Annotated in this window: 38 protein-coding genes, 1 tRNA gene and 1 pseudogene (1 of these 40 running past the window's edge); 24 read left to right on the top strand and 16 right to left on the bottom strand. The window is 46.1% G+C overall.

Annotated features, from left to right (window positions below):
• The 3 genes from AB4185_RS07130 to hflX form a co-directional block, all read left to right on the top strand.
• A protein-coding gene (locus tag AB4185_RS07130) for a carbohydrate ABC transporter permease (protein ID WP_009848502.1) crosses the window boundary here: on the top strand, positions 1-503 show its 3' portion. The gene continues 355 nt to the left of window position 1, outside the view; the window shows 503 of its 858 coding nt (coding positions 356-858); the start codon falls outside the window, past its left edge; it ends in the stop codon at positions 501-503.
• A 6-nt stretch (positions 504-509) separates the two neighbouring features.
• On the top strand, positions 510-1,622 hold the full coding sequence (locus AB4185_RS07125) for an ABC transporter ATP-binding protein (protein WP_372135227.1): 1,113 nt from the start codon (positions 510-512) through the stop codon (positions 1,620-1,622).
• A 270-nt stretch (positions 1,623-1,892) separates the two neighbouring features.
• The gene (gene hflX, locus AB4185_RS07120) at positions 1,893-3,260 is read left to right on the top strand and encodes a GTPase HflX (RefSeq protein ID WP_136974229.1); all 1,368 of its coding nucleotides are present in this window, start codon (positions 1,893-1,895) and stop codon (positions 3,258-3,260) included.
• Positions 3,261-3,373: 113 nt separating this feature from the next.
• Here hflX and pfaD read toward each other — a convergent pair whose 3' ends face one another.
• Genes pfaD through AB4185_RS07100 form a run of 4 tightly spaced genes read right to left on the bottom strand, consistent with a single transcriptional unit; the run spans position 3,374 to position 20,903 of the window.
• Complete coding sequence (gene pfaD / locus AB4185_RS07115) at positions 3,374-5,011, bottom strand: eicosapentaenoate synthase subunit PfaD (protein WP_372135225.1); 1,638 nt, start codon at positions 5,009-5,011, stop codon at positions 3,374-3,376.
• A 30-nt stretch (positions 5,012-5,041) separates the two neighbouring features.
• The gene (locus AB4185_RS07110) at positions 5,042-11,002 is read right to left on the bottom strand and encodes a beta-ketoacyl synthase N-terminal-like domain-containing protein (RefSeq protein ID WP_372135223.1); all 5,961 of its coding nucleotides are present in this window, start codon (positions 11,000-11,002) and stop codon (positions 5,042-5,044) included.
• A complete protein-coding gene (locus tag AB4185_RS07105; RefSeq protein ID WP_372135221.1) occupies positions 10,999-13,047 on the bottom strand; it encodes a PfaB family protein in 2,049 nt (682 codons plus the stop codon). The genes AB4185_RS07110 and AB4185_RS07105 overlap by 4 nt, the downstream gene beginning before the upstream one ends.
• On the bottom strand, positions 13,047-20,903 hold the full coding sequence (locus AB4185_RS07100; protein WP_372135219.1) for a phosphopantetheine-binding protein: 7,857 nt from the start codon (positions 20,901-20,903) through the stop codon (positions 13,047-13,049). The genes AB4185_RS07105 and AB4185_RS07100 overlap by 1 nt, the downstream gene beginning before the upstream one ends.
• A gap of 709 nt (positions 20,904-21,612) precedes the next feature.
• Between AB4185_RS07100 and AB4185_RS07095 the strand changes: the two genes are divergently transcribed.
• Entirely contained in the window at positions 21,613-22,440 is an 828-nt protein-coding gene (locus AB4185_RS07095; RefSeq protein ID WP_108180581.1) for a 4'-phosphopantetheinyl transferase superfamily protein, read from the top strand.
• Positions 22,441-22,460: 20 nt separating this feature from the next.
• Here the strand turns inward: AB4185_RS07095 and AB4185_RS07090 are convergent, their stop codons facing one another.
• Positions 22,461-22,868: a thioesterase family protein gene (locus tag AB4185_RS07090; protein ID WP_004736070.1), complete on the bottom strand. Its 408-nt coding sequence runs from the start codon at positions 22,866-22,868 to the stop codon at positions 22,461-22,463.
• Positions 22,869-23,214: 346 nt separating this feature from the next.
• On the opposite strand from AB4185_RS07090, the gene AB4185_RS07085 reads away from it, so the two are divergent.
• The 3 genes from AB4185_RS07085 (at position 23,215) to AB4185_RS07075 (ending at position 26,394) form a co-directional block, all read left to right on the top strand.
• Positions 23,215-24,210 carry a TRAP transporter substrate-binding protein gene (locus AB4185_RS07085; protein ID WP_016788636.1) on the top strand — a complete coding sequence of 332 codons (996 nt, stop codon included), beginning with the start codon at positions 23,215-23,217 and terminating at the stop codon, positions 24,208-24,210.
• A gap of 64 nt (positions 24,211-24,274) precedes the next feature.
• Positions 24,275-25,030, top strand: coding sequence for a TRAP transporter small permease (locus tag AB4185_RS07080; protein ID WP_029235189.1), 756 nt, complete (start codon positions 24,275-24,277; stop codon positions 25,028-25,030).
• 2 nt (positions 25,031-25,032) lie between these two features.
• Positions 25,033-26,394, top strand: a complete 1,362-nt coding sequence (locus AB4185_RS07075) for a TRAP transporter large permease (protein ID WP_017060625.1) — start codon at positions 25,033-25,035, stop codon at positions 26,392-26,394.
• 54 nt (positions 26,395-26,448) lie between these two features.
• On the opposite strand, the gene AB4185_RS07070 is transcribed toward AB4185_RS07075, so the two are convergent.
• From AB4185_RS07070 to AB4185_RS07060, 3 genes are all read right to left on the bottom strand, one after another.
• Entirely contained in the window at positions 26,449-26,622 is a 174-nt protein-coding gene (locus AB4185_RS07070) for a hypothetical protein (protein WP_017060624.1), read from the bottom strand.
• 78 nt (positions 26,623-26,700) lie between these two features.
• A complete protein-coding gene (locus AB4185_RS07065; RefSeq protein ID WP_102429104.1) occupies positions 26,701-28,050 on the bottom strand; it encodes a sigma-54 dependent transcriptional regulator in 1,350 nt (449 codons plus the stop codon).
• A 29-nt stretch (positions 28,051-28,079) separates the two neighbouring features.
• On the bottom strand, positions 28,080-29,900 hold the full coding sequence (locus AB4185_RS07060) for an ATP-binding protein (RefSeq protein WP_102429105.1): 1,821 nt from the start codon (positions 29,898-29,900) through the stop codon (positions 28,080-28,082).
• Between the two features lie 163 nt (positions 29,901-30,063).
• Between AB4185_RS07060 and AB4185_RS07055 the strand changes: the two are divergent.
• The 8 genes and pseudogenes from AB4185_RS07055 to AB4185_RS07020 all read left to right on the top strand — a co-directional run.
• Positions 30,064-30,246 (top strand): annotated as a pseudogene (locus tag AB4185_RS07055) (hypothetical protein); the annotation flags it as partial.
• A gap of 294 nt (positions 30,247-30,540) precedes the next feature.
• Complete coding sequence (tig, locus tag AB4185_RS07050; protein ID WP_017065881.1) at positions 30,541-31,839, top strand: trigger factor; 1,299 nt, start codon at positions 30,541-30,543, stop codon at positions 31,837-31,839.
• 105 nt (positions 31,840-31,944) lie between these two features.
• Positions 31,945-32,571 carry an ATP-dependent Clp endopeptidase proteolytic subunit ClpP gene (gene clpP, locus AB4185_RS07045; protein ID WP_004736080.1) on the top strand — a complete coding sequence of 209 codons (627 nt, stop codon included), beginning with the start codon at positions 31,945-31,947 and terminating at the stop codon, positions 32,569-32,571.
• 81 nt (positions 32,572-32,652) lie between these two features.
• The gene (clpX, locus tag AB4185_RS07040; protein ID WP_009847283.1) at positions 32,653-33,933 is read left to right on the top strand and encodes an ATP-dependent protease ATP-binding subunit ClpX; all 1,281 of its coding nucleotides are present in this window, start codon (positions 32,653-32,655) and stop codon (positions 33,931-33,933) included.
• A 132-nt stretch (positions 33,934-34,065) separates the two neighbouring features.
• Positions 34,066-36,417, top strand: coding sequence for an endopeptidase La (gene lon / locus AB4185_RS07035; RefSeq protein WP_017060619.1), 2,352 nt, complete (start codon positions 34,066-34,068; stop codon positions 36,415-36,417).
• A 168-nt stretch (positions 36,418-36,585) separates the two neighbouring features.
• A complete protein-coding gene (locus AB4185_RS07030; RefSeq protein WP_012604504.1) occupies positions 36,586-36,879 on the top strand; it encodes an HU family DNA-binding protein in 294 nt (97 codons plus the stop codon).
• Positions 36,880-37,097: 218 nt separating this feature from the next.
• Positions 37,098-38,963: a peptidylprolyl isomerase gene (gene ppiD / locus AB4185_RS07025; protein WP_017060618.1), complete on the top strand. Its 1,866-nt coding sequence runs from the start codon at positions 37,098-37,100 to the stop codon at positions 38,961-38,963.
• Between the two features lie 224 nt (positions 38,964-39,187).
• Complete coding sequence (locus AB4185_RS07020) at positions 39,188-39,487, top strand: helix-hairpin-helix domain-containing protein (protein ID WP_017060617.1); 300 nt, start codon at positions 39,188-39,190, stop codon at positions 39,485-39,487.
• Here AB4185_RS07020 and rrtA read toward each other — a convergent pair.
• Entirely contained in the window at positions 39,478-40,026 is a 549-nt protein-coding gene (gene rrtA, locus AB4185_RS07015) for a rhombosortase (RefSeq protein WP_017060616.1), read from the bottom strand. The two genes, AB4185_RS07020 and rrtA, sit on opposite strands and share 10 nt — an antisense overlap.
• Positions 40,027-40,035: 9 nt before the next feature.
• Between rrtA and AB4185_RS07010 the strand changes: the two genes are divergently transcribed.
• Positions 40,036-40,635 carry a tRNA-uridine aminocarboxypropyltransferase gene (locus AB4185_RS07010; RefSeq protein WP_017060615.1) on the top strand — a complete coding sequence of 200 codons (600 nt, stop codon included), beginning with the start codon at positions 40,036-40,038 and terminating at the stop codon, positions 40,633-40,635.
• Positions 40,636-40,661: 26 nt separating this feature from the next.
• Here the strand turns inward: AB4185_RS07010 and AB4185_RS07005 are convergent, their stop codons facing one another.
• From AB4185_RS07005 to AB4185_RS06995, 3 genes are all read right to left on the bottom strand, one after another.
• A complete protein-coding gene (locus AB4185_RS07005; RefSeq protein ID WP_017060614.1) occupies positions 40,662-42,005 on the bottom strand; it encodes an anti-phage deoxyguanosine triphosphatase in 1,344 nt (447 codons plus the stop codon).
• A 55-nt stretch (positions 42,006-42,060) separates the two neighbouring features.
• Entirely contained in the window at positions 42,061-42,645 is a 585-nt protein-coding gene (gene yfbR / locus AB4185_RS07000; protein ID WP_017060613.1) for a 5'-deoxynucleotidase, read from the bottom strand.
• Between the two features lie 344 nt (positions 42,646-42,989).
• Positions 42,990-44,222 carry a pyridoxal phosphate-dependent aminotransferase gene (locus AB4185_RS06995; RefSeq protein WP_017060166.1) on the bottom strand — a complete coding sequence of 411 codons (1,233 nt, stop codon included), beginning with the start codon at positions 44,220-44,222 and terminating at the stop codon, positions 42,990-42,992.
• Positions 44,223-44,518: 296 nt separating this feature from the next.
• Here AB4185_RS06995 and AB4185_RS06990 point away from each other — a divergent pair, with 296 nt between their 5' ends.
• The 7 genes from AB4185_RS06990 to AB4185_RS06960 all read left to right on the top strand — a co-directional run bounded on the left by AB4185_RS06990 (position 44,519) and on the right by AB4185_RS06960 (position 52,221).
• Positions 44,519-45,826 (top strand): isochorismate synthase MenF, encoded by a 1,308-nt coding sequence (locus tag AB4185_RS06990; RefSeq protein WP_372106558.1) that lies wholly within the window; start codon positions 44,519-44,521, stop codon positions 45,824-45,826.
• The gene (gene menD, locus AB4185_RS06985; protein WP_372106560.1) at positions 45,823-47,547 is read left to right on the top strand and encodes a 2-succinyl-5-enolpyruvyl-6-hydroxy-3-cyclohexene-1-carboxylic-acid synthase; all 1,725 of its coding nucleotides are present in this window, start codon (positions 45,823-45,825) and stop codon (positions 47,545-47,547) included. The genes AB4185_RS06990 and menD overlap by 4 nt, the downstream gene beginning before the upstream one ends.
• 9 nt (positions 47,548-47,556) lie before the next feature.
• Positions 47,557-48,354 (top strand): 2-succinyl-6-hydroxy-2,4-cyclohexadiene-1-carboxylate synthase, encoded by a 798-nt coding sequence (menH, locus tag AB4185_RS06980; RefSeq protein WP_102393523.1) that lies wholly within the window; start codon positions 47,557-47,559, stop codon positions 48,352-48,354.
• Between the two features lie 105 nt (positions 48,355-48,459).
• A complete protein-coding gene (gene menB, locus AB4185_RS06975; RefSeq protein WP_017064079.1) occupies positions 48,460-49,326 on the top strand; it encodes a 1,4-dihydroxy-2-naphthoyl-CoA synthase in 867 nt (288 codons plus the stop codon).
• A gap of 75 nt (positions 49,327-49,401) precedes the next feature.
• The gene (menC, locus tag AB4185_RS06970; protein ID WP_017060171.1) at positions 49,402-50,409 is read left to right on the top strand and encodes an o-succinylbenzoate synthase; all 1,008 of its coding nucleotides are present in this window, start codon (positions 49,402-49,404) and stop codon (positions 50,407-50,409) included.
• 64 nt (positions 50,410-50,473) lie between these two features.
• The gene (gene menE / locus AB4185_RS06965) at positions 50,474-51,913 is read left to right on the top strand and encodes an o-succinylbenzoate--CoA ligase (RefSeq protein WP_372135217.1); all 1,440 of its coding nucleotides are present in this window, start codon (positions 50,474-50,476) and stop codon (positions 51,911-51,913) included.
• A 140-nt stretch (positions 51,914-52,053) separates the two neighbouring features.
• The gene (locus tag AB4185_RS06960) at positions 52,054-52,221 is read left to right on the top strand and encodes a hypothetical protein (protein WP_017060175.1); all 168 of its coding nucleotides are present in this window, start codon (positions 52,054-52,056) and stop codon (positions 52,219-52,221) included.
• A gap of 133 nt (positions 52,222-52,354) precedes the next feature.
• Here AB4185_RS06960 and AB4185_RS06955 read toward each other — a convergent pair whose 3' ends face one another.
• The 3 genes from AB4185_RS06955 to AB4185_RS06945 form a co-directional block, all read right to left on the bottom strand.
• Positions 52,355-53,275 (bottom strand): YeiH family protein, encoded by a 921-nt coding sequence (locus tag AB4185_RS06955; RefSeq protein WP_017060176.1) that lies wholly within the window; start codon positions 53,273-53,275, stop codon positions 52,355-52,357.
• A 146-nt stretch (positions 53,276-53,421) separates the two neighbouring features.
• Positions 53,422-55,296 carry an MFS transporter gene (locus tag AB4185_RS06950; protein ID WP_102332809.1) on the bottom strand — a complete coding sequence of 625 codons (1,875 nt, stop codon included), beginning with the start codon at positions 55,294-55,296 and terminating at the stop codon, positions 53,422-53,424.
• 17 nt (positions 55,297-55,313) lie between these two features.
• Positions 55,314-55,904, bottom strand: coding sequence for a TetR/AcrR family transcriptional regulator (locus tag AB4185_RS06945; protein WP_048613073.1), 591 nt, complete (start codon positions 55,902-55,904; stop codon positions 55,314-55,316).
• Positions 55,905-56,100: 196 nt separating this feature from the next.
• Between AB4185_RS06945 and AB4185_RS06940 the strand changes: the two genes are divergently transcribed.
• Positions 56,101-57,009 (top strand): Tim44 domain-containing protein, encoded by a 909-nt coding sequence (locus AB4185_RS06940; protein ID WP_017068945.1) that lies wholly within the window; start codon positions 56,101-56,103, stop codon positions 57,007-57,009.
• Positions 57,010-57,504: 495 nt separating this feature from the next.
• Here AB4185_RS06940 and AB4185_RS06935 read toward each other — a convergent pair.
• Positions 57,505-57,589, bottom strand: a tRNA-Tyr gene (locus AB4185_RS06935).
• Between the last annotated feature and the right edge of the window lie 82 nt (positions 57,590-57,671).

The raw sequence follows: 57,671 nt of genomic DNA, 5'->3' as shown, positions 1-57,671 counted from the left end.
TGTTTGGTTGCTTCATTCCGTTCCAAGTGGTGCTACTACCAATGGCAACCATGCTCGGCAAGATGGGGCTAGCGAACACAACCATCGGCTTGGTGATTGTGCACGTTATCTACGGCATGGCGTTTACAACTCTGTTTTTCCGTAACTTCTACATCTCGATTCCGGATGAATTGATCAAAGCAGCAAAACTGGATGGTGCAGGCTTCTTTACCATTTTCTTCAAGATCTTATTACCGATCTCTACGCCTATCATCATGGTGACGGTGATCTGGCAGTTCACCGCAATCTGGAACGATTTCTTGTTCGGGGTGGTGTATTCCGGCTCAGAGACTCAGCCAATCACCGTAGCATTAAATAACTTAGTCAACACCAGCACGGGCGTTAAAGAATACAACGTTGATATGGCTGCCGCGATCATCGCCGCGCTGCCAACGCTGTTGGTGTATGTCTTCGCAGGAAAATATTTTGTTCGTGGCCTAACGGCAGGATCAGTAAAAGGATAATTACCCATGGCAACATTAGATTTAAAACAGATCCGTAAAACCTATCGCAACGCGGACAACGAAACGTTAAAGGGCATCGACATCAGTATCGATTCGGGGGAGTTCTTGATACTTGTCGGCCCTTCGGGGTGTGGAAAATCCACCCTAATGAACACCATTGCTGGGCTAGAAAATATTAGCTCGGGTGAAATCGTGATTGATGGTGTTGACGTGGCCCAGGTTGAACCTAAAGACCGCGACATCGCGATGGTATTCCAGTCGTACGCACTTTACCCAAACATGACGGTACGCGGCAATATCGCCTTCGGCTTGAAGATCCGCAAGATGCCACAAGACGAAATCGACGCAGAAGTGAATCGCGTCGCTGAAATGCTGCAAATTGAGCAACTGCTTGATCGTAAACCATCACAGCTATCTGGTGGTCAGCGCCAGCGTGTCGCGATGGGACGTGCACTAGCGCGTCGTCCTAAGTTGTACCTGTTCGATGAACCGCTTTCTAACTTGGATGCCAAGCTACGTGTCGAGATGCGACACCAGATCAAACGTCTGCACCAAAAGCTGAACACCACCATTGTCTACGTGACCCATGACCAAATCGAGGCGATGACCTTGGCTGACCGTATTGCGGTGATGAAAGATGGTGAACTGCAGCAACTCGGTACGCCGCAAGAGATCTACACCAAGCCAAATAACATGTTCGTGGCGGGCTTTATGGGTTCACCATCTATGAACTTCATTAAGACCATGGTGGATTTGGATGATGAGCAGAATCCGATCATCAAAGTAACGGGTACAGCTGAGCAAGAGCACCACATTCGATTACCACAAAGCATGCGTGAGCAAGATGGCAAAGAAGTGGTGATTGGCCTGCGCCCTGAACATATTACCGAGCAGCAGGGTGATGATGTGTCGGCAACGACCAAGCTAGACTTGCAGTTAGAAGTGCTAGAACCAACAGGGCCAGATACGATTGCGATGGTGAAAGTGAACGACCAAGAAGTGGCATGTCGCTTGTCGCCAGAATTTGAAGTGTCAGTTGGGCAAATGGCGCCGCTGCATTTTGACTTATCAAAGGCGGTATTCTTTGATGCTCAGACTGAAGCGAGAATTGATTTTTAGTTTTTGAGACAGTAGCTCAATGAGAGTCTAAGCTTAAGCAAAGGCAGTATCACTAATTACTAATAAGTAACGTGATGCTGTCTTTTTTGTTGTTTTAGCCTGTTTTATTTCCTCACGAAAACAGAGGGATAAACGAGATAAATGGATTAACTGCAATAATATCGCCAAATAGCCTCCGTTAGCTCTATAAAGCTGACCGAGAACAGCGTAGGATCGCGCTACTTTAGACCAAATACTAGGTTGCACATTAGTGCATAAACAGAAGAATACATGAAACTAACAGCAAAACCCTCAGCTAGTAACGCTTTACTTATTTCTATTACGACACCGGACTTCAAAGGTGACGAAGCAAAAGAGTCTCTTGCCGAACTTGCTCGCTTAGTAACAACCCTAGGGTTTAAAGTGGTCGGTACACAATCACAGCACCACAGTTCAACACAACGACAAAACGTGTTGGGCGCAGGTAAGCTTGCAGAAATTGCACACCTCACCGGTTACCAAGGTTCGATTGAAGAAGCAGAAGATGAAGATTTTATCGATGAATCTTTTGATTTTCGCGCTAGTATCGATGAATTAGATTTTGATGATCTTCCATCTGAAGATGTGGAGTTTGGTACTGCTGATGTTGTGGTATTTGACTGTGATTTGAGCCCTTCTCAACTGCGCAATGTTGAGGCTCACTTAGGTGTCGAAGTGTTTGACCGCACCGGTATCATCATCGAAATTTTCAGTCGCCACGCTCGCACTCGTACCGCACGTCTGCAAGTAGAAATTGCTCGCCTAAACTACTTAGTACCTCGACTTCGTGAAACAGCAGACGGTGACAAAGAACGTCAAATGGGTCAGGGTGCTGGTGAAACCTCACTAGAGCTTGACCGTCGTAAAGTACGTGACCAAATTGCTGCGCTTAAGCGTGAGCTGGTTAGCGTACAAGATGAAATGAAGAACCGACGCACACAGCGTTCGGAACTTTTCACTGTTGCTCTGGTTGGCTACACCAACGCGGGTAAATCTTCGATGATGCGCGCTATGACCGCAACCGAAGTGAGCGGTGAAGATAAGCTATTCGCGACCTTAGATACCACGGTTCGTGCACTTCAGCCGATCACTCAGCCGCGTATCTTAGTGTCAGATACGGTGGGTTTCATCAAGAAACTGCCACACGATCTGGTTGCTTCATTCCACTCAACACTAGCAGAAGCGCATGATGCTTCATTACTGCTTTATGTGGTTGATGCTTCTGATGTTTCATTCCGCGCACAGCTTGATGTGGTACACGAAGTATTAGCGCAAGTGGGCGTTGAAGGCAGCGAAAAACTATTGGTACTGAACAAGTGCGATAGATTGAGCGAAGAAGAACAGTTAGAGCTGATTGAAGAATTCCCAGATGCAATGCTGACCTCGACTCGTGACCCGCTCGATATCACCAAACTACACAAGTACATTGTGGGTGTGGCTGAACAAGGCATGATCGAAGAAGAGATCACGATTCCTTATTCTGGACAAGGCATTATCGGTGAGATTCGCTCAAACATGAGTGTGGTGAAGGAAGAATACGACTACGAATGCATCAAGCTTACTGTACGCTCAAGTGCAATTGATTTAGCGCGCTTGAAAAAGCGTATGCAGAAGTCTTAATTTTGTAGCGAGCCTGGCAAGAACAACCAAAAGAAAAGCGACCCGATAAGGTCGCTTTTTTGTTTCCTGTCGCTGAGTAATTAGTTACTCGTCAACCAGTCCATTTAGGTCATTTACGCCATTCTTTGAGTTGGCTTCCATCGTGCTAGTTCTGGATCAAGCTTGATGCCTTGCGAAGTCAGCAGGTTAACACGTGCTAAGTAAGCCGCACCGTGCATCAGGTGCTTAGCAAGGTCGACCGCATTACGCTGCTGGTAATCATCTAGGTAGCTGTCTTTTGCCCACGCGTTGAATGCGCCAAGTGCAGGGCCAGCCCATACTTGATAATCCATTTCACGACCTTGTTCGCCCGTGTTTGACCAGCGGCTAGAAAGCCCCAAGTACCAGCGGAAAATCAACGCCATTTTACGCTTCGGGTTGCCTTCAGCGCGTTCGATCTGTTTAGGGTCGCGCTCGTTAAAGTGAGCAACAGTACCTGCCCAGATGTCATCCAATGTTGAACGGAATACCTGCTTCTCTAGCTTTTGACGTTCTTCAACTGGAATCGCTTCAATGGAGTCGTAGCGTGTGTAGATCTCGTAAAGCTTGTTTGCACGCATTGGGAACAAGGTACCGCGCTTAACCACTTGCAGCTTCACGCCCATTTCGAACATGTCTGCTGCCGGAGCCATAGTCACGTCAGCCATTTCAGTTGTCGAAAGCAGCTTACGTGTGTGTTCGCTCGCGCCAGCTTCAACACAGGCTTGGTTAATAGAACCAGTAACAATGTATGCCGCGCCCATGTTAAACGTTGCTAGAGCTGCGTCAGGCGTGCCGACGCCACCACCACAACCAACACGCAGCGGTGTTTTGAATTGGTACTGAGCTTGGATCTGTTCTTTCAACGCAAGAATCGTTGGTAACAGGGTAACTAGAGGGCGGTTATCGGTGTGACCACCAGAATCCGCTTCTGCAGTAATGTCATCAGCCATAGGAACTAGCTGTGCCAGTTCCATCTGTTCTGCTGTGATTCGACCTTCATCAACTAGAGCTTGCAGCATTTTCACAGGAGCAGGTTGCATGAACTTGCTTGCGACTTCAGTACGGCTCACTTTTGCGATGACTTTGTTGCCGATCTGGATTTCACCTTGTGCATCACGGCTAAGGCCAGCAGCACGATAGTGAACAATTTGCGGTGTTAAACCTAAGAAGGCAGAAGCCTCAACCGTTTTCACTTTGTGCTTCAAAAACAGCTCTACACTGCCGCGTTCTAGTGCTGGTTCACTTGGGCTGTGAATCAAGTTAAACGCGTAAGGACCGTTTGGTAGTGCAGCTTGAATGCGGTTGATCGCTTGCTCAACGCGAGACGGGATTAAGCCCGCCGCGCCAAATGAACAAAGAATGCCTGCCTGACCAAGCGCAATTACAAGCTCTTCAGATGAGATGCCGTTGGCCATTGCGCCTGCGTAGTACGCGTATTTTACGCCATGACAGCGACGAAACTCTTCGTCGCCCAAGCTTTGTGTACCGAGTGCAGGAGCAAATGCGCTAACAGGTTGGCTGTTCGCTGCACTTGCTGAATCACCCGATGTAATTTCAGCTTGTTGGCTGACGCCTAAGCCTTTTTCTGGGTGGCTCACTACGTAACAAGCAAGGCTTAAGTCTTTTAAGATGGTCGACATTGCCGCGCTATCAAAATGAGTTGTGTTCTCTTCAATCTGCCAAGGCCACGGAGATAGCTTTTCGTTATTGATAGTAGTTTGAGTTGTCATAATTATTTCTTTCCTAGTTCCGTGTCAGGCTTATGCTTCTTCGATACAAATGGCGATGTCTTTCACTTCGTAAATACGCAGACCATCTTTGCTCAGGTTTGCGTCACCAACGATGGTGCGTTTGCCGTCTTCGTCTTTAACCGCTGTGATATGTACATCGAGAGACATCTGTTTGTTCAGAGGGTTAATCTGACCACGGTATTTCCATTTCACTTCAGATTGGATTTGACCGAACTTTGGATTGCGGAAGTCAGCGCCAAGATCTTTGTTTAGCGCATAGGTTTGCATCAGCTCGATGATCGCTTCGACACCTAGAGAACCTGGCATTACAGGATCTTGATGGAAGTGGAATTGGAAGAACCAATCACTTGGGTCAATCGTACGCTCAGCGTATAGGTAACCAAGACCGTCTTTACCACCATCGCTAGTGATCTGCACGGTATCGATAAAGTTCAAACGACCGCCGGCCAATTTGTAGTGCTCTTGTACTTCACCAGTAGACGAGACAGGTGCATTGAAGTAACGCGTCGTTTTGTCTAGCAGGTTGATGTTTACATCCGGCGTGCGGTTGTTATCAACGTGCCAAGGATGAGTCACCTTACCGTTGTCCAAACCCAGTTGGTCTTTCAGTGCTGCGCCTTTGAAGTAACCAAATACCGCTGTACCTTCGTAGAATGGCACGCCGTCAGTGCTCAGTTCGAAGCTAAAGCTCTGTACGATGTTTGTACCCATCATTACGGTTGAAAGCAGGCGAGAATCGTTGGTGATCGTTTTGCCACGCAAGTCGACGTTACGCAGCATTTTGCCGCTGCCGTCTAGGTTACGGAAAAACAGTTCTTCACCTGGGAAGCCTAGTGTGGTGCCCATGTAGCCAGAGATGAAGCCGTTTGGCTGCAGTGAAATCTCCATCAACACCGAGTAAGGCATCAAGGTATGGTGGCTGTTCTCATCAAAGTACCATGCATTTTCTGGCACTTCGTATTCAGCGATACACGATGAAGGTTTCTTGAAGTCGCCACGCTTGCCGTCGATCTCAACGACACGAGTGGTTAACTGCAAGTCGCCACACGGAGTACGTGGTGGAATCATCCCACGGTAGATAGAGAAATCAGGGCCGAAACATTTTTCGATGTCGCCAGTCGCGAATTCGAACATGTGATATGGCGTGAATGGAACCGTATCGGGTGTGCGGTTCGGGTAATCAGGCGTTACCGGAGCTTCAACATGTTGAAGAGGAATCACGCCTTTATTTGGCGCAGTTGCTAGGTCTTCAATTTGCGCCATCAGTGGCGCATTTGCTGAAGCTTGTTGGTTCACTGCTGGTGTATGGCCCAAGCTTTTATGGTCCAAGCTTTCGATAACAGGGGTTGCGACAGCTGTTTCTAGAGAAGGTAGGTAACGAGTACATTCGTCATCTTCTTTGATCATCACACCCAAGTTTTGGAAATCAACAATCACTTTGCCATTCAGTAAAATATCGATGTTAGCTTTCGCGTATGGGCGAGGGCTTAGACCAATCTCGGTCACTTCCATGCGGTAAGTCAGTTCTGCCGATTGTGGTAGAACTTGACCACGACAGCGTACTTGTTGAGGGGCATTTTCAAGCGGTTGGAAACGACCATTTTGAACAAGTGTGTGCATGCCAAGGTGCATCATGAAGAACTGAAGCAGTTGACCACAACCTTCTGCCATCAAAGAGCCAGCCATTACTGAGTCATCTTTGAAGTGACAAGGGAAGTACCAGTGCTCAGGCTCTAGCTGCTTGTGACCTTCAATCAGACCAAGTCCCCATGTGCCGCCTTGCGGTTCAACACGGCTAACCTTTTCGATCATCATGAACTTCTCTGAGCTGAAGCACAAAGAAGGCTGGTGGCGAATAGATTGGTGAGTCGGGCCAAAACATTCTGCAATGTTAGCAGTCAGTAGATGACGTAATTCTTGGTGGTTAAACTGCGTTTTAGGGCAGTGCAGCATAGGGTCGAAGCGTTGCTTAGTTGCAAGTTTACGAGCCTTGATTTCGTCTTCAGTGTGAATAACACCTTTGCCGTCAGCCAGCTCTTCGTCAGTGAAGAAGCCTGCACAACCGTTATCCATTTTCAGGATCATCTTGTCGCCAACGAAACATTCGTACGAGAAGAAGAACAGTAGCGTGTCGCCATTGCGAGCAAAGCTGTTGATTGAGATGTCGTAACGCAGCGTATCGCCACCACGAGGCAAGTCGCCAAGGAAGGTCAGCGTACAATCAAGCAGGCGATAAACACGTTCGCCTTTGTTTTCGAAATCAATGCCTAAGTAGCTGATCAGCATGAGGTCACACTGACCTGATTCTACCGCCACTGCCCAAGGGATTTGACCATCAACAAGATACGGCGCATCAACTGGGATGTCGTATTCTGTAGTCATGGTACTTGGCTTGTACTCGTTAACGGTCGCGTTGAGCTTAGTGACACGAGATACCAATAGGTAGTCGGTGGTTGGCAAGCGAACGCGGCGCGAGTAGCTATCAATGATCGCGTAATCAGGGCCAAATACGTTCGCAATATCGCCTTCCGCGTATTCAACCAGATCATCGTAATCCCAGATGCATGGCTTACGGATAGGTTTTACTGGTGCTGGCGTCGCAAGTACGTTTACTGGCACTGACTGAACCTGAGCCGGTTGAGCTTGAACAGGCTGAGCTGATGTTTGCTGACCATTCGTTTGTTGAGAAATGGCATTGTTCTCTAAACTTGAGCTATCTAAACCAGACGTAATTGCGTTTAACTGTGCTTTCAATAGTGCATCAGCCATTTGCATGCCTTGGGCACGAGTGTGCAGGAATGCTTTGTGTACTTGCTGCGCCGCCTGCTGGTTTTGAGCAAAGGCTTGGTTGTGTGGTGCTACAGATGGTTGTGATGCTGCATCCGTATTAGCGTCGATATTCGATACGCCATTTTTAGCGGATAGGACATGAGTCATATTGCTGTGGTTACCTGTTAGCTGACTGTGGCGAGTTGGCGCCAGAGTAGGGGATACTGATGTAGGAGTTTCGATGACTGGCTCTACCGCGTTCTGCGCTAATGCTTTCTTCTCTAACTCTTTTTGCACAAGAGCTGCTTGAATGCTTGCTGTCGTTGGAACCGACGCGACTCTTGCTGCTTGTTTACCAGAAGCTTTCTGTTGAATCGTTGCTAAGTTGGTTACTGGGGTTTGGGCAATATGTTGATAGATATCGCGACCACCAAGAGTCACTTGCTTAACCAATTGACGTTTAGCATCGCTCGCCAGTTCATTGCTTAAACGAACAGAAAGTGATTGAGATTCAACACTCGATTGGCTTAGTAGCAGCTGTGAGCATTGTCCTTCGCTGATGTTGGCAACAATCGCGCTCTTAGAGCTGACATTTGGATTCAGAGACTCAAGGTTCAGGTTGAGCAGACCGTGTAGCAGGCTTGCCATGCCAGAAGCAGCAGAGCAATGACCAACACGTTGACTCGCTTGAATTGTCTTAGTGCTGCTTCCTAGATTGATAGGTGTTTGCTCTTGTGACAAAGACTCTGATGCATGGTTAAGCTCAAGCAGAGAAACATCGTTCGAACTCATACCGACTTGAGTCAGTAACTCGTCAGCAACGGCATTGTTATGCTCGCTTGAGCCAAAGGCCAAGGCGTTGATGCTGCCGTAAGCCGTATCTTGGTTGCTCGCTACTTGACTCTCTTCAACAAGAACAATTGCACCTGCGCCTTCGCCGACATTCCAATTGCCGTCTTGCGGTTGGCCGAATTTTGGAGAAAGTGACACTGGGCTCACGCTGTTCTTGAGAATCACATGTTCCGCACTGCCGCTTAGGTCGACGGCTGCAATCACGACGGCGTCCATGGATTCTTGCGACATGAGGTTTTGTGCGACATCGATACAACGAGCAACTGACTGTTCAGCGGCTGAAATCGTAAAGGCAGGGCCGTTAAAGTCCCACAATGAAGAGATACGCGAAGCCATGATGTTGCCGATGAAACTGGTGTATTGGTTCAGCTTGGCTGCGTCCATCACACTGTCCATCGCGATGGTTTCTAGCGCTTGGTATTCGTCTTGAGTTAGTTCGATACCCATGTTGGCAAAGCTGTCAGCCAATTGGCTATGCAGGTTTACGCGTCCACGGAATTGGTGCATCTCAAGCTCTGTTTCCATCGCAACGAGTACTGCAACCTTTTGGCCTGCTACAAGCTTGGCATCTTTGATGGCTTCGTCTGCAACTTTCATCAGTAGCAACTGCTGAGAGATCAAACGGTCATCTTCGTTTGGCGGCACTTTAAAACGTAGGAAATCGAGATCGAATTGATCGATGTACGCGCCATTTGGAATACCGTGTAAACCAAACTGATTCAGTAGTTCTGGATGTTGGTCTAAGCCTTTCCAGCGTTTCTTAGGCAAAGCAATGAAAGCATCGTTGTTGGTTTCAATCGCAGTGCTTAGCGCATTGATGCTTTGCAGAGAACCGAAGTGAGACGCGAGGCCAGTAATGCTTAAATTAGACGGCTGTAGGCTTGGAGACGCTGACTCTAGAGTCTGGTTTGCATGACTGGTGTCTGAATACGCTTCAAGCAGTAAGTGAGCATTACAACCACCGAAACCAAATACAGAAACACCCGCACAGCGCTCTTGGTTGCCCGTTTTACTTGGCCAAGGTTGAACCTGTGTTGGTAGGGTCTGTGAACCAAATAAACCTTTTGGTGAAGACAGTGGCTTGTCCAAATTAATACTTGGAGGAAGCACGCCTTCTTTCATCGCAAAGATCATCTTCATGATCCCCGGCATACCCGCAGCAGTCAGTAAGTGGCCGAGGTTTGACTTCGCAGAGCCAATCAATGGCGGGTTAGAACCATTCAATTTGTCAGCAAAGAAACGCTCCATTGAGGTTAACTCAACCTTGTCACCTAATGGCGTGCCGGTTGCGTGACACTCAATCACTTCAATGCTGTCTGGTGTTAGGTTTGATGCTTCGTATGCGCGTTCAAAGGCTTGCACTTGTCCTTTGCTGTTTGGGCTTAATACGAACTGGCCACGGCCATCGTTCGACAAGCCAATACCGCTGACAACTGCATAGATATTGTCGCCATCACGTTCTGCATCAGCTAAGCGTTTTAGGACTAACACACCGGCACCTTCGCCAGCAAACAGACCTTTACTGTTGCTATCAAACGGAACCGATACACCGTGATCAGGGTAAGCGTGGAAGATAGAAAAACCCATGTTGATAAAGAATGGGTCAGCACCTGATACCGCACCTGCCAACATCATGTCGGCTTTGCCTGTGTTCAAGTAATCACACGCTAACTTCAATGAATACACTGAGCTTGCACATGCCGCATCTAGGCTAAGTTGCACGTTGCCTAAACCTAGCGCATCAGCCACTAACTTCGAGGCGTTGTGTGCTGCAGCACCATTGATCGGATTAAGGTCTTGCGCGGTTTCATTGGTTGGTAGCAGTGAAAACTGGTCATTAGCCAATTTAGCTTGTAGTGCCTTTTCGACGACCGAGTGATACATCGGCAGAAACAGGTCGTTCGAGCGTGTGGTTGGGAACGAAAGGGCACCCATGATCACGCCTGTACGCTCTAAAACATCGGCATTCAGATCAATGCCGGCGTCAACTAACGCCTTACGACTGGTATCCAAAGCCCATAGGAAGCTCTGGTCAACACCGTTGAATGATTCTGCTGTCAAGCGGTAGCCATTGCTGTCGAAATTGAAGTTTTCGATGTAGCCGCCTTTATCACAGTAAAAGCGGTCTGACTCACCTTGCACGCCCTGATAGCTTTCAGGTTCAGCACCTAATTTTTCAGCGCTTAATGTGGTTCGAGAATCTTTTTTATTCAGCAAGTTTTGCCAAAAGTCTTTTGGCGTATCAGCTTCTGGGTATTGGTTAGCAATACCGACAATCGCGATCTTATTGCACTTCACTTGCTGCTTATTCTTAGTTTGAGCCTGATACTGGTTCGATTGAGAACTCATACTAGCTCTCCTTGATGATTCACTGCGCTGCCTTGAGACAAACCGCTTAATTGCTTAGCTGCGGTGATCTGTTGTTCTAGCCCTTGGATAAGAGGCTCGACAGACAATGGGATTTGATGAGTAATGAGCTGACCAATGCATTTGATGAGCGTGACAACATCGTCACCGCCTTTGGCATTGGAAGCGATTGTGCAGTATTGGTCTGCTACGTTGTCGCTACGATTGATCTTGTCGATCAATGTGCTGGTTTGACGATCGGCACCCACTTCGACAAACAGACGCGCACCTTGTTGACGTGCACTTTGGATCAACGCGGTGAAATCCAGCGTCGAACAGAAAGTGTCGGCAATCGAAAGGGCGATGCTGTCGCTGTCTATATTGACTGGTGCGCCCGTCGGTAGACCTGCTGCGCTGATAAAGCGGATATGTTTTGGCAATTCGTCGAACAGTGGTTGCGTGTAAAACTCACGCACTTGGCTATGTTGGCTCAATGCTGGTGTGGTGTGCATGGCAGTCACACGGTTCGCGGCAATGCCACGTTTACCTAGTTTTTTGAGTAGTGCACGACAGGTGCTTTCACAACCTGCCAGTACGCAGGTGTCACCTTGGATAATGGCAAGATAAGCGCGTGGGAATTCTGGCAACAGAGCCTCAATCGCTTGCGCATCACTGCGAACTACAAAGCTATTCCATTGGATGCTTTCGTCTTCGTTCAGCTGCCAATCTTGACGTACTGCGGTGAGCTCACCAGAAATAGCCGTGGTGAAGATAGGACTGGTTTGAGTCATCTCAATCAGCGCATGTGGGTTTTTCCAAACATTCAAGCTAGCCCACATGGAAGCTTCACCCTTGGAGTAACCCAAAGCGAAGTCTGGCTGCACTTTGAATTCATCACACAGCAGTTGTGTTAACAGATAACTACTGCCCACACCTGCAATTGCCAGTTCACTGAGCGACATTTCTTGCGCGTCTTCAGCATAGGTTTTGTCAGCCTGCAGCATCTCTTTCAAGTTACCTTCACGTTCTAAACGAGCAAATAACTGTGGGAAATGGTGGTGAAACTCGCGCAACATACCGGGATAAACCGTGCCAACACCAGGGTAAACAAATGCAACACCACCTTTGCTTTGAGGCATCGGTGAGAAACAACTGCCTGCTGGCGTTTTGTAGTGGCTATTGTCAGCCATTACTTTTGGCAACGCATTTTCTAGCGCTGTGATCTCTTGTATTGCAGCTTCAATTGAAGCGGCTTGAATCACGATGTTCGCGCCACGGCCAGCATTGTGCTGAATGCTTTGGAAGTGACTTAGGTTTGAATGCATCAGGGTGGCGATAGCAAGTTCGCTGTCTGCCGCTTCGTTAACGCATTGAAGCTCCACTCTTAACGAGGTTAACTGAGAAACCAATTCGGCTTGGTCGTAGCCAGAAACCACAAACATCAAACGCTCGCTCGATAGCAGTGGCTTTGGTTCTTGCAAACCGGTCGCTTGAGTCAATATCAGGCTGGTGGATTTCTGGTTTTCTTCGCTGAAGGTTAACGCAGCAACACGTGCTTTGTTCGGCTCCGTGAACCAGTAATGGTTAGGTAATGAATCGCTCGGCAATGAACGGCTCGATATCGCATTAACCATATTCAAAAATTCATCAAACTGCTGCGAAGCAGAAAGTGCAGAATATTGTTGTTGATGGCTTAAATCTGTCGCGGGGCGGCGCGCAATATCCAGAGCTAGCTGAATGCTATCTTCGGTAGCTGCATCTGCAAAACTCGCTAGATAAGCGTGTGGATGAATCTTGTTTTGAGCAGCATTCAGCGCACTCAACATCAACAGTGATGGTGAGTGATGATCCAAACAAAGCTTAACAACACTATCTTGATTGACTGCCTCAATTGCTTGAGCAAGTGCTTGATTAAAATTGCCATCAACCACAACAGTTATCATCTCTGGGAACGAGGGGAATAAGTCGGCAGAAAGCTCAGCCGCGTTTTCTGGCTGAGCTAAAAGAGCGATGCGCAATGGCATCGCTTTATTAGTAGGAACAGTCACTATGACAATTGCTCCTTTTCTGCGTTCTTAGTCGCCTCTTTCTTCGATACTGCTGAGCTAGATTTCGGCAAAAATGCGTCATTTAAGCTCTTGCTGATGGTGACTTTTGCACCTTTCATTACCGCGCTTAAACGACCATCTTGGTGGTAAAGCGAGATATCAGCTTGCAGCGAACGAGCCGTGCTTTTTATCACGCTCAGCTCTAGCCAACCTTGGTCACCATTGTGCATCGGTGCGTAACAAACAAACTCACCGATTGCAGACGGTAGGCTTGCCGCGCCGTATTTCAATCGAGCCCATACCAACATGGCTTGCAACAGATAATCTTCAGCAAATGGCTGGCTATCGCCAAAACCTTGCTTAGGAATAAATGATCCGCAGTCGCTGTTTTCAATCTGAGGCAATTGGCACTGAGCCAGTAAGCCTAAGTCGTCAAAGCGTTCAACTGAGGTAATACCTTGCAGTCTTGGTCCGTGAAACAGAGTGCCGTCGCTGTATAGAGCTTGTGCAGTTGTTACTGGTGTTGAAGAGTTAGCTTCAAAGCGTTTTGTCGACGCTTGTTGAACATCTTCAGACACTTGCACAGAGGCAACTTGCAACTGAGCTTGATACTGTGGTCGCCCTTGGCAGCTGATTACTGCTTTTAGCTGATCTTTTGATTTAGCGTCTGAAGACAAGACAAGCGTTAGCTCTTGCACTTCATCAGTATCAAAAATCACACCCTTAAGCAGTTTATAGTTGTGAACGCTAACGTTCACCCCTAACAGTTGCTCTGCTATTTCACGCATCCATTGGATAGCACACACTGTCGGTAACACTGGGTTACCGGCAATGCAGTGATCTTGAATGAAAGGCAATGCCTTTGGATCAAGATGACGTGTCACAGTAATGCTTGTATTCAGCGGACTCTCTGCAAGGTGCACAGACTCCGCATTAAGCTTTTTTACAGCAGCTTCCTTGTTGTCAGAACCTTGCATGCTCGTACCAACCAGCAGTTGAATGCCAGTTTCGTTCAGTAGTTGAGAACTAAATAGCTCTGCACCCGCCTGAAGAGGAATTACGTACACACCGCGCTCTGTAAACATACGTTTCAGTGCTGCGTTGACCATGCCACCGTCCCACGGTCCCCAGTTGAAGCTCATCACTTTCGCTTGAGGGTTACGAGCAGACAGCTGTAGAGCCGCTTTGTTCAGGATCTCGTTGGACATTGAGTAATCGCTTTGGCCTGTGTTTCCGTAGAAACCCGCCGCCGAAGAGAACATCGCAATCAGTTTTAGCTTGCTGCTATCAAGACCACCAAGAACCGCTTCTAGTCCGCCCACTTTGGTGCCGTAAACCATGTTCAGTTCATCAAGCGTTTTGTCTTGAATATGCTTGTCAGCCAGTACACCTGCACCGTGGATAAGACCTGTGATGCCTTCGAAGTTTGCCAGTGTTTTTGCTACTGACTCATGGTTCGATACATCTAGGCTTAGGTATTCAGCGCTCGCGCCGATCTCATTGAAAGCGGCAAGTGCTGCGTTGATTTCAAGGCTGCTCAATACAGGTTTTAGCAAGGCATCAACTTTCTTCGGCGTTGGTTTGTCACCTGTTGCTTGTAGGTGAGCGATAGCAGCTGGTTTTAGCTCTTTCTCTTGCTTACCTTGTGCCCACTGAGGTAGCTCAACTGAAGTAATATGCTTACTACGACCTGCAAGAACGAAATGAGATTTACATTGCTTAGCAAGCGTCAGTGCACATTCAAACGTCACGCCTTTAGCGCCACCCGTCACGAGAACTTTGTCGCTCTTGGTGAGTTGAGCGCATGTGTTTTTAGTTTGTGCAGCGCCTGGTGTTGTCGCAATCAGTGTTGCACGACCAGATTCACCGTTTTCCGTATGGCTAAGGCCGATTTCAACCGTGTTGGTATCGATATCGAACAGTTCACCTGTGATAGCTTCAGCTAGGTGACGAGCATCAATAGAAGCGTCAGCATCCAATGCACGGCAGAATACGTTTGACCATTCATGGCTCAGTGTCTTAGTTAGACCAGATAGAGCCGCTTGGTTAAGTTCTGCATTCGCTAATTGCTTAGTATCTAGGTAACCAAAGCCACCATCGATATGGCTTAGTGTGAAGAACACGCTACGACCAGAAACGGCATTCAGTTGGCCATTTAGGTGCTTGGCGAATAAGAACGCTGTCGTCAGTGAAGCTCTTGAGTCTGCATTCAAGTTAACCGCTTGCTCGTTGCTTTGTTTAGCATCAACGATAGCTTGTAGGTGAATGAAGCCAGCAATCACTTTGTTCGACGTTTTAAGGTCTGCTTCGATGTCGTTAATAACTGCAGTCACACCAGCATCATCGACGCTGTTGAGTGTGTAGCTTGCGATTTCACTGTTTAAAGGTGACGCGGCAGAAAGAGCACTACGCACTACAGCAACTTGAATGCCGTTAGCGGTCAACTTTTCTGCTAGAACACCGGCGTTGTGACCATCATCTGTGATCACGACACAAGCGTCTTTTGAGAAACAATCGACGAGTTTATCTGCCGCTGGTAGCTTTTTTAGCGCTACCTCATTGTGTGGAGGAAGTTCCGCCGTCGCTGTTTCTGCGATAGGCGTTACTGATTCAGCTTTAGCAGTCGCTACAGGTGCAGCAACGGATAGCTTGCTTTGCATGTAGGTAACGATTTCACCAAGAGTACGACACTCAGCTAAGTCTTCAGGGTTTAGCTCTGGCAGCGTTGGTAGCTGGTCTTGAACCGTACCCAAGATCTCAACGCGTTTAATCGAATCGATACCAAGGTCAGCTTCCATGTCCATCGCTAGGTCGAGCATTTCTGCTGGGTAGCCTGTTTTGTCGGCAACCACTTCCATCATAGTTGATTGAACGTGAGCAGGGTTTAGGTCGTTGCTCGTGCTTTCTACAGCGGCTTCTGGAGCAGGAGCTACTGTCGCTGCTTCCGAATTCGGAGCTAGCTTGCTGTTCATGTAGTCTACAATTTCACCCAGAGTACGACACTCAGCTAGGTCTTCAGGGTTTAGCTCTGGCAAGGTTGGTAGTTGGTCTTGAACCGTACCAAGGATCTCAACACGTTTGATTGAGTCGATGCCAAGGTCAGCTTCCATGTCCATTGCTAGGTCGAGCATTTCTGTTGGGTAGCCCGTTTTATCCGCTACTACGCTCAACATTGTGCTTTGAACTTGTTCTGCGTTTAAACCGTTTGATACTGCTGGCGCAGATGCTTGAGCTGCTACTGGAGCAGAAGCTGGAAGCTTGCTGTTCATGTAGGCTACGATTTCGCCTAGAGTGCGACATTCAGCTAAGTCTTCAGGGTTTAGTTCTGGAAGAGTCGGTAGTTCATCTTGAACCGTACCAAGAATCTCAACACGCTTGATTGAATCGATACCAAGGTCGGCTTCCATATCCATTGCTAGATCTAGCATTTCAGTCGGGTAGCCCGTCTTCTCTGCTACCACTTCTAACATCGTCTTCTGAACGACAGCCGCATCTAGTCCATTGCTAGATGTTGCCGGAGCAACCATTGGTGCCTGTGAAGACACGGGAGCAGAAGCTGGAAGCTTGCTGTTCATGTAAGCAACGATTTCGCCAAGTGTACGACACTCAGCTAAGTCTTCAGGGTTTAGCTCTGGAAGAGTAGGCAGTTCATCTTGAACCGTACCAAGAATCTCAACACGTTTGATTGAGTCGATGCCAAGGTCTGCTTCCATATCCATTTCTAGATCAAGCATTTCCGTTGGGTAACCTGTTTTCTCAGCAACCACTTCTAGCATGGTTTGTTGAACGATTTTCGCATCAAGACCGTTAGCGGCTTGAACAGGAGCAGTAGCGCTTGGCTGTGCTGCAACAGGCGCTGATGCTGGCATCTTGCTGTTCATGCTTTTACTGTTCATGTAGCCGACGATTTCGCCAAGAGTACGACACTCAGCTAAATCTTCAGGGTTCAGCTCAGGTAGGTTTGGCATTTCGTCTTGAACGGTACCAAGGATCTCTACGCGCTTGATTGAGTCGATACCAAGGTCTGCTTCCATGTCCATTTCTAGATCAAGCATCTCCGTTGGGTAACCTGTTTTCTCAGCGACTACTTCTAGCATCACTTTTTCAGCATCGGCTGATTGTACTGCTACTGGTGCAGCCACAGGAGCTGGTTGTGCTTTAACTGGCACAGGCTGAGCTGCAACAGGCGCTGCCGCTTGAGCCACTACTTGTGGTGCAGGAGCTGCTTTCTGTACTGGCGTAACTTGAACAGACTGAGCTTGAACTGGCGCGGCTTGTAAAGGAGTCGCTTGTACTTGAGCTACAGGCTGTTGGACGATAGCTGCTGGAGTAGTTTGAGTAGTTTGAGTAGTTGGAGCTTGAATCGCTGGCTGAGCATTTACAGAAGCAACGAAGGTTGGTTGTACCGTTTGTACTGAACCTTGTGTCAGCATGTTAAGTGCTGAGTTGTTGCTGTGCGCTTGCATCTCTAGGTAATGAGCGTGAGCTTTTAGCGTTTCAGCTTGGTGCTGGTGGAACATTTCCATAGAACGCTGTAGGTTCTCAGGAATTGCTACGCCTGCCGTTGCCATTTTCGCTTGCTCAGACATTAGGGTGTTGAACGTGTCACCGTATTGCTGAGGAATCGCAAGGAACTGCTGATGTACTTCTGCTGCTTGTTGTTGAGCATTGAAGAATGATTGCAGTGAAGACTCATCAACCGTTACTGAAGCTGTTGGTTGAATAGTCGCTGGTGCAGGTTGTGCTACTTGAGGCTGCTGAGTTGCTGTTGCTACTTGTACTCTTGGTGCTGCAACTGATTGTTGTACATTTGAAGCTTGAGGAGCAGCGACAGGTACTTCAACGATTTCTGTTTTAATCACTTCTTTTTCCACGATTTTCTCGACTTCAACTTTCACTTCAACAATCTCAGTCTTTTCGGTGACGTTGCCCGAAGCCAATGATTGATCCATTTTCTTACGAGTAGCAGGGCTGATGTAGTTGGTTGCATTCAGCTTGATGTTCATTGGTGATGCCTTTGCAGGTTCAGCAATGTCAGCTTGGTAAGGGTCAATGTTGTCTAATGAAACACCTGCCACGCACAGTTGAACCGCAGCTAAGCGAAGCTGTTGGTCACTGTCGCCTTTAGGGCTTGGGTTGATGCTGATTGCGTAAAGCTCTTCGTTCTTATCAGCCAATGTTTTCTCAACCAGCTTTTGAAGGATGTTTTTAGGACCGAACTCAACGAATACACGCGCACCCGCTTCATACATCGCTTCAATTTGCTCACTGAAACGAACCGATTGCAGCATGTGCTGTTTGAATGCTTTCTTAATCGCTTTCGCGTCTTTGCTGTGCAGTTTGCCCGTTGCGTTTGAGTAAAGCGGCAGCGTTGGAGCGCTGAATGAAGCTTTATCAATTGCAGAAGCAAATGGTTTTTGAGCGTGAGCAACAAGCGGTGTGTGGAAAGCACCAGACACTGGCAGAGCAATCGCTTTGAAGCCTTGTTCAGTTAGCGCTTGTGCTGCTTGTTGAACGGTTGCTGTTGGACCTGCAATAACCAGTTGAGTCGGGGCGTTGTAGTTAGCAATGCTCACGCCTTCAAATTGGCTGATGCAGCTTTCAACGGCTGGAAGCTTGTCTGCGTCTAAGATGACCGCAAACATAGTACCGCTGTCACCTTGTTCAGGTGTTGCAGCCATCGCATCGCCACGAGCGAAAGCTAGCTGGTAGTAATCGTCCTGCGAGATAACACCCGATGCACATAGTGCGCTTAGCTCACCAAAGCTGTGGCCTGCGACCATGTCTGCTTTGAAGCCAGCTTGAGTCATGATGTCGAACTGACCCATAGACACAGTACCAATCGCACTTTGCGCATTGGCGGTGTTGGTTAGCACAGCTTCTTGAGCTTTGGTTGCTTCTGGTGTGAAGGTTGGAATTGGGAACAGAATTTGCGACAGAGCCGTTTTCTTGTGCTGACCAAATACTTGATCCGCTTGAGCAAGCTGTTGGCGCATTTCAGGGTAATGACAAGCAAGCTCGCGACCCATGTTGAGATATTGCGAACCTTGACCTGCAAATAGCGCTGCCACTTTACCTGCGCCGTTGCCAGCAATCAGTGCCGATTCACGGTAGCTAGTGCCGTTTGGCATCTGCCAATGTGTTTTGGTTTGGCTCTCAAGCATAGGAATCGCTTGAGTCAGTTGCGCTTGAAGGTCTGCTTGGTCAGTTACAACTAAACCAAGACGAGCATGCTTAGCGTCAACTTCGCGTAGAGCGTGTTGCTCAGCAAGCGCTTCCAGTTTGAACGCTGCATCTGCAGTTTGAGTTGAAACCTGTTTAAGTTCATTGATCAGTGCTTGACGAGATTCTGCGCTGAATAACAGAGTTTGCGGCACTTGGCGTTGACGGTATTTGTCACCGCGAGTGTGCTCTGGTGTGTACTCTTCCAATACCACGTGGAAGTTAGTGCCACCAAAACCGAATGAGCTGATACCTGCACGGCGTGGTGTGCCGTCGACACGTTTCATCCAAGGGCGCGTTTGTGTGTTTAGGTAGAACGGCGAGTTTTCGATATCCAGTTTAGGATTCGGAGCCGATACGTTAATCGTTGGCGGCAGTACTTTGTGGTGCAGTGCTAAGGCAGCTTTGATTAAACCTGCAGTACCCGCGGTTGATTTAGTGTGACCAATTTGAGATTTCACAGAGCCTAACGCAATGTGTTGCTTCTCTTCATTGTTCTCACTGAATACCGAGTTTAAGCCACCAAATTCAGCAACATCGCCTGCTGCAGTACCTGTGCCGTGCGCTTCTAGTAGGCCAAGCGTGTGCGGTGCGAAACCTGCATCATCATAAGCACGTTTGAGTGCTTTTGCTTGTCCTTCAGGGCGAGGCGCGTAAATACTCTTGAACTTACCATCCGAAGAAGAACCGACACCTTTAATCACTGAGTAGATTCTGTCGCCGTCACGTTCAGCATCTTCAAGGCGCTTAAGAGCAACCATGCCGATGCCTTCACCAATCATCATGCCTTTTGAATCGATGTCGAAAGGTTGAATGGTTTCGTTTGTAGTGAATGCTGGGGTTTTAGAGAAGCTCATGTACATGGTTGGTGAGTTATCAGTACACACACCACCAGTGATCATCATTTCACTGCGGCCTTCAACCAGCTCGCTCAGTGCCATGCGCATTGCGGCTAGAGAACCTGCACACGCAGCATCTACTACACAGTTGATGCCACCAAGGTCAAAGCGGTTAGCAATACGACCTGAAATTACGTTACCTAATGAACCAGGGAATGAGTTCTCTTCCCAGTGGATGTATTGGTCTTGGAATTTTTTGATCAGCATTTCGCTGTCTTCGTCGTTGATGCCACTGCTCTTGAAGACTTTTTTCAAAACAGGGTATTGAAGACGAGCATTCAAGCTTTGAGCGATCTTCTGACCACCGCCTACACCGAGTGTAATACCGATCTTATCGCGATCGTAACCTTCAGGAAGTTTCGCATCTTCAAGTACTTCTTTTGCCACGATCAGAGATAGCAGCTGTGACGTATCAGTCAGTTCTAGGATATTTGGCGGAAGGCCGAATTCCATAGGGTTGAAGTCAACTTCTGGGATGAAGCCACCGCGCTTACAGTAAGATTTGTCTGGCGTAGTACGATCTGAATCGTAGTAATCTTCTGGGCGCCAGTGTGTATCAGGCACTTCGGTAATTGCATCGATCTTTTCGCTGATCAAATCCCAGAATTTGTTTAGGTAGCGAGAGTTCGCAAACATGCTTGCCATACCAACGATAGCAATAGGCATGTCTTTAAGACGTTTATTAAGTCGAGTGTCGTCGACTGATTCCGGTGTATTTTTTTCGGGTTGGCTCATTATGAGTCTCCACTTGAAATCACTGAGGGCGATGTCGTGTTTTGAGGCTGCGCTTTTAATTGAATCGAAAATAAATCTGAAACAGATTTGGGCAAACGCAGCTGAAGAGTAAGGCTGCCGAAAGTTGGCCACCTGACTAAAATAGGGGGTGCGAAGTTCATTGACTTGCAGACGTTGAGAACGTGTTTCATGCGTGAAGGGGGTATTCGAATGTGAGGTTAATGTCCATTTAAATCCTGTCCAAAGTACTGCTTTATGCAAAGCAGGTATCCGCAATAAAAACGTGTGAATTTGTTTAATGGTTGAGCAGGCTACCCGAGGTGAGTGGCCGATACAATGCTCCCAGAGGCCACTATGAACTGTTCAGACCAGATGATTTTACTGAACTTTTGTTTTTTGTATTTTTAATGCAATTAACTTATTGATAATTAATGGATATGAGTAGTTTTTTAGTGTTTATACTCTATTTTTTGACTTGGTGAGATCTATGTCAGATTTTTGTAAGTAACATTTAATAGATGCCTGTTCCGTAAGGCTAAGTGTGATCTGTGTTTTAATTTGTTATTATTTGAAAAATTAGTTTTAAGTCCGCATATGAAGGGTGTTTCCTGCCCAAATTCTCTATGTTTCTCTCAAAACATAGGTGACTTAAATTTGTTCGTTTTGATGGTTTTTTGATAAGTGGTTTGAAGAAGTGAGCGTGAGTAAATTGGAAAATCCAATCGTTGATTTGTGGCTATGTTCTTTGAGTAATTTGCGTGATGATGTAGGCAGTAAGTCACACCTCAAACAGACACTCACAGCTGATGAAATAGCGAAGGTCGAGCGGTATCGAATGCCCTCATCTCAAGTTCAAGCCCTATATGTTCGCAACTACCTAAGAAAGGTGTTGTCTAGCTATTCTGATTTAATGCCCGAAGCGTGGTGCTTTGAATATGGCGAGAAAGGAAAGCCCAGTTTAGTCGCCGAACAGCAACTCATGACGGGGTTAAACTTCAATATCAGTCATAGCAAAGAACATTTGTTGATTGCAGTTTGCCAACGAGAAGGGAAGCCAGTCCAACTGGGTGTCGATATCGAACATGCAAGAAGCTCGACCAATATCGACTCGATCATGAAGCACTATTTTTCAGATAAAGAATTGGCGGATTTACTTGAACTTAGTAAAGAGCTGCAGAGAGAGCGTTTTTTCGATCTTTGGGCGCTGAAGGAGTCGTACATCAAAGCGACGGGCAAGGGGCTGGCCACATCGTTGCGAAGCTTTTCGTTCGAATTTTCCAATCTGACGGAGCAAACATTGTCAATTCACGCTTCGGGTTTTCAACCAAACTTGCAGGATGAAATTAGATTGCATGGTGAAATCAGCATATACAGTGGAGTTGGGTTGGATGTTACTGAGCAAACCGATAGTTCTGCAGATTGGCAATGTTGCTTGGGGAGGTTGGATGAGAAGTATCGCTTTGCTGTTACGCTTGGTGGGGCGAGTCTGCCAATGCAATTAGAGATGAGAACCTTTTCGTCGTCTCATCTCTTTTAAGCTGGTTTGGTGAGACGAAGTTAGCTCGTTTCGCCAAGCATCGCTTTTAATACTTCTGCGGGTACAGGCTGAAGTTGTTTGTCTTTATCTAGGCAAACCATCTCGATATCACCAATCACGGCAGGTTTGGTTGCATCTTTACGCCATACCTCTTGTCGCCATAAGGTTTTGTATTTGCCATCGAGCTCAAAAGAGGTTCGGATATCGCAGATCTCTGCGAACTCAACGCCGTCTTGAAAGGTCATATTGGCTTTATAGACCGCAAACCCCAGTCCATGTTCATTCCACAACTCTGCCAGTTTATCGCTGCCCAACACATGCTCGCGCGCACGCTCAAAGTATTTAAGAAAGTTAGGGTGATAAACCACACCTGAGTGATCGGTATCTTCGTAGTAAATCTGTACTGGGTGATGGTAGATCTGACTCATGGGTAGCAACTCTTGGTAAGTAGTGGGACAGTAAATCTGGCTAAGTTGTGCAGCACTCTACAGGATAGGTCGAAATTACTTCAAGGCATCATCGGTAATGTGGCTTTTGGTCAGACCTCATTCATTACTATTACATTGGTCAGCTTCCACCCATTTACAAATATTCTATGTGTCATTTTCCACCCATTAATTTTTGTAGCGAGTTAGCGGCAACTGCAGGCAGATCTGATGAAGCCTTGCGGTTAAAGGCTTGTTAATGGATTGTGTCAATGTGGCGCGCTAATTGCCTTAGTGAAAGCACGCAGTTCCCATTGAAGGGCTGCTTTGTTTACTAAGGAGAATAATAATGTTTAAGCCTCTTACCCTGCTGTCTGTATCTGCTCTGGCGCTCACAAGTTTTAATGCTGCTGCAAACTGTGACCCTGGTGAAATCGTGATTAAATTCAGTCATGTAACCAATACCGATAAGCACCCGAAAGGCATCGCCGCTTCTTTACTGGAAGAGCGAGTAAACACAGAAATGAATGGAAAAGCTTGTATGCAAGTTTTCCCTAACTCAACACTTTACGATGATAATAAGGTACTGGAAGCCCTGTTAAATGGTGATGTTCAAATGGCGGCGCCATCGCTGTCAAAATTTGAGAAGTTCACTAAGAAATACCGCATTTTTGACCTTCCTTTCCTATTTGAAGACGTAGAAGCCGTTGACCGTTTCCAAAACTCAGAATCTGGTGAAAAGCTGAAGAACGCGATGAAGCGTCGTGGCCTGCAAGGTCTTGCGTTTTGGCACAATGGCATGAAACAGATGTCGGCGAACAAACCTCTTATCAGCCCTGAAGATGCAAAAGGTTTGAAATTCCGTGTTCAAGCATCGGATGTATTGGTGGCTCAGTTTGAACAACTAGGCGCTAACCCACAGAAGATGTCTTTCAAAGAAGTGTACGGTGGCTTGCAAACTAAAGTTATCGATGGTCAAGAGAACACATGGTCAAACATCTACGGTAAGAAGTTCTTTGAAGTACAAGACGGCGTGACCGAAACTAATCACGGTATCTTGGATTACCTAGTTGTAACGTCAAACGACTTCTGGAAAGACCTACCTGAAGATGTACGCACACAGCTTGGCACTATCGTTCAAGAAGTGTCTGAGACGCGTAACGCAGAATCTTCAAAAGTTAACCTAGCGAACAAAAACAACATCATCGAAGCGGGTGGTGAGGTTCGTACACTTACGCCTGAACAGCGTGAAGCATGGGTAGCTGCACTTCAACCAGTATGGAAGAAGTTTGAAAAAGACATCGGTTCAGACCTTATCGATGCAGCGTTAGCTTCAAACCAATAACACCGCTAAGGGAGTGGCGAGTATTCGTCACTCCTTATTAAAACAATTATAAGCGGAGTCAATTATGGAAAAGCCTCAAATGGAACAACCAAATTCTAGCGAATCAGCACTGGAAACCTCTCTTTTTTCCAAAGTCGGAAGAGTTACGGATGTGATTGAAGAGTCACTAATCGCATTTTTCCTTGGCGCAATGACGCTACTTACTTTTGCCAACGTGGTATTTCGATACGCATTCAATGACAACATCTTATGGGCACTGGAACTGACCGTGTTCATGTTTGCTTGGATGGTGTTAGTGGGCGCATCTTATGGCGTTAAAAAACACTTCCACATTGGTGTTGATGTGATCATCAACCTTGCCCCAGAAAAGCTACGCAAAGTGTATGCGCTCATCGCCGTGACAAGCTGCCTAGCATTTTCAATCTTACTTCTTATCGGTTCTTGGAATTATTGGTACCCATTCGCGACCGATCGCGCATGGTACGAGACCGACGATATTCCAATGCCAGAGATGCTTCAGTTTCTTGCTGACTGGCTGAATGAAGGCGAGCGATACGAGAAACTGCCACGTTTTATTCCTTATATGGCGCTGCCGATTGGTATGGCAATGCTAACGTTCCGTTTTGCTCAAGTTGCTTACCAAGTCGTCACAGGCAAGCTTGACCGCATGATTGCAGGACACGAAGCCGAAGAAGAGCTGGATGCGCTGAAAGCAGACGTGCTAGCGGGCCCTGACGAAGATGCAACAGCGGTATTGAATTCGACTCCGCAGAACAAAGCGAATGAGTCGAGTACAAAATCTAACGGTAAGGAAGACTAATCATGGCAATGTTATTTCTATTTTTAATGGTAATTGCTTTCATGTTGGTCGGTGTACCAATTGCAATTTCCCTCGGTTTATCGAGCGTAATATTCTTATTGATGCACTCAGATGCGTCATTAGCTTCAGTCGCACAAACGCTGTTTAATGCATTTGCAGGCCACTACACACTCTTAGCGATTCCTTTCTTTATTTTGGCCTCTAGCTTCATGTCTACTGGTGGCGTGGCGAAACGTATTATCCGTTTTGCTATCGCGATGGTAGGTTGGTTCCGCGGCGGCTTGGCGATGGCGTCGGTTGTGGCATGTATGATGTTCGCAGCCCTTTCTGGTTCATCTCCTGCAACGGTAGTGGCGATCGGTAGTATCGTTATCGCAGGTATGATCAAAAACGGTTACTCAAAAGAGTTCGCGGCAGGGGTTATCTGTAACGCGGGTACTTTGGGTATCTTGATTCCGCCGTCCATCGTGATGGTGGTTTACGCGGCTGCGACCGATGTATCGGTAGGTCGTATGTTCTTAGGTGGCGTTATTCCTGGTTTGCTGGCGGGTGTGATGTTGATGATTGCTATCTACATCGCAGCACGTATTAAGAAGATTCCGGCACAGCCATTTGTGGGCTGGGGCGAGATGTTCGCAGCTGCGAAAGATGCGAGCTGGGGCTTGCTGCTGATTGTCATCATTCTAGGTGGTATCTACGGCGGCATCTTTACTCCGACAGAAGCGGCGGCAGTGGCTGCGGTGTATGCCTTCTTCATTGCCAACTTTATCTATAAAGATATGGGGCCTTTCGCTGACAAGAACAATACAAAGCCTGCTTTGGTTAAGGTGTTCCAAACGTTTTTCCATAAAGACACCAAAGACACACTTTACGATGCAGGCAAGCTGACGATCATGCTGCTGTTTATCATTGCCAATGCTCTGATTCTTAAGCATGTACTGACCGAAGAACGCATTCCTCAAATGATCACTGAGTCTATGCTATCTGCGGGCTTGGGTCCGATCACCTTTTTGATTGTAGTAAACGTTTTACTCTTGATTGGTGGGCAGTTCATGGAGCCATCAGGCTTGCTGATCATCGTTGCTCCTTTGGTATTCCCAATTGCAATTGCGCTCGGTATCGACCCAATTCACCTAGGTATCATGATGGTGGTGAACATGGAGATAGGGATGATAACGCCGCCTGTCGGGCTCAATTTGTTTGTGACCGCAGGTGTCGCGAAGATGTCGATGATGAACGTGGTAAAAGCCGCATTGCCGTGGGTTGGGGTGATGTTCTTATTCCTGATTATCGTCACTTACGTACCTTGGGTATCAACATGGTTACCAACCACCTTGATGGGACCAGAGATCATAACCAAGTAGCTATTTGAGTCATTCACTGACATGGAATTTAATCCATAAAAAATGAGGAGGTCGCTAGACCTCCTCATCTATATTTCTGCCACGATTTGAATGAGGCTTTATCTGCTCATACAAAGCGCGTTTTGCCTCTAATTCTGGCGTGTGTAGATCGACATGATTGTCAGCATAAAAAATACCATCTATCTCGAAAGTATCGGTAATCGATGGCACTTTTGTTTTCTCACCCATAACCACTTCCTTATTATATTTATTGCATAACATCCTGTTGTCGAAATAAGTATAGGTGATCTTGCTCCCAAATCTAATTTAGTTTGGTTCTACCTTATAAGATTCTTTCGTTAGCTGGTGCTTTTGCATCTTATCGTAGAGGGTTTTCCTCGGTAATTGCAGCCTCTCCATGGTCTCTTTTATACTGCCATTGCATTCAATAAGTGCCTGCTTCAACGTATTTTTTTCAAAGTCAGATACCAATTCTGCCAAAGACAGTTCTTGAGTAGTTTCAGTGGCGCTGTCTGATAAGTGAGAAAGCTTACCTAAAAGTACAAAACGCTCTGCAGTATTACGTAATTCTCGAACATTTCCCGGCCAATCATGAGCCAAAAGTGCGTGCAGCTCCTTTTGTGGAAGGGCAGGGGCAGTCTTGCCATAACGCGCCGCAGCGACCAGTAGGAAGTGGTGGAAGAGTGCTGGGATATCTTCTTGTCGGCTTCTTAACGGCGGTAAATCTAAGGTCACAACATTGAGTCGATAATAGAGGTCTTGGCGGAAAGTGCCTTCTTCAGCGGCTTTCTTTAGGTCGACTTTAGTTGCCGCAATCACTCGAATGTCTAGAGGGACTAAACCATTAGACCCAACCCTTTCGATGACGCGTTCTTGCAAGACGCGCAACAGGCGAATTTGTGCCTGCATTGGCATGGACTCAATTTCATCTAAGAATAGAGTTCCGCCCTGAGCAAATTCAAATTTACCGACACGTTTGCTTTCTGCGCCAGTGAATGCCCCTTTCTCATGGCCATACAGTTCACTCTCAATCAGATTTTCAGGTACTGCGCCGCAGTTGACTGCGACGAAGTTTTGTTCTCGCCTGCTGCTTTGTTCATGCAGAGAGCGTGCAACTAATTCTTTGCCAGTGCCTGTTTCGCCAAATAGCAATATGTCGGCATTGGTATCGGCAACGTGAGTGATGATAGACCGCAGCTCCGTCATTGATTGCGTGTCACCAATGATCCTTGGACCAAGTGCTTGGCTGGCTTTAAGTGAACGTTTTAACTCAAGGTTCTCGAGGGTGAGCTGACGTTTTTCTATCGCTCGCTTAGTGGTTTCGACTAGGCGTTCATTAGCGAAAGGTTTTTCAATGAAGTCATAGGCGCCGTATTGGATGGCTTGAACGGCCATTGAAATATCGCCGTGACCAGTAATCATGATCACAGGGATCTCTTTGTCTTTGTGCATTACGGTGTTGAGCAGATCATGCCCGGATAGACCCGGTAAACAGATATCAGTGATGATCACGTGAGGTAAGCCGTTTTCTTGAATCGCGAGCAGAGCAGACTCCGCGTCGGGAAAGAATTCGGCATCAATGTTGGCGAGCTCGAAGCTCTGTTCTATCGCCATTCTTAGGTCGGATTCATCATCAATGAAATAGACGTGACACATAGTGATTCCTTTACTTCTTTGTATTCTGGTTATTGCTGAGTTTTTGCTTGCTGTTCTTGTTCAACAAGGGGCAGCTCTATGCTGAATCGAGCACCGCCTTGAGGGCTACTACCGGTAACGAGCTTGCCATTTATTCCGCTGATTATTTGTTGAGAAATCGATAGTCCAAGTCCAAGTCCGTTTTTCTTGGTGGTATGAAAGGGTTCAAAAAAGTTTCCGTTCGAAGGGGAGGTGAAGCCGGGGCCGTTATCATCGACATGAATCAACAAGGTATTGGCCTGTTGATGGTCGGACTCTCTAATCTCTAACAGAATAGCTAATTGTTTGTCATCTTGTTGTTCCACCGCCTGAATCGCGTTGGTCAGCAGGTTAATGATCACCTGTTCCAGTTGAATGGCGTTGGCGAGCACGCAAGCATCAAAGGTCTCAGGGAGTTCGTTGACCTTAACTCGCTCGCTCTTGAGTTGTGGCTTCATCAGCTCTTTCGATGAATGTAAAACTGGGAGTATTTGTAAGGTGTGTAGCTCTTCCGCAGTAGATTTTTTGGCGAACGAGCGAAGCTGGTGGCTGATTTTCGCCATACGATCAGTGAGTGCCGAGATTCGCGATAGATTGTCATCGACACGATCGGTTTTTTCTTTGGCAAGAAACAATCGGCCGTTGTCGGCATAACTGCGAATCGCGGCAAGCGGGTTATTCAGTTCGTGACTGATGCTCGCTGACATCTGCCCTAGCACTGCTAGTTTGGCGGCTTGGATGAGCTCGTCTTGGGTTTGCCTCAGAACATGCTCGGTTTCGATACGGTGTTTGATCTCAACATGTAACTCCGATGTACGTTCAAGCACTTGAAATTCGAGTTTTTGCTTGGCTTCGGATTGCAGCCTGTCTATCTGTGCTCGTCTTTGTTGTCTATGGTGGTTGAGCTGCATTGTTAGATAAATAATCGCAAAGATTAGGCTCAAAACAACAAGGTAAGCAACCAAGTCCCACCAAACTAAGTGGGTTGGAGAAAATACCCGTATGGTGAGTCTTGGTTCGGCTAGGAAACGCGAAGAACTAAAGAACTGCTCTTGGACGAGTTTGTGTGGCGACTCAATACGACTGGTGGCACTGTCTAAATCGCCGGAGAAGTGCAGGCTTTCTATTTTTGTATCGAGATACTGCCTGCTTTCTTGAATTCGAGTGTGTTGTACTTCGCTTAGCGGCTGAAGGCTTTTGAACAGCCACTCAGGGTTACTCGACATAAATACAATTTGATCTTTATCGTCAGCAACAAAAAAACTCTGTTTGCCTTTCCAACTTGCTTCAATCAGCGATAAATCCATCTTTACGACAATGACGCCAATAATCTCGGCGGCATAGGAGACGGGGTAAGAATAATAATAGCCTCGCTTTCCAGAGGTTGAACCTAGCGCAAAATATTGATTTTCATTGCCAATAATCGCTTCTTGAAAGTAGGGGCGGAAAGCAAAGTTACGACGAATAAAAGAACGCGGTTGATTCCAGTTACTGGCTGCAATGGTGGTGCCGATACTGTCTAGTAGGTAGGTGTCGGATGCTTGAATCACCGAGTTTACGTGCTCTAGATAACGATTAGTGAGTTCGATTTGCGCAGAGTTACTTGGAGAGTGCAGGGCATCGACCAGCTCTTTGTCTTTTGAAAGCAGCTCGGGAATGTGCGCGAACTTATCCAATTGGCTTGAAATATGAACAGAAAAGCGGTCCAGCTTAGATTGATGATCATTTAACAAACTTTCATGGCTCGTGCTCCACACCCAATGACCGCCAAACACCATCAGTAAACTGTATGTGACCATTAACAGTATTGGGATTTTAAAAGCTTGAAACATGAAGGCTCTCCGCTGATTTCTTTGGTAAACAATCAAGCCTGTCTTCTCTCGTTTATGGTAGCAAATAGCGGTAGTTTTTGCTGAAAGCAGAGAGTGAACAGATGGATGTAGGTTAAGGGTTTGTAACGGGGATTGTTGAAAAAGTTATCGACTCTGAGGGGTAAAACAAGAGCAAGATCTCTTTTTAAGGTTTTTAGCAAAAAAAGCCCTCGATTCCCTTGAAAAAGTCGCTATTGTCCCCATTTCTGTTGTGCTAAGTGATGATTTGATCGTTTTTGTATCACTTAGTTGGACGAATTTAGAGCATTCATCATCATGCAGAGGTGAACGGCTCGACAGAGATTAAACAGATCGCTAGAATGTCGCGTCTAAAATTTCTGTCCTGAGGCTAATCGGAGATACCTTTCTTGTTTCTGAAAACAAGCTTTATTGCGTTTTAATCGACGTGTGAAGAACGAAGATATCGCTGATTAGTCTGGTGTTTGGTTGAATAATCAATTCAGACATCAATGCTCGATTTTAAATTAGGTGTTCGGATAGAGCACTACACAAGGATGCAGCCAACAACGTCTGCTTTTGAATTAAAGCTAAGTTACGGCTCATATGCTCAGATTACTGAGCCAGTTTTGAGGTTTATATAATGCAAGTTACTGTTGAAACGCTAGAAGGCCTAGAGCGCCGTCTTAATATTACTGTTCCTGCTGCTAACATCGAAGATGCAGTTACAGCTGAACTACGCAACATCGCGAAAAACCGTCGTTTCGATGGTTTCCGTAAAGGCAAAGTGCCAATGAAGATGGTTGCTAAAATGTACGGCAAAGCAGTACGTCAAGACGTGATGGGCGAAGTAATGCAACGTCACTTCATCGAAGCGATCGTTAAAGAGAAAATCAACCCAGCTGGCGCACCTACTTTCGCACCAGTTGAAAACAACGAAGGCGCTGACCTAGTATTCAACGCAACTTTTGAAGTTTACCCAGAAGTTGAGCTGAAAGGTCTAGAAAACATCACTGTTGAGAAACCAGCAGTAGAAGTTAAAGAAGCTGACGTTGAAGAGATGATCGAAACTCTACGTAAGCAACAAGCAACTTGGACTGAAGTTGAAGCTGCTGCTGACGCTGGTTCTCGTGCAACTATCGACTTCGTTGGTTCTATCGACGGTGAAGAGTTTGAAGGCGGCAAAGCTGAGAACTTCCCACTAGAGATGGGCGCTGGTCGCATGATCCCTGGCTTCGAAGACGGTATCGTTGGTAAAACAGCAGGTATGGAATTCGAAATCGACGTAAACTTCCCAGAAGATTACCACGCTGAAAACCTAAAAGGTAAAGCAGCTAAGTTCTCTATCAAGCTGAACAAAGTTGAAGCTCGTGAACTTCCAGAACTAAACGAAGAATTCGTTGCTAAGTTCGGCGCAACTGACGGCGTTGAAGGTCTTAAAGCTGAAGTTCGTAAGAACATGGAGCGTGAGCTTAAGCAAGCTGTTAAGAACCGCATCAAAGAGCAAGCTATCGACGGTCTAGTTAACGAAAACAACATCGACGTACCTTCTGCTCTAATCGATCAAGAGATCGGTGTTCTACGTCAACAAGCTGCTCAACGTTTCGGTGGCAACACTGAAGCTGCTGACCAACTTCCACGTGAGCTGTTCGAAGAGCAAGCTAAACGTCGCGTAGTTGTAGGTCTTCTACTTGGTGAAGTAATCAAGACTGAAGAGCTAAAAGCTGACGACGAGAAAGTTAAAGCTATCATCGAAGAGATGGCTACAGCATACGAAGATCCAACAGAAGTTATTGCTTACTACGAGCAAAACGAGCAAATGATGAACAACATGCGCAACGTTGCTCTAGAAGAGCAAGCTATTGATGCAATCATCGCTAAAGCTCAAGTTTCTGATAAAGAAGTTAGCTTCAACGAGCTAATGAATCAGCAACCTGCTTAATATAGTAATATCTGACGTAGAAGGTTGACGTACGGTCAACAATTCTGCTAACAATGGTCCGTATGATTTAATCATTCGGGCCATTTATTTTAGGGACATAAGAATATGAGCTACCAAGAAAAAAATACAATGCCATCGATTATGGACGCACTAGTTCCTATGGTGGTTGAACAGACTTCCCGTGGTGAACGTTCTTACGATATTTATTCTCGTCTATTAAAAGAACGTATCATTTTCTTAACAGGTCAAGTGGAAGACCACATGGCAAATCTTGTCGTGGCTCAACTGCTTTTCTTGGAATCAGAAAACCCAGACAAAGATATCTATCTTTACATCAACTCACCTGGCGGTAGCGTAACAGCAGGCATGTCTATCTACGACACAATGCAGTTCATCAAGCCAAACGTGAGCACAGTATGTATGGGTCAAGCTTGCTCTATGGGTGCATTCTTACTAGCGGGTGGTACTCCTGGTAAGCGTCACGTGCTTCCAAACTCACGTGTAATGATTCACCAGCCACTTGGCGGCTTCCAAGGCCAAGCGTCTGATATTCAAATTCACGCGCAAGAGATCCTAACGATCAAACAAAAGCTAAACAAACTATTGGCAGAGCACACTGGTCAGCCTCTAGAAGTTGTTGAGCGCGATACAGATCGTGATAACTTCATGTCTGCTGATCAAGCAGTAGAATACGGCTTGGTGGATTCAGTTCTTAATCACCGCGGTCAATAATTGCAGGGCAATTGTTTAACGCAAAGTGATTCAAATTGATATACACTCAAGCATAGAGAGTTAAGGCTAAGAGGTTAGCGAATGACAGATAAAAGCAAAGAGGGTGGTAGCGGTAAACTGCTTTACTGCTCTTTCTGTGGCAAAAGCCAACACGAAGTTCGCAAGTTAATCGCAGGTCCTTCTGTTTACATTTGTGATGAATGTGTCGATCTTTGTAACGACATTATTCGTGAAGAAATTAAAGATGTTCTTCCTAAGAAAGAATCGGAATCGCTGCCAACGCCGCGTGAGATTCGTGAGCATCTTGACGACTATGTAATCGGTCAAGAATACGCGAAGAAAGTGCTAGCAGTTGCAGTTTATAACCACTACAAGCGTTTACGTAATGGTGATACGACAGCTGAAGGCGTAGAGCTAGGTAAGAGTAACATTCTTCTTATCGGTCCTACTGGTAGTGGTAAAACACTACTGGCTGAAACATTGGCTCGTTTCCTAGACGTTCCTTTCACAATGGCAGACGCAACAACACTAACCGAAGCGGGTTACGTGGGCGAAGATGTTGAAAACATCATCCAGAAGTTGCTTCAGAAATGTGATTACGACGTAGCGAAAGCGGAACGCGGCATTGTTTACATCGATGAAATCGACAAGATTTCTCGTAAAGCTGAAAACCCATCAATCACGCGTGACGTGTCTGGTGAAGGTGTACAGCAAGCTCTACTAAAACTTGTTGAAGGTACAGTAGCTTCAGTTCCACCTCAAGGTGGTCGTAAGCATCCACAGCAAGAGTTCTTGCAAGTGGACACGTCTAAGATCTTATTTATCTGTGGTGGTGCGTTTGCAGGCCTAGATAAAGTGATTGAACAGCGTGTAGAAACAGGTTCAGGTATCGGCTTTGGCGCAGAAGTGCGTTCAAAAGATGAAACCAAAACTATCGGTGAATTGTTCACTCAAGTAGAACCTGAAGATCTAGTGAAATATGGTCTGATTCCAGAATTCATTGGTCGTCTACCTGTGACAACAACACTGACAGAGCTTGATGAAGAAGCGCTAATCCAAATCCTATGTGAGCCAAAGAATGCACTTACAAAACAGTACGCAGCATTATTTGAGCTTGAGGATACAGAGTTAGAATTCCGTGAAGATGCTTTACGTGCCATTGCTAAGAAAGCAATGAACCGTAAAACAGGTGCTCGTGGTCTACGTTCTATCTTGGAGGGTGTTCTACTAGAAACTATGTACGAACTGCCATCTTCAACTGATGTAAGCAAGGTTGTGATTGATGAGTCGGTAATTAATGGTGAGTCAGAACCACTATTAATTTACAGCAACTCAGATAACCAAGCAGCTGTTGCAGAGTAGGTCTTTTTTAGACAAGTCACTCAAATTGAAAAAGGAGGTAAGCAATTACCTCCTTTTTTTTATTCTTCCATTGAATCCAGTCGTTTAAGCCCCATATACTGCTTTATAAGTTAAAGCGGAAGAGAGAAATATATGAACTTGGAACGTTCCGAGCGTATCGAAATCCCCGTGCTACCTCTACGTGATGTAGTGGTTTACCCACACATGGTTATTCCATTGTTTGTTGGTCGTGAAAAATCGATTACTTGCCTTGAATCGGCAATGGAAGCTAACAAACAAGTACTACTTGTAGCGCAGAAAGAAGCGGACACTGATGAGCCTTCAATTGACGACCTATTTAAAGTAGGAACTGTCGCTACCATTCTTCAGTTACTAAAGCTCCCTGATGGTACTGTTAAAGTGCTTGTCGAAGGTCAGCAGCGTGCAAAAATTCACCAATTCAAAGAAAGTGAGTTTTTCTTAGCGGACGCAGAATACGTTGTAACCTCAGAACTTGACGAAAAAGAACAAGAAGTGGTTGTTCGCAGCGCGATCAATCAATTCGAAGGCTTTATTAAGCTGAACAAAAAGATTCCACCAGAAGTTCTAACATCTCTGAACGGTATTGATGAGGCAGCTCGCCTTGCTGATACGATTGCTGCACACATGCCACTTAAACTGGTAGACAAGCAGCACGTTCTAGAAATCTTAGATGTGACTGAACGTCTGGAATTCTTGATGGGCCAAATGGAGTCAGAAATTGACATCTTGCAAGTTGAAAAACGCATTCGTGGCCGCGTTAAGAAGCAAATGGAAAAATCTCAGCGTGAGTACTACCTGAATGAGCAAATGAAAGCGATTCAGAAAGAACTTGGCGAGATGGACGACGCTCCTGATGAATTCGAGACTCTGAAGAAGAAGATCGAAGACTCTAAGATGCCTCAAGAAGCTCGTGAAAAAACCGAGCAAGAACTGCAAAAACTGAAAATGATGTCGCCAATGTCTGCTGAAGCAACAGTAGTACGTAGCTACATTGATTGGATGGTGGGCGTTCCTTGGGCTAAGCGTTCAAAAGTGAAAAAGAATCTAGCGAAAGCGGAAGAGATCTTAAACGAAGACCACTACGGCTTAGAGCGTGTTAAAGAACGTATTCTTGAATACTTGGCAGTACAAAACCGTATCAACAAGCTAAAAGGCCCAATCCTTTGTCTTGTTGGTCCTCCTGGTGTAGGTAAAACCTCGCTAGGTCGTTCGATTGCTGCGGCAACGGGTCGTAAGTACACGCGTATGGCACTTGGTGGCGTTCGTGATGAAGCTGAGATTCGTGGTCACCGTCGTACGTACATCGGTTCACTTCCGGGTAAACTGATCCAGAAGATGTCTAAAGTTGGTGTTAAGAACCCACTGTTCCTATTAGATGAGATCGATAAGATGTCTTCTGATATGCGTGGCGACCCATCTTCAGCACTTCTAGAAGTTCTAGATCCAGAACAAAACAACGCATTTAACGATCACTACCTAGAAGTAGATTACGATCTGTCAGATGTTATGTTCGTGGCAACATCGAACTCGATGGACATTCCTGGGCCTCTACTGGACCGTATGGAAGTGATTCGTCTATCTGGTTACACAGAAGATGAGAAGCTGAACATTGCTAAGAGCCATTTACTGGACAAGCAAGTTCAACGCAACGGTCTTAAGCCTCATGAAATTGAGATTGAAGACTCTGCAATCATCGGCATCATTCGTTACTACACGCGTGAAGCGGGTGTACGTAGCCTAGAGCGTGAAATCTCAAAGATCTGTCGTAAAGCAGTGAAGAACATCTTGCTAGACAGCGATCTTAAGTCTGTAACGGTTAACATTGATAACCTGAAAGAGTACTTAGGTGTTCAACGCCACGACTTCGGTAAAGCGGATGAAAGCAACCGTATCGGTCAAGTAACAGGCCTAGCGTGGACTCAAGTGGGTGGTGATCTACTGACTATCGAGACCGAAGCAATGCCGGGCAAAGGTAAGCTAACGCAAACTGGCTCACTTGGCGACGTGATGAAAGAGTCGATTCAAGCGGCAATGACAGTGGTTCGTTCTCGTGCTGAAAAACTGGGTATCAACTCAGATTTCTACGAAAAACGTGACATTCACGTTCACGTACCAGAAGGTGCTACACCGAAAGATGGCCCGAGTGCGGGTATCGCAATGTGTACTGCACTTGTCTCTAGCTTGACGGGTAACCCGGTTAAAGCAGAGGTCGGTATGACAGGTGAAATTACCCTTCGTGGTGAAGTTTTACCTATCGGTGGCTTGAAAGAAAAACTGCTTGCTGCACACCGTGGCGGCATCAAAACTGTACTGATCCCTAAAGACAATGAGCGTGATTTGGAAGAGATTCCAGACAACGTAATCGCTGACTTGAAGGTGATCCCGGTTCAGTGGATTGATGAAGTACTCAAAGTCGCGCTAGAACGAGATCCGTCAGGGGTCGAGTTTGACGTGAAAAAATAGTGATGCATAGCAAAAATAAGTAAAGAATTACGCTGATAGGCCCGAAAAGGCTTGTCAGCGTTTTTTTTGGACGCTAAGTTATTGATCAAAGCGGCAGCCCTTTTGCAATAAGGCTTGCGGCTAAATTAAAACCAAAATGGAACGTACAGTCATCAGAAGTAGTCACAGATGACACATAGGGGAAAAACAGTGAATAAAACACAACTAGTAGAATCAATCGCAGAAAACGCAGACATCTCTAAAGCTTCAGCTGGCCGCGCTCTAGACGCATTCATCGAAGCAGTTGGCACAACGCTACAATCTGGTGACCAAGTTGCACTTGTTGGCTTTGGTACTTTCAGTGTTCGTACTCGTGCTGCTCGTACAGGTCGTAACCCAAAAACTGGTGAAGAGATCCAAATCGCAGAAGCTAAAGTACCTGGCTTCAAAGCGGGTAAAGCACTTAAAGACGCATGTAACTAATTTTCACTGCTGAAACCTCCATTTAAGAGGGGAAGGCAGTAAAATGCGTTTACTGTTTGAAAAATGATGTTTCATTCTTAAACAGTATGTGTACAAAGCACATTGAACTTATTTAAATTATGCGCATCCTACTGATGCGCATTTCTTTTTCTGATAATATCGCGTGAATAGATTTTTATTTTGAAGCCAATGCTTCATATCCGGAGAGCACTTAAATTATGATGGATCGATTACGCGAAGGCGTGAATAGCATCGCGGTAAAAATTATCCTTGGGTTGATTATCCTGTCATTCGTATTCGCAGGTGTAGGCAGCTACATCACCGGTGGCGGTAACAACGCAGCAGCTAAAGTTGGCAACACAGAAATTGCTCGTGGTGAGTTCGAACAGGCTTACCAAAACGAACGTAATCGTATGCAGTCTCAACTTGGCGATTACTTCGCGCAAATGCTTGCAGACCCTGCTTACGTAGAGTCTTTCCGTAAATCAGTACTTGATCGCATGATCAATGACGTACTGCTTGAGCAGCAAGCTGAGTCTCTAGGCCTACGAATCAGTGATTCTCAAATCCGCACCATGATTCTAGAAATGCCTCAGTTCCAAACGGCGGGTCAATTCGACCAAGAAGTTTACCAATCGGCACTACGTCGTGCAGGTTTCAGCGCAGAGAGCTTCGCTGAATACATGCGTCGTGACCTTATGCGCAACCAGCTTGTGACTGCACTTCAAGGCAGTGAATTCGTTCTTCAGGGCGAAATCGATACTCAGAGCAAGCTTATCGCACAAACTCGTGACATTCGCACAGTGACACTGTCTGTTGCTGACCTTGCAAAAGACATCGAGTTAACTGACGAGCAAATCGAACAGTACTACCAAGAGAACCCAGCAGCTTACACTCGTCCAGAGCAAGCTAAGGTATCTTACATTGAGCTTTCTGCTGAAGCGCTTAAGTCTCAGCTTGAAGTAAGCGATGAAGAAGCACAGAAATACTACCAAGAGCACCTAGACAAGTACTCAACGGAAGAGCAACGTAAAGTTAGCCACATCCTAGTTCAAGGCGATGACGAAGCGAAAGCTCAGGCAATCCTAGACGAGCTAAATGCAGGCGCTGATTTTGCTACGCTAGCGGAAGAGAAATCTGACGACTTCGGTAGTGCAGACGTTGGCGGTGACCTAGGTTGGATTGAGCGCGATGTTATGGACCCTGCATTCGAAGACGCGGCTTTCGCTCTTGAGAATATTGGCGATACTACTGGCCTAGTTAAATCTGATTTCGGCTACCACATCATCAAGCTAGACGAACTAAAAGCGTCTCAAGCTCAGCCTTACACTGAAGTAGCGGCAGAGATTAAGACAGAGCTTCTAGACCAACACGCAGTTGATCAGTTCTACGAGCAACAAACTGAGCTAGAAAAAGTAGCGTTTGAATTCCCAGATTCTCTAGATGATTCTGCAGAAGCTATCAACGCGAAGATCACAACGACAGATTTCATCTCTCAAGTTGACGCTCCAGAAGTTCTGATGACGCCTGCAGTTATGCAAGCTATCTTGAGCCCTGAAGTGAAAGAAGACGGTCTAAACTCGGAAGTTATCGAAGTTGCACCTGAGCACGTAATTGTTGTTCGTGTAGAAGAGACTCGTGATGAGACAGTTCTTCCTCTAGCTGAAGTGAAAGATCAAGTTGTCGCTGCACTGTCTGCTGTACAAGCAGAGCAGCAAGCGGTTGAGCTAGGTGTTTCTCTAGTGAACGAACTTGAGCAAGGCAATGAAGCAGTACTAGCGGACAACAACCTTGAGTTCACTGAACTTGAAACGATTGACCGTAACTCGCCATTAGCGGCATCTGTATTCGCTCTAGCGAAACCAGAAGCAGGTCAAGCTGTGTTCGGTCAATCTAAAGACCAAGACGGTAATATCGTTGTTGTTGAGCTTTCTAAAGTAACGGCTGAGATCAACCCAGCCTACAGCACTCAAATTGGTGCACAGTTGGAGCGAGTTGGTAACCAGCAAGACCTGACTAACGTATTAAACGTACTTCGTAAAAACGCAGACGTTGAATACTACGTAGTGGGTCAAGGTCAGTAAGCGTTTGATTACCTCAGTAGCAAGCTCAAGTTAGAGCTTACTACTGAAATCAACACGTGATTGTTAGGCTTTAATTCAGATTTGTGAGCCAACAAACAAGCTGATGAAAATAAGATGTATAACGAAGCGGGTCACTTAGGTGATCCGCTTTATTTTTATCTGGTGATTGTGTTATCTAGCGCGGCAAATGCATAAGTTACGTTTTTTGAACAAAGGAACTATTTATGCGCACGATATATTCAACACTAATTCTTTCATTTCTGATGCTCTTAAGCCCTGCCGTGTTTGCAGACAGCCCAACCAAGGCTGAGCTTTACGAAGGCATTGAGATTACGGTCAACATCAATACCGCGACGGCAGAAGAACTTTCAGCACTATTGGTTGGCGTGGGTGACAAGAAAGCCAAAGAAATCGTCGATTACAGAGATCAGAACGGGGCATTTACTACTGCTGATGATTTGGTGAGTGTCAAAGGGATAGGTGAAGCGACGGTTGAAAAGAACCGCGAAAGAATTCAACTTTGACCCGTTTTTCTACTTGTTAGAAATGAAGCGATAGATATGAAGCCTCCGGCCAATGCACCTGCTAGGTGGGCTTCAATCGCGATACGAGCATTAATCAGTTCACCAGTCGTGCTAGAAGGGCCAATAAGCTGCTCCCAAGCGATTTTAGCGACTAATCCGAATACTAACAGCCAACTAGACTTCCTGCCGTTTAAAGCCTCTCTGAGCGCGAATAAGCCAAACAACCCATGCAAAGTGCCCGATAGGCCAACGTAGATCTGAATACTTGAAAACAACAGAGCGACGCCAGTCACTAAACTGATCACAAGCAAAGCAACAACAAGCTGTTTTTTACTCGGTTGAAACAGGTAGCTGATGATCCACAAGCCTGCTAGATTCATCAGAAGATGCGAGTAGTTGGTATGTGAAAAGTTTCCTGTTAGGATTCGCCACCATTGCCCATCGGCAATCGCATTGCTATCCCAAACGACCCAAGCTTGTATTGGCTCAAATTGGAATAAGACGCATAAAAGTGAAATGAAAATTAAAACAGGGTACACATTAAATCCATGTCTCGTTATTGCCCCCAATGCAGCAAGGCTTTGAAAGCTTGTATTTGTCAGTGGGTTACACCACTCGAATCGAATGTTGAGCTTATCATTCTTCAGCACCCATCAGAAGAGCATCGTCCGATGGGAACAGCGCGTATTCTCTCGTTATCTCTTAATAACAGCGTGACGTTTGTTGGCGAAGACTTTTCAGACAACGAACAACTCAACGCATTGTTGTGCGATGAACAGTATCAACATGTGATTTTATACCCAAGCGAAAACTCTGTTTCAGTTGAGTCGGCGACATCTCCCAATAAGAAGCTGCGTGTGATTTTATTGGATGGCACGTGGAAGAAAGCATTCAAGATGTGGCAAGTATCGAGTAACTTGCATGCGTTGAACACGGTTCATTTACCGAAAGATCTCAAGGGTAATTACCGAATTCGCAAAGCACCCAGTGAAAATAGCCTTTCAACCGTTGAAGCTGGCTATCATTTACTTAGCTTGTTAGAGCGTGATGGCGACTTTAGCCCTTTGCTAACGGCATTTGACCAAATGATTCAGTTTCAAATCAATCAAATGCCGCCGGGCGTGTTTGAGAAAAACTACTTAGATTAAGCCGTTTTAGTAAGGTGAGTCAGGAATTAAAACTCGGTATGAGCTGAGAACAGTTGCTGATGCATTTTCTGCGCAAGATCATCAGTCATCGATGAAATGTAATCGGCTATCACGCGCATTTTTCGAGACTCATCTTGATGTTGTAGCCATTGCTTCTTGATGGGCAGTGGCAGCAAGCGTTCAGGATCTGCGCTGAATGCTTCAAACATATCCATGATGATCTGTTGACCTTTGTATTCGATGACCTGAACCTGTGGCACTTGAATAACGAACTCGCTGACAAAGTGTTTCAGCTTATCGAGTGTGCCGTCCATGCTCGGCTCGAGCACCGCATTGTAAGCCAACAGTACATTCTCAAAGTTAGCCTCCACTCGCTTAATCGAGATACTGGTCAACAGTGCGTTGACTATCCCACCAATCGCATCCTTTCGACGATACTGTTCACCAGAGAAAAGCATCTCTGTAATTGAATCTAGGTGTTCACAAATCCATGGGTCGGCCATCTCTTTCAGTTGAGGGTAAGCCGATTCGACCCACTGAGCTTTGGTCACAGAGCCAAGCACAATCGCATCTTCTAAATCGTGCACGCCATACGCGATGTCGTCAGCAAGTTCCATGATCGAACAATCCAGTGACTTATATTTGGTCTTGTTGTGCTCAAGTGGCTCGGTATGCGTTTTTCTTTTCTGTTTTAGGAGCTGTTGGTCGCTGCTTGAAAGCGGTTCAAGCACCCAGTTAAACAACTCTTCATCATGATCGTAGATGCCTTTTGCTGGCATCCAATCTTTAGCTCGGAGTTGTCGTTGATGCTTAACGGGTTCAGACTGCAATTTAGCTTGAACCTCACTCAGCAGAGAAGGGTACTTAATTAGACCTAACAAAGTGCGTCGAGATAGGTTCATCCCGTGATGTTCAGTGTAAGGTTCTAGCTGTGTGACTATGCGAAACGTTTGAGCGTTGCCCTCAAAGCCGCCGTGGTCGCGCATCATGTAGTTGAGTGCGACTTCGCCGCCATGTCCATAGGGTGGGTGACCGATGTCGTGAGCCAAACACAGTGAATCAATCAAACTGTCTGAGGGTAATAGGTCTCGAAATTCGGGCTGCTTTTTCTTCAGTTGAGCGACGATACCGGTGCCAAGCTGAGCGGCCTCAAGAGAGTGGGTAAGGCGCGTTCGGTGAAAGTCGTTGACCGTGGTGCCATGGATCTGGGTTTTCGCTTGTAAGCGACGGAAAGCAGCAGAGTGAAGCACGCGCGCACGGTCACGCTGATACGGGCTGCGGTGGTCATCCCGTCTTATTTTATGTTCATCGTCATTTCGATGCTGCCATTCTTGTTCGAGTACAAAGGGTGGTTCGAGTTGAGAATTCAAAATAGCACCTATCAAATTGATTTTATTTAGCTAATTAAAAACAACTTATACCCAGCTAGCTTATCTCGTCTAGTGATAATTCAAAGCTCGGTGCGAATGTGGTGAGAAAGTAGTCCATTTCTGGGCTTTTGCGTTGTTCGAGTGTCTCTTCCAATCGGCGCTTGGCTTGCTCGTATTCATGATTGCCCGCACTGAGCTCTTCCAAGCATTTCAGGTACGCACAGATAGTATCTGCCTGCTTGACGATGCTTTGCTCTTCTTTACTCGCAGTACCAGATATTAAGAAGGGGGCGAAGTCGTCTCTGAACTCTTCTGGCAACATCGAAAGCAGTCTTTGTTCTGCAGCGGCTTCTATCTTCTTATACTCTTGTGCAATATCCGGGTTGTAGTATTTAACAGGCGTTGGCAAATCACCCGTCAGTACCTCACTGGTGTCGTGGTACATGCCAAGCAGAGCAATGTGCTCGGGGTTAAGCTGACCATCAAACTTCTTGTTTTTGATCAGTGCCAAGGCGTGTGCCACGAAAGCAACCTGTAGGCTATGTTCTGAAATGTTCTCGCTTGATACCGAACGCATCAGGGGCCAGCGTTGAATTAGCTTCATGCGTGCGAGATGGGCAAAGAAATGGCTCTGTTTCATAAATGTCCTTATAGTACCAATCGTAGTAAATAACTGGTCATCCTAGCTTGTTAAAAAACTCGATAACTATGTTAGAATTTTTGATTGTAGAATAACTACTTATCGAAGCTGCTTGTCGAAAATAGCTGCCTTGTTCTCAAGCTTTTTCCCTACGCTATTTCTGAACACTTACTTACTGTGATTGGTATAAACAATACTCCACTCGTATCTTGTGTTTGCACAGGGATACGAGACAGCGGATACAAAAAAGGCTCCTAAACAGGAGCCTTTTAAGCATAGAAGTGAATGAATACAAGTTAAAGTCTTTTAAAACAGCAAATTGTAGCCATCTTTCTTTGTGCTCATTAACCTTCGATGAGGTCGTCTTGGCTGTAAGTCTGTAAGAAGCGCTCTAAACGACCAATTGCGATTTCTAGATCTTCGATGTGCGGCAGAGTCACGATACGGAAGTGATCCGGTTTCGGCCAATTGAAGCCCGTACCTTGAACCAATAGCACCTTCTCTTGCTTAAGGAAGTCGAGTACAAACTTCTGATCGTCTTTGATGTTGTACATGTTGGTGTCGATTTTAGGGAACAGGTACATTGCACCTTTCGGTTTCACACAAGAAACGCCAGGGATCTTGTTGATCAGTTCCCATGCACGGTCACGCTGTTCAAGCAGTCGACCGCCTGGAAGAATCAGCTCATTGATACTCTGATAGCCACCGAGTGCGGTTTGGATAGCGTGTTGCATCGGAACGTTGGCACACAAACGCATTGAGGCCAGCATTTCTAGTCCTTCAACGTAGCCTTTCGCTAGGTGTTTAGGGCCTGTTAAGAACATCCAACCACCACGGAAACCACATACACGGTAAGCTTTAGATAGGCCGTTGAACGTGACCATTAATACGTCTTCAGCAAGCGTTGCCACTGAAGTGTGTACCGCACCGTCGTAAAGTACTTTGTCGTAGATTTCATCGGCGAAGATGATCAAACCGTGCTCACGAGCAATCTCAACCACTTGTAATAGGAAATCACGGCTGTATACCGCGCCTGTTGGGTTGTTCGGGTTGATAAGAACGATGCCGCGCGTCTTTGGTGAGATCTTCGCGCGCATGTCGTCTAAATCTGGATACCAATCAGCATCTTCATCACACATGTAGTGAACCGGTGTACCACCAGAAAGCGCAACAGACGCTGTCCATAGTGGGTAATCCGGAGCGGGAACTAAGATTTCATCACCGTTATCCAGTAGCGCTTGCATAGACATAACGATAAGCTCTGATGCGCCGTTACCAATGTAAACGTCTTCTACATCAAGGTTACGTAGGCCTTTTTTCTGGTAGTGCTGAACAACCGCTTTGCGGGCTGAATAGATGCCTTTTGAGTCGCAGTAACCTTGAGATGTCGGTAGGTTACGGATTACGTCAACAAGGATTTCATCAGGGGCGTCAAAACCAAATGGGGCGGGGTTACCAATATTAAGCTTCAGTATTTTATGCCCTTCTTCTTCCATGCGCTTAGCATGTTTGAGTACAGGCCCCCTGATTTCGTAGCATACGCTGTTGAGTTTTGACGACATCCCGATATTTTGCATTGCCGATTTCCTGAAATTAATTTAAATACTTTATTAAAGTACCGCAAAATGGCGTTTGATAGAATAAAAATCTGATGAATGTCGCATTTCAGTATCACGTTTAGGCTTTTTGTTGTCACTCTTTTCTAAATTTTAATTAATCGCTTTCTTGGTTATTGGCTAAGATGAATAAAGGGGCGGGATCGCTTAAAATCACAGGAATGTTGAAAAGATATAGTACATTCTTGATCTAAGTGGGTACTGCCCATAAAGTATCAAACTAATATAATAATAATTTAGATGTGAACGAGGTCGATTTGTCACATTTCCAGCAAACTATCTCCGCTTTGATTGAGCGAGTACAAAATGCCCAAGCAAGCGAAGTTCGTTGTGTTGAAGTTCTAACGCAAAAACCATCGTTTGCATTTATAGAATGGCTTCATGCTCAACCGCTCTTTCCTAAGTTCTACTGGCAGTCACGCGACACTCGTGAAGAGGTTGTTGCGCTCGGACAGTTACATACGTTTTCAGATCCTGCACCCGCGTACGCTATTCTTGGTGAAGACCAACGAATCTGGGGTGGACGCTCGTTTGATGGGCACACCGCAAAGAACCGTCGCTGCATGGAGTCGTTTTTCTTCCTTCCTCAGGTTGAATTGATCCGCTTTGACAATACTTGGTCGCTGGCGGTTAATTTGTCCCCTGATCGCGTTTCTTCTATTAATGCTTTGAATAAGCTTTCTGTAGAAGCCGCGATATTGGCGCCTTTGTCTGCCCATATTGAACAGATCAATCACGTTCCAGAAAGAGAGCAGTGGGGCAACCTTGTCGATAAAGTGCTGCAAGGCATTAGCGATGAAGAGTACAAAAAAGTCGTTTTAGCACGTAAAACCACACTGCAACTCGATGCGCCTATCTGCGCAGCTCAATTACTTAAAGCCAGCTATCTGCAAAATCACCACAGTTTCCACTTTATGTTGGTGCTGGATTCTAAACACAGTTTCATTGGCTCGACACCAGAGCGCTTATATAGCCGACATGGTATGGAGCTTGATACCGAGGCGCTTGCTGGAACCATTGGTCGCGGAGAGAACGCTACTGAGGATATGGAACTGGCCAACTGGCTTTCTCAAGACAGCAAAAACCTCAATGAGAACCAGTATGTGGTCGACGACATCATTGAGCGTCTCACTCCTCATTCTCAAACGGTCCATGTTGAAAAGGATGCGCGTCTAGTGCGCTTGCGTAAGGTGCAGCATTTGAAGCGCAATATCCATGCTCAGCTCAACAATGGCGTTAATGGTGTGCAGTTGCTTGCTGCCTTACAGCCAACTGCTGCGGTGGCGGGTTTACCTCGTAAAGAGGCGATGGATTTCATTCTTGAACACGAACCGTTTGCACGAGGTTGGTATGCAGGCTCTGTAGGCTATATCAGTCATCAGCGAGCGGAATTCTGCGTGGCGATTCGAAGCGCCTTGATTGTAAACGATCAAGTACAACTGTTTTCTGGCGCGGGGATCGTGCCGGGATCGGTTGCCGAACATGAATGGCAAGAGCTGAACAAGAAGATGTCTACTCTGCTTAGCTTAATTTCAGATCACCCTCCATTGGGTGTCGCGTCATGAATCACGACCAAGCCGTATTAAATAGAGTTTGGTGTCACACGTTACTTGAAGAGCTTGCACGCAATGGCGTTGAACATGTTTGTGTTGCTCCGGGCTCTCGCTCAACGCCGCTAACTCTCGAAGCTGAAGCCAACTCCAAGTTAACCTTACATACGCACTTTGATGAGCGCGGGCTTGGCTTCTTGGCTTTAGGTTTAGCTAAAGCGAGCAACAAACCCGTTGCGGTGGTTGTTACCTCTGGAACTGCCGTAGCTAACCTTCTACCAGCGACCGCTGAATCTGGATTAACGCGAGAAAAGCTAATCTTGTTGACCTCCGATCGACCGATTGATTTAGTCGACTGTGGTGCCAATCAAGCGATTCAGCAGCAGGGTATCTTTTCGTCTCACGTTGAAACGGCACTAAACCTTCCAAGTCCAACGACACAAGTTTCTTTGAATTGGCTTTTGACGTCGGTTGATAACGCACTGGCGAAACAGCGCAGCGTCGGTGGGGCTATTCATATCAACTGTCCGTTCCCAGAGCCGCTCTATTCTAAGAGTAGTGCTGAGATGTATGCGGATTATACAAAGAGCGTGGCAGCTTGGAGAACTTCAACCTGCCTTTACTCGAACACTTATTTGCCCAGTCATTTAATCGCTCAGCCTGTCTCAGCAAGTGATTATGTCGCTCGTAAAGGCGCAGTGATTATTGGTTCTATCGAGAATGAAGCCGCAATTAAAGCCAAGCAGTTTGCTTCGGCTTTGGGCTGGCCAATTTTCTGTGATCCTCAATCGGGCGTGAGCAGTGATTGGAAGCATTATGATCTGTGGTTACAGAGTGACTCAGTCAAAGAGCAACTCAACCAGTGTGATTTCATTCTTCAGTTTGGTGAGCGCATTGTTTCTAAGCGATTAAACCAATGGGTTAAGTCACAAGCGGCTTGGTTCGATTGCACGCAATATGTCGTGGTTTCACCTGATGCGCACCGTATAAATCAAGACCATCTGCCTCAAACTCATATTGTTGCCAATATTGAGTCATGGATAACCGATCAACACCTGCCAACGTTGTTGTGCAAACACTCGGGTTGGGCGACGCCTTTAATCGAGGTGGCTAATATCGTTCAGCAACTCGCACTCGCACAAATATCTAATAATGACCAACTGACAGAGTTGAGTGTTGCAGTTGACTTGTCGTCTAGACTTAAAGACAGAGAGTTGTTTGTGGGAAACAGCTTGATGGTAAGGCTGGTGGATATGCTGTCTTCAATATCTGCGAATCGGGTTTACAGCAATCGTGGTGCATCGGGCATTGATGGCTTGGTGGCGACGGCTGCGGGTGTAGTGAAAGCCAACCAGAACCCCTTATTGATGTTGATTGGCGATACTTCTTTGCTTTACGATCTCAACTCACTGGCTCTGCTGACTCATAATTTAACGCCGATGGTTATTGTTGTGACCAACAATGATGGTGGTGCGATCTTTGATTTATTGCCGGTGCCAGAGCAGCAGAAACAGTCACTTTATCAAATGCCTCATGGTTTCAGTTTTGAACACGCTGCTGCGCAATTCCAGTTGGGATACGCTGCGCCAGAAACCTTGAATTGCTATCAAACCATTATCGAACAACATTTCGAACAGGGTCAGGGTACCTTGCTCGTGGAAGTTAAGACGCCTCCCGAACAAGCGTCTACTTTGCTGAAACAATTCAGTTCAATGCTCACCGAGGCATTAGCCTAAGGACTTTACATGCTTTACTCCGATTATTACCCAGCTGTACAAGATTCTTCTGACAAACCTTTGCTTGTTTTCTTACATGGTTTACTCGGAAGCGGGGATGATTGGAGTGCATGTCATCCATTCCTCGAGGATTTTCCTCTCCTTTGCATAGATTTACCCGGACACGGACAAAGTCGCTTTATCGATCCGGTAGGGTTTGATCATTGCTGTAAGAAAATTGTCCAGTGCATCACATCCCAACTGGCTCTCAACGATCTTCCTGCCGATTATCCTATCGTGGTGATTGGGTATTCTATGGGCGGAAGGCTTGCCATGTATGGGGTGACAAGCCCTTGCTTTGAGGCACTCAACCTAGAGAAAGTCATCATTGAAGGTGGCAACTTTGGCTTGGAATGTGATGAAGAAAGAGCACAAAGGTTAGTACACGATACGCAATGGGCTGTTCGCTTTGCACAGCAGTCGATTGAAGATGTTTTAGACGATTGGTATCAACAAAGCGTCTTTTCTTCACTAAATCATGAGCAAAGACAAACTTTGGTCATAAAGCGTAGTGGTAACCTTGGAGTATCCGTAGCAAATATGTTGTTATCTACTTCGTTAGCTAAGCAACCGGATTTACGTGCCACATTGAAATCTCATGAGCATTTATTGCATTATGTATGTGGAGAAAAAGATCGTAAATTCATGGAGCTAGCTGAGAATAGTGGCTTTGAATATAGTCAGGTGGATTACGCGGGTCATAATGTTCATTTTGAGCAACCAGAGATGTTTTCAAATCTGATCATCCAATGTATCGCCAGTCGTTGATGAACTGACTGAGCGAACCTCTCGTATCAAGCGCTATAGAAAGCAGAGCAACACCGTCGCGACTCTACGCTAGTCGCGCTCTCTAATAGAACAATGGGAATCATCATGGCTAAAACAGTAGGCATCACAGAAGAAGAACTTTACGCAGCCGTTAACTGGCGCGATGAAAGCAGTCAATATGAAGATATTCAATACCACAAGTCTGATGACGGTATTGCGAAAATCACGATTGCTCGCCCTCAAGTGCACAATGCGTTCCGTCCACAAACCGTAAAAGAGATGATCAATGCACTGGCTGATGCTCGTTATGACGAGAAAGTTGGCGTAATCATTTTGACTGGTCTTGGTGAGAAGGCGTTCTGTTCTGGTGGTGACCAAAGTATCCGTGGTGACTACGGCGGTTACCAAGATGACTCAGGTACGCACCACTTGAATGTACTTGATTTCCAACGTCAAATTCGTACTTGTCCAAAACCAGTTATCGCAGCGGTATCGGGTTGGGCAGTCGGTGGCGGTCATGTACTTCACATGATGGCAGACCTTACTATTGCAGCTGAAAACGCGCAGTTCGGTCAGACGGGTCCTAAAGTGGGTTCTTTCGATGGCGGTTGGGGTGCTTCTTACATGGCTCGTATCGTTGGTCAAAAGAAAGCACGTGAAATCTGGTTCTTGTGCCGCTTCTACGATGCACAAGAAGCACTGGACATGGGCCTTGTAAACACCGTTGTTCCTGTTGCTGACCTAGAAAAAGAGACAGTTCGTTGGTGTCGTGAAGTGCTTCAACACAGCCCAATGGCACTGCGTTGCTTGAAAGCGGCACTGAACGCTGACTGTGATGGTCAAGCAGGCTTACAAGAGTTGGCTGGTAACGCAACCATGATGTTCTACATGACAGAGGAAGGCCAAGAAGGCCGCAACGCATTCAACGAGAAACGTCGACCGGACTTCGACAAGTTCCCGCGTAATCCATAGTCTTTCTCCTCTTCAAAATGAGTCGCTAATAGCGGCTCGTTTTGTTTTGATGTTCCCCGTTTTTTAGGAAACTTTATGAACTCAGTGAATTCTCAGCGTCACGCTAAACTTTACCGTTATCAATTACCTATGGATAGTGGTGTGGTTCTTCGTGACAATAAGTTGAACGAACGTGTTGGCTATATCATCCAACTTGAGTGTGATGGTAAAACTGGTTTTGGCGAAGTTGCGCCTTTGCCCGGTTTTAGCCAAGAAGATGCCGAACAAGCTGGCATTCAGCTTCAACACGAATTAGAGCTTTGGAGCCACAATAAGCCTCAAACGCCTTTCGACGAGCTGTATCCTTCTGTCGCGTTTGGCTTTTCAATGGCGATGATGGAATTGCGAGGCGATCTTAACGCTCAAGGTAACTACCAAGCGGCGCCTTTGTGTACAGGCGATCCAGATGAACTGATTCCTGTATTGAATGAGATGGTAGGCGAGAAGGTCGCGAAAGTGAAAGTCGGCCTCTACGAAGCGATTCGCGATGGCATGTTGGTTAGCTTATTCCTTGAGTCGATCCCTGATTTGACTCTAAGACTTGATGCCAACCGTGCGTGGAAGCCAGAGAAAGCGAAGCAATTCATTAAATACATTTCGCCGTCAATGCGCCAGCGTATAAGCTTTATCGAAGAGCCTTGCCAAAAGCCAGAAGACAGTTTGGCCTTTGCCATTGACCATGGTGTGGCGATTGCGTGGGACGAGACACTGCAAGAAGCGGTGCGCAGCCCGGAATTTGATCTTAGCGACCTTACTGGTGTTAAAGCAGTCGTGATCAAGCCAACTCTTATTGGTTCTGTCGAGCGTTGCGTGGCAATCATTGAGCGAGCACAGAAGCTTGGAATGAAACCTGTATTGAGCTCAAGCATTGAGTCGAGCCTAGGTCTGACTCAGATTGCTCGTCTGGCGCAGCAATATTTGCCAAATGAAGTGCCGGGGTTGGATACGATTGGCTTGTTCAAGCAGCAGCTAGAGGTTTCTTGGCCGGGCTGTCAGTTGCCTGTCTCTACGCTTGAAAAGCAACAATTGATTTGGTCTTCTTAGACCGAGCTATTTGAATGGCTATTTAGTTAGCTTAACAAGTTCTTAATCTATTTTTGGTTATCATATGATGCGCCCACAATCTAATCATCCCCCGCTCTGGGTAAAGTGGGCGCAGCAAAACCCACTTCAACCAGCGTTAGTGACCACTCACCGCACTTATACTTGGCAGCAAGTGTTTGTGTTGGTTAGTGAGTACCAACAACAGCTATCTCATCAAGGCCTATCTGAAGGTGATGTACTGACGATTGTTGGTAAGAATCAAGCTGAAGTGATCCCTGTTTATCTTGCCGCACTCAATTTGGGTGTGGTTTGTGCGTTTACGATGCCTCAGCCTAGTTTACGCCTGAAGCAAAAGCTCGATTCCTTATATCAAGCAGATCAACAGAGCTACCTTTGGCTCTTGGGCAATAGCGGAATAGAGCAATCAGAGACTGCCGGTTTGAATACTCAGTTGGTGACCTTGCCTTGCCTAAGTGAACTGAAGTTTGATGGTGATGATGAGCAGATAACGACACCTCAAGAATCCAATTTCAATCCGCAAAATCTAGCGAGCATCGTATTCACTTCAGGTTCTACCGGAAACCCAAAAGCGGTCGCTCATACACTTGAGCAGCACCTATGCTCTGCGTCAGGGCTGCTTGAGGTGTTTCGTTATCAACAAGGTGACATGTGGTTACTGAGTTTACCTATGTACCATGTGTCGGGGCTGGCGATAGTTCATCGTTGGTTGGCGGCTGGTGGTTGCATCAAAATAGGCACAGGTCAGCTTGAAACCGATATAGAAGAATGCAGTCATGCTTCATTGGTCTCTACTCAACTACATCGATTGTTAAAGAGTAAGCAAGCACTTACTTTAACGCATGTACTTTTGGGTGGTAGTCATATACCAGAAGCACTTGGGCTCGAAGCTCAACAAATGGGCATCGAAACATGGCTTGGATACGGCATGACTGAAGCGGCTTCAACCGTGACCGCGAAGCCCGTTGATGCCGGCAGCACCGCCGGTTTTGTCCTTAACCATCGCCAGCTAAAAATTGAAGAACAACGTATCTTTATTGGTGGCGAGACGCTCGCGTCCGGGTATTACTATCAAGGTAACTTAACGCCATTAGTTGATAAGAGCGGTTGGTTTGATAGCAAAGATCTTGGTGAGTGGCTTGGCGAACAAGTGTCGATTATTGGCCGTGCCGACAACCAGTTTATTTCTGGTGGTGAGAACATTCATTGCGAAGAAATTGAGCGAGTACTTAACCAGCTGCCCGAAGTTAAGCAAGCCTTTATTGTGCCCATAGAAGACAGCGAATTTGGTTTTAGACCAGTAGCTATTGTGGACTGTGATGAAGTTCTAACCAAAGAATGGTTTGCAGAGCAGCTACAAGGAAGCCTAGAGCGATTTAAGTTCCCTATTGAGTATTACCGCATGCCTCAACAAGAACAGTTAGGTATTAAGGTATCGAGAGCGGGATTAGCGCAGTGGTTGTTGCAACACCGGCGCTCTAACTAATTGAGTCGGAGGTTTTTTGTTCACTTGGCCTGCAGTTAGTTAATTTAGCAATTAGATAGTTCAAAACAGAATTTATTATCTTTATAACCATCCATCATAATAAGCCATATAAATAACGGATTATAGAATAAGGTCTTATTATGAAAATTGCCCTCACCATTGCGGTTTTACTGCAGATAGGCCAAGCAATCATCTCGTCAGGGTTGACTCGTTCGTTGGCTGAGCTCACCGCATTTGTGTTGGTTGTGGTACTTGTTTTAATGAAAAGAGAGAGCAAGAAGAGTGATAAGCCCCTGTTTGATTCGTGATTGTTACAACAAAGAATACCCTTACCACAAACGATAAAGGCAAAGCCCATTGGAGCTTTGCCTTTTTGTTTTGTTGCTCGCTAACTTGAGTGTCTAGTTCACCGAACAAACATCTAAAGCGTTTCTATGCGGGCTAAGCGAGAGTTAACCACGCCAATGAACCCGTTGAGATCATGACCCACATTGTAATACCAAACATCAGTGGTTTCGGCCCTGCCGCTTTTAACTTCTCAACTGAAATACCACAGCCAATTAAGAACAAACACACGACCAGTGCTCGCTTAGACACATCAAAGATTCCTTGATAGACCATCTCAAATTGTGGCAGTAAGTCACTCACCGCGATAGCGGCGCAATAGAAGAAAATGAAGTAGGGAACCGTAATCTTCTTTTGATCGTTCTTGAAGATCATCGCACTAATTAAAGCGATTGGGATGATCCAAAGTGCGCGAGCGAGCTTCAATGTTGTCGCTGTCGTCAGTGCTTCTTCGCCATACGCTGAAGCTGCACCTACTACAGAAGACGTATCGTGAATCGCTATCGCTGCCCAAGTACCAAATGTTTGTTGGCTGAGCTCAAGCGCGTGACCAATCATCGGGAATAAGAATAGAGCAACCGAGTTCAACACGAATACGGTGGCTAATGCCAAGCCAATCTGTTCATCGTCTGCTTTGATCGCGGGTGCCACTGCTGCTATCGCGCTACCACCACAAATCGCGGTACCAGAAGATATAAGATAGCCCGTAGTGCGGTCTAGCCCCATTTGTTTCGCCAAGAACCAACCAATGACTAATGTACCGATAATCGTCGTTACAATGAGCCCAATACCATCGCCTGTTACTGCTAATGCTTTTTCAAACTGAATACCAAAACCCAAGCCAACAATAGAGTAGGCCAGTAGCTTTTTGGTAAGCTTGCCGACTTCCAAGTGTTCAGGGACTAATCCTAAACTAGCAAGCAGGAAACCGATAACCAGGGCTGTCGGTGAGCTAACCCAAGGCGTTAAGCAAAACAGTGCAGCAAGATAAAATGGAACGGACTTTTTTAGGTTCATTGTATTTAGAGTCTTGTTTTGTTGTGGCGTTATTGTGATGAGACCACTATACGTTCAATAAAATGATAAGTAAGTCTAAATGAATTGAACAAACGTTAAGGAAAACTTAACGCTTGTTCAACTGATATGAATAAAGGGCTGGTTAACTAGCGTAATGATCCGCGAAGGTCAGAGACTGACTGTCGAAGCGTTTCACAAGAGGCTTGTTTAGGTGAAATCGGCTCGCCAGCTTCTATCTCTAGCTTAGTCCAGAAGCGAGTGGGTAACCCTTTGCAGGCACGGCCTTTGTAACGACTAAAGTAGCTACCCCATAATCCTTTAAGAGCCATAGGAATCACTGGGACAGGGGAACGTTTGATGATCAGCTCCATACCACGCATGAACTCAGCCATTTCGCCATCAGAGGTGAGCTTTCCTTCTGGGAAAATACACACGATGTGACCTTCATGCAGGGCACGCTCTACTTCTTTGAAAGCGTTTCGAATCGAGTTGCGGTTGGTCGCGGAGATTGGAATCACCCCAGCTCTTTTCAAGAAGCGTCGAATTGGCGGCAACTTGGTGTAATCCTCTTCCATCACAAAACGGATCAAGCGAGGGCAAACCGCACTCAGCAGCAGTGCATCCATATAACTCACATGGTTGCAGACAATCAACGCACCGCCCTTTTCTGGCAGGTGATGTAAGTTCTTATGTTTAACTCTGTACATGGTGTGAGTGACCACCCACGTAAAGAAGCGGAAAGCGTAGATAGGCACCTGATAAAATAGGTACAGCATCACCAAAGTGTTGCCCACTGCGAGCAAGATAAACAGCTGCGGAATTGAAAGCTCTAGAACACTAAGGCAAACAATACCTAATACCGCACTTCCCACCATGAACAGTGAGTTGTAGATATTGAGCCCGGCAATCACTTGGGCACGCTCGTCGGGCTTGGCACGTAACTGCATCAGTGAATACAGAGGAACAATAAAGACACCGCCAGAGATACCCAGAAGCAGAAGGTAAGCAAACAGTGGCCACAGCTCTGAGTAGGTTACGAATTGATGGAAAGAACTAAAGTCAGGCAAAGACTCCGGGATGGATATCGCCATCAGAAGACCGAAGATCGAGATACCTAAGCTGCCCATTGGCACGATGCCGATTTCAATTCGGTGATTAGATAACTTATCACAAGCTAAAGAGCCGATTGCAATGCCTACCGAGAATAGTGCCAGTAAAAAGGCGACGGAGCTTTCAGTGCCGTTTAGATGCAGTTTAGTGAAGTTGGGAAACTGAGTTAGGTAAGCCGCACCAAGGAACCAGAACCAGCTGATAGACATCAGAGCTTGAAAGGTCGGGCGATCTTTTTTTGCAATCGCCAGTGTCGCGCGGGTCAGTTTTACAGGTTGCCACTTTACTTTAAGGTCTGGTGCATTACTTGGCGCTTGTGGGATAAACCAGCTTGATACATAGCCAAGCACGGCGAACGAAACAATACACACCGCAGCAATGAGCTTTGCGCCTTCTTCAGATGCAATGATGCCTGCGCCGAGAGTACCAATCAGGATCGCTAAGAATGTACCTGTCTCGACGAGAGCGTTACCAGATACCAGTTCTTTTGTTTCTAATTGTTGTGGAAGCAGGGCGTATTTCACCGGGCCAAAGAAAGCACTCTGCGTTCCCATAAGGAACAGGAGCAGAAGTAATATTCCGTAGCTTTCGTAGATGAATCCGATCGCACCCAGTGACATGATCACTACTTCGAGGAGCTTAACTTTACGGATAAACCACGATTTTTCGTATTTGTCGGCCAGTACACCAGCCAAAGCTGAAAATAGGAAGAAGGGCAGAATAAAAAGGCCAGCGGCCAAATTAATGAATAGATTGCTGGAAATAGGCAGCGTGTCTACGCTTGCGAAAGCAACAAACAGTAACAGGACATTTTTGAATATGTTGTCGTTAAAGGCTCCTAGAAATTGGGTAATAAAGTAGGGTAGGAACCTTTTTTGCGTTAACAGCGAAGATTGGCTGCTGTTGTTCATTGTCTTTCCTTGGATGATTACCAGTTGGTTAAGTAGTTTGAGACTAGGTTATTGATCAGCTCTTTACCATCAATAGGCTCAGAGGCGAAAAATTTATCATCAACGCTAAGTAGAGTAATTCCGTGTACTCCAGACCATAATACACGGCTGGCTTTAACGACTTCGCTTTTCGTATGTTCAGGAGCAATCGCTACTAGCAACTGTTCTAGCATGCCTGTCATTCTATCGATGCGGTTCGATTGCCATTCAGGAAGGTTTTCACCGTTCATGTTGTGCTCAAAGATAAGCTGCCAACGGTGAGGGTGTCTCTGTGCAAAATCGTGGTAGCAGTAGGCAAGGTTGAATAGAGCTTGTTGAGGGTTGCTCGATTGTTCAACAGTTGCAGCGGATTCTGACGCCAGTTCATCTAATGTTTGAGCGACCACATGCAAAAGCAGTAGGTTGTAATTACCAAATACATTTACTAAGGTACTTGGAACGTAACCAATCATATTGGCGATTTTACGTAGACTTAGCTCGTGATAAGAGTGCTCTTCTAAGAAGTCGGTTACCGTTTTTAAGGTTAATTGCACTAATTGTTCGCGAGTATGATCGTTTCGTCTTGCCATGGGTACTTTCTATTAAATGAACATCGTTCAATATTTTAATGCTGCCCCAGAGTGCCGTCAATCCCTTCGCTAGTTTAGTAATCAATTAATAGCCGCAATATTATGATACATGTGTAAACACGGTGAATATTTCATTGTTCTTTGTTAACGAGTATGATTAAGGTGTCGAAAGATAAAAAACCTATAAAGGATAATAATGAAACGATTTTTCTCACTAGTCGCGATCCTGTTGGTAACAGTCGCGGTGACGCCAATCGCGGAAGCGAAAAAGTTTGGTGGTGGTAAGTCATTTGGCAAAAGCTTTAAAACGGCTCCAGCACCAAAACAACAAAACACGAATTCGATCCGTCAAGATCAAACAGGTAAGAACACAGCAGCTAACTCTAGCAAGAAAGGCCTTATGGGCGGTCTGCTAGGTGGTTTACTTGCTGGTGGTCTTTTAGCTGCATTCTTTGGTGGCGCATTTGAAGGTATCCAGTTCATGGATATTCTGATTATGGGTCTGATTGCTTTCCTAGCGTTTAAATTCCTACGCGGAATGTTGGGCGCGAAGCAGGGCTCAATGAATCAGCAGAATGCACGTGGCCAACAGCCAGCATTCGGCGGCATGGGTCAGAACAAGTTTGAACAACCTAAGCAACAACCAAATGTTCATAACTTCGAGCAAACACAACCTCAATCACAAGGCGCTGCTGGTGGTTTCGGTTTTGGTGCACAAAGCGATGTTCCACATAACTACCCACCGGGCTTTGATCAAGCGGCATTCATCAATGGTTCTCGTGAGCACTACCGTACACTGCAAGGTGCATGGAATCACAACGAGCTAAACACGATTGAAGAATACGTATCTCCAAGCCTATTTGAAGACCTAAAAGCTGAGCGTAATAAGCTAGACGGTGATCAGCACACAGACGTAATGTACGTTGATGCTGAAATCGTTCGCGCAGACCACGATGGTAGCAAAGCACAGCTAAGCCTTCAGTTTAGCGGTCGTTACCGTGACACAGCGGATGGCGTTGAAGAAGATATCACTGATATCTGGCATCTAGAGCGTGACCTAACAACTAACAATGCACCATGGTTAATTGTTGGTATTCAAGGTTAATTCCAGGATTTAACTCAACATCAATAGGATGTAGTTATTCGGAATAACACCAAATAATAGAAAGCCCCTGCTGAGAAATCAGCAGGGGCTTTTTTGCGTCTAATGATATGTATCTTAGTTAAAGATTGGATTAACCTGAGACTAACTAACTAACTGATTTTATTTGGATGTAATGAGTAATGACAAAGTTCTTTGAACCCGTATTGGAGCCTGAGGTTACTTTGCAGCAGAAACAGATAATTGCGAACGAATGCGAAGAACATATATCGACCCATTGTTTAGGCTGCGCTGCTTATCTGGCTTGTGAGCGTCATGCAGAAGTATGGGATCACTGATGTTTGAATGGGCTAGATCGCTTAGTTATTTGTAGGAGCGGGTTAGTGTTTAGGAAGTTGAGGGTTGTTTTAGAAGACACGTTTAGTAAGAGATAAAGCTCAGAAACGAAAAAAGCCAACTCAATGAGTTGGCTTTTCGATTTTCCAATTAAGGAGAATATGGTGGAGGGAGACGGATTCGAACCATCGAAGGCAGTGCCGGCAGATTTACAGTCTGCTCCCTTTGGCCACTCGGGAACCCCTCCAGGGTGTGTCTTACTTTTCACAAAGTAAGCCTAAATTGATGTTTTCCCATAAGCCCATCAATCAGGTTGTTCTCTTAACTCT

The organism is Vibrio sp. 10N.286.48.F5, from assembly GCF_041469785.1.
Lineage (GTDB): Bacteria > Pseudomonadota > Gammaproteobacteria > Enterobacterales > Vibrionaceae > Vibrio > Vibrio crassostreae_C.
This window is presented reverse-complemented; position numbering and strand designations above follow the sequence as displayed.

What these genes read in the sequence shown, in the direction of transcription:
- AB4185_RS07125 (WP_372135227.1), top strand. Translation starts at nt 510, where the DNA reads ATGGCAACATTAGATTTAAAACAGATCCGTAAAACCTATCGCAACGCG.
- hflX (WP_136974229.1), top strand. Translation starts at nt 1,893, where the DNA reads ATGAAACTAACAGCAAAACCCTCAGCTAGTAACGCTTTACTTATTTCT.
- pfaD (WP_372135225.1), bottom strand. Translation starts at nt 5,011, where the DNA reads ATGACAACTCAAACTACTATCAATAACGAAAAGCTATCTCCGTGGCCT.
- AB4185_RS07110 (WP_372135223.1), bottom strand. Translation starts at nt 11,002, where the DNA reads ATGAGTTCTCAATCGAACCAGTATCAGGCTCAAACTAAGAATAAGCAG.
- AB4185_RS07100 (WP_372135219.1), bottom strand. Translation starts at nt 20,903, where the DNA reads ATGAGCCAACCCGAAAAAAATACACCGGAATCAGTCGACGACACTCGA.
- AB4185_RS07090 (WP_004736070.1), bottom strand. Translation starts at nt 22,868, where the DNA reads ATGAGTCAGATCTACCATCACCCAGTACAGATTTACTACGAAGATACC.
- AB4185_RS07085 (WP_016788636.1), top strand. Translation starts at nt 23,215, where the DNA reads ATGTTTAAGCCTCTTACCCTGCTGTCTGTATCTGCTCTGGCGCTCACA.
- AB4185_RS07080 (WP_029235189.1), top strand. Translation starts at nt 24,275, where the DNA reads ATGGAAAAGCCTCAAATGGAACAACCAAATTCTAGCGAATCAGCACTG.
- AB4185_RS07075 (WP_017060625.1), top strand. Translation starts at nt 25,033, where the DNA reads ATGGCAATGTTATTTCTATTTTTAATGGTAATTGCTTTCATGTTGGTC.
- AB4185_RS07070 (WP_017060624.1), bottom strand. Translation starts at nt 26,622, where the DNA reads ATGGGTGAGAAAACAAAAGTGCCATCGATTACCGATACTTTCGAGATA.
- AB4185_RS07065 (WP_102429104.1), bottom strand. Translation starts at nt 28,050, where the DNA reads ATGTGTCACGTCTATTTCATTGATGATGAATCCGACCTAAGAATGGCG.
- AB4185_RS07060 (WP_102429105.1), bottom strand. Translation starts at nt 29,900, where the DNA reads ATGTTTCAAGCTTTTAAAATCCCAATACTGTTAATGGTCACATACAGT.
- tig (WP_017065881.1), top strand. Translation starts at nt 30,541, where the DNA reads ATGCAAGTTACTGTTGAAACGCTAGAAGGCCTAGAGCGCCGTCTTAAT.
- clpP (WP_004736080.1), top strand. Translation starts at nt 31,945, where the DNA reads ATGAGCTACCAAGAAAAAAATACAATGCCATCGATTATGGACGCACTA.
- clpX (WP_009847283.1), top strand. Translation starts at nt 32,653, where the DNA reads ATGACAGATAAAAGCAAAGAGGGTGGTAGCGGTAAACTGCTTTACTGC.
- lon (WP_017060619.1), top strand. Translation starts at nt 34,066, where the DNA reads ATGAACTTGGAACGTTCCGAGCGTATCGAAATCCCCGTGCTACCTCTA.
- AB4185_RS07030 (WP_012604504.1), top strand. Translation starts at nt 36,586, where the DNA reads ATGACACATAGGGGAAAAACAGTGAATAAAACACAACTAGTAGAATCA.
- ppiD (WP_017060618.1), top strand. Translation starts at nt 37,098, where the DNA reads ATGATGGATCGATTACGCGAAGGCGTGAATAGCATCGCGGTAAAAATT.
- AB4185_RS07020 (WP_017060617.1), top strand. Translation starts at nt 39,188, where the DNA reads ATGCGCACGATATATTCAACACTAATTCTTTCATTTCTGATGCTCTTA.
- AB4185_RS07010 (WP_017060615.1), top strand. Translation starts at nt 40,036, where the DNA reads ATGTCTCGTTATTGCCCCCAATGCAGCAAGGCTTTGAAAGCTTGTATT.
- yfbR (WP_017060613.1), bottom strand. Translation starts at nt 42,645, where the DNA reads ATGAAACAGAGCCATTTCTTTGCCCATCTCGCACGCATGAAGCTAATT.
- AB4185_RS06995 (WP_017060166.1), bottom strand. Translation starts at nt 44,222, where the DNA reads ATGCAAAATATCGGGATGTCGTCAAAACTCAACAGCGTATGCTACGAA.
- menD (WP_372106560.1), top strand. Translation starts at nt 45,823, where the DNA reads ATGAATCACGACCAAGCCGTATTAAATAGAGTTTGGTGTCACACGTTA.
- menH (WP_102393523.1), top strand. Translation starts at nt 47,557, where the DNA reads ATGCTTTACTCCGATTATTACCCAGCTGTACAAGATTCTTCTGACAAA.
- menB (WP_017064079.1), top strand. Translation starts at nt 48,460, where the DNA reads ATGGCTAAAACAGTAGGCATCACAGAAGAAGAACTTTACGCAGCCGTT.
- menC (WP_017060171.1), top strand. Translation starts at nt 49,402, where the DNA reads ATGAACTCAGTGAATTCTCAGCGTCACGCTAAACTTTACCGTTATCAA.
- menE (WP_372135217.1), top strand. Translation starts at nt 50,474, where the DNA reads ATGATGCGCCCACAATCTAATCATCCCCCGCTCTGGGTAAAGTGGGCG.
- AB4185_RS06960 (WP_017060175.1), top strand. Translation starts at nt 52,054, where the DNA reads ATGAAAATTGCCCTCACCATTGCGGTTTTACTGCAGATAGGCCAAGCA.
- AB4185_RS06955 (WP_017060176.1), bottom strand. Translation starts at nt 53,275, where the DNA reads ATGAACCTAAAAAAGTCCGTTCCATTTTATCTTGCTGCACTGTTTTGC.
- AB4185_RS06950 (WP_102332809.1), bottom strand. Translation starts at nt 55,296, where the DNA reads ATGAACAACAGCAGCCAATCTTCGCTGTTAACGCAAAAAAGGTTCCTA.
- AB4185_RS06945 (WP_048613073.1), bottom strand. Translation starts at nt 55,904, where the DNA reads ATGGCAAGACGAAACGATCATACTCGCGAACAATTAGTGCAATTAACC.
- AB4185_RS06940 (WP_017068945.1), top strand. Translation starts at nt 56,101, where the DNA reads ATGAAACGATTTTTCTCACTAGTCGCGATCCTGTTGGTAACAGTCGCG.